At 45.8% G+C, this 56,438-nt stretch carries 60 protein-coding genes (2 of these 60 running past the window's edge); 37 read left to right on the top strand and 23 right to left on the bottom strand.

What is annotated here, in order from left to right; translation table 11 throughout:
• The 8 genes in view from L5L91_RS04490 to L5L91_RS04455 are tightly spaced (at most 4 nt apart) and all read left to right on the top strand, a layout consistent with a single transcriptional unit that may run on beyond the window.
• Positions 1 to 222 carry the 3' portion of a DUF2730 domain-containing protein gene (locus L5L91_RS04490; RefSeq protein WP_263235762.1) on the top strand. 114 nt of this gene lie to the left of the window's left edge, so 222 of the gene's 336 nt are visible here — the last part of the coding sequence; its start codon lies beyond the left edge, outside the window; it ends in the stop codon at positions 220 to 222.
• Complete coding sequence (locus L5L91_RS04485; protein ID WP_006087224.1) at positions 222 to 518, top strand: hypothetical protein; 297 nt, start codon at positions 222 to 224, stop codon at positions 516 to 518. Before L5L91_RS04490 ends, L5L91_RS04485 begins: the two co-directional genes overlap by 1 nt.
• 2 nt (positions 519 to 520) lie before the next feature.
• Positions 521 to 775 (top strand): hypothetical protein, encoded by a 255-nt coding sequence (locus tag L5L91_RS04480; RefSeq protein ID WP_173497597.1) that lies wholly within the window; start codon positions 521 to 523, stop codon positions 773 to 775.
• A complete protein-coding gene (locus tag L5L91_RS04475) occupies positions 765 to 1,334 on the top strand; it encodes a DUF3486 family protein (protein WP_263235761.1) in 570 nt (189 codons plus the stop codon). The genes L5L91_RS04480 and L5L91_RS04475 overlap by 11 nt, the downstream gene beginning before the upstream one ends.
• Complete coding sequence (locus L5L91_RS04470) at positions 1,334 to 2,974, top strand: hypothetical protein (RefSeq protein ID WP_131525317.1); 1,641 nt, start codon at positions 1,334 to 1,336, stop codon at positions 2,972 to 2,974. The genes L5L91_RS04475 and L5L91_RS04470 overlap by 1 nt, the downstream gene beginning before the upstream one ends.
• Entirely contained in the window at positions 2,974 to 4,575 is a 1,602-nt protein-coding gene (locus L5L91_RS04465) for a DUF935 domain-containing protein (RefSeq protein WP_263235758.1), read from the top strand. The genes L5L91_RS04470 and L5L91_RS04465 overlap by 1 nt, the downstream gene beginning before the upstream one ends.
• Positions 4,568 to 5,869 (top strand): phage minor head protein, encoded by a 1,302-nt coding sequence (locus tag L5L91_RS04460; protein ID WP_263235756.1) that lies wholly within the window; start codon positions 4,568 to 4,570, stop codon positions 5,867 to 5,869. Before L5L91_RS04465 ends, L5L91_RS04460 begins: the two co-directional genes overlap by 8 nt.
• A gap of 4 nt (positions 5,870 to 5,873) precedes the next feature.
• Positions 5,874 to 6,326: a phage virion morphogenesis protein gene (locus tag L5L91_RS04455; RefSeq protein ID WP_263235755.1), complete on the top strand. Its 453-nt coding sequence runs from the start codon at positions 5,874 to 5,876 to the stop codon at positions 6,324 to 6,326.
• Positions 6,327 to 6,373: 47 nt separating this feature from the next.
• Here the strand turns inward: L5L91_RS04455 and L5L91_RS04450 are convergent, their stop codons facing one another.
• Positions 6,374 to 7,210: a hypothetical protein gene (locus L5L91_RS04450; protein WP_263235753.1), complete on the bottom strand. Its 837-nt coding sequence runs from the start codon at positions 7,208 to 7,210 to the stop codon at positions 6,374 to 6,376.
• Between the two features lie 215 nt (positions 7,211 to 7,425).
• On the opposite strand from L5L91_RS04450, the gene L5L91_RS04445 reads away from it, so the two are divergent.
• The 16 genes from L5L91_RS04445 (at position 7,426) to L5L91_RS04370 (ending at position 23,943) form a co-directional block, all read left to right on the top strand.
• Positions 7,426 to 7,665 (top strand): hypothetical protein, encoded by a 240-nt coding sequence (locus L5L91_RS04445; RefSeq protein WP_263235752.1) that lies wholly within the window; start codon positions 7,426 to 7,428, stop codon positions 7,663 to 7,665.
• 103 nt (positions 7,666 to 7,768) lie between these two features.
• A complete protein-coding gene (locus L5L91_RS04440) occupies positions 7,769 to 8,422 on the top strand; it encodes a hypothetical protein (RefSeq protein ID WP_263235751.1) in 654 nt (217 codons plus the stop codon).
• Positions 8,423 to 8,505: 83 nt separating this feature from the next.
• The gene (locus L5L91_RS04435) at positions 8,506 to 9,672 is read left to right on the top strand and encodes a phage protease (protein WP_263235749.1); all 1,167 of its coding nucleotides are present in this window, start codon (positions 8,506 to 8,508) and stop codon (positions 9,670 to 9,672) included.
• On the top strand, positions 9,672 to 10,592 hold the full coding sequence (locus tag L5L91_RS04430) for a Mu-like prophage major head subunit gpT family protein (protein WP_263235747.1): 921 nt from the start codon (positions 9,672 to 9,674) through the stop codon (positions 10,590 to 10,592). Before L5L91_RS04435 ends, L5L91_RS04430 begins: the two co-directional genes overlap by 1 nt.
• 82 nt (positions 10,593 to 10,674) lie before the next feature.
• Complete coding sequence (locus L5L91_RS04425; protein ID WP_263235746.1) at positions 10,675 to 11,199, top strand: HI1506-related protein; 525 nt, start codon at positions 10,675 to 10,677, stop codon at positions 11,197 to 11,199.
• A 2-nt stretch (positions 11,200 to 11,201) separates the two neighbouring features.
• On the top strand, positions 11,202 to 11,657 hold the full coding sequence (locus tag L5L91_RS04420) for a gp436 family protein (protein WP_263235745.1): 456 nt from the start codon (positions 11,202 to 11,204) through the stop codon (positions 11,655 to 11,657).
• Entirely contained in the window at positions 11,657 to 12,097 is a 441-nt protein-coding gene (locus tag L5L91_RS04415) for a hypothetical protein (protein WP_173497609.1), read from the top strand. The genes L5L91_RS04420 and L5L91_RS04415 overlap by 1 nt, the downstream gene beginning before the upstream one ends.
• 20 nt (positions 12,098 to 12,117) lie before the next feature.
• Complete coding sequence (locus tag L5L91_RS04410; protein WP_076500516.1) at positions 12,118 to 12,864, top strand: hypothetical protein; 747 nt, start codon at positions 12,118 to 12,120, stop codon at positions 12,862 to 12,864.
• A gap of 119 nt (positions 12,865 to 12,983) precedes the next feature.
• Positions 12,984 to 16,910 (top strand): tape measure protein, encoded by a 3,927-nt coding sequence (locus L5L91_RS04405; RefSeq protein WP_263235743.1) that lies wholly within the window; start codon positions 12,984 to 12,986, stop codon positions 16,908 to 16,910.
• A complete protein-coding gene (locus L5L91_RS04400; protein ID WP_263235742.1) occupies positions 16,907 to 17,272 on the top strand; it encodes a hypothetical protein in 366 nt (121 codons plus the stop codon). Before L5L91_RS04405 ends, L5L91_RS04400 begins: the two co-directional genes overlap by 4 nt.
• 12 nt (positions 17,273 to 17,284) lie before the next feature.
• Positions 17,285 to 19,780, top strand: a complete 2,496-nt coding sequence (locus tag L5L91_RS04395; RefSeq protein WP_263235740.1) for a hypothetical protein — start codon at positions 17,285 to 17,287, stop codon at positions 19,778 to 19,780.
• 11 nt (positions 19,781 to 19,791) lie between these two features.
• A complete protein-coding gene (locus L5L91_RS04390; RefSeq protein ID WP_263235738.1) occupies positions 19,792 to 20,736 on the top strand; it encodes a hypothetical protein in 945 nt (314 codons plus the stop codon).
• Entirely contained in the window at positions 20,729 to 21,034 is a 306-nt protein-coding gene (locus L5L91_RS04385; protein WP_263235736.1) for a hypothetical protein, read from the top strand. The genes L5L91_RS04390 and L5L91_RS04385 overlap by 8 nt, the downstream gene beginning before the upstream one ends.
• On the top strand, positions 21,031 to 22,818 hold the full coding sequence (locus tag L5L91_RS04380) for a hypothetical protein (RefSeq protein WP_263235735.1): 1,788 nt from the start codon (positions 21,031 to 21,033) through the stop codon (positions 22,816 to 22,818). The genes L5L91_RS04385 and L5L91_RS04380 overlap by 4 nt, the downstream gene beginning before the upstream one ends.
• Complete coding sequence (locus L5L91_RS04375; protein WP_131523171.1) at positions 22,815 to 23,036, top strand: hypothetical protein; 222 nt, start codon at positions 22,815 to 22,817, stop codon at positions 23,034 to 23,036. Before L5L91_RS04380 ends, L5L91_RS04375 begins: the two co-directional genes overlap by 4 nt.
• Before the next feature lie 145 nt (positions 23,037 to 23,181).
• Entirely contained in the window at positions 23,182 to 23,943 is a 762-nt protein-coding gene (locus tag L5L91_RS04370) for a DNA adenine methylase (protein ID WP_263235733.1), read from the top strand.
• 438 nt (positions 23,944 to 24,381) lie between these two features.
• Here L5L91_RS04370 and L5L91_RS04365 read toward each other — a convergent pair whose 3' ends face one another.
• Together L5L91_RS04365 and mutY are read right to left on the bottom strand one after the other, a co-directional pair.
• Positions 24,382 to 24,660: an oxidative damage protection protein gene (locus L5L91_RS04365; protein ID WP_011788659.1), complete on the bottom strand. Its 279-nt coding sequence runs from the start codon at positions 24,658 to 24,660 to the stop codon at positions 24,382 to 24,384.
• 2 nt (positions 24,661 to 24,662) lie between these two features.
• Positions 24,663 to 25,769: an A/G-specific adenine glycosylase gene (gene mutY / locus L5L91_RS04360; RefSeq protein ID WP_263162122.1), complete on the bottom strand. Its 1,107-nt coding sequence runs from the start codon at positions 25,767 to 25,769 to the stop codon at positions 24,663 to 24,665.
• Between the two features lie 200 nt (positions 25,770 to 25,969).
• Here mutY and trmB point away from each other — a divergent pair, with 200 nt between their 5' ends.
• The 5 genes from trmB to L5L91_RS04335 all read left to right on the top strand — a co-directional run bounded on the left by trmB (position 25,970) and on the right by L5L91_RS04335 (position 30,361).
• A complete protein-coding gene (gene trmB, locus L5L91_RS04355) occupies positions 25,970 to 26,686 on the top strand; it encodes a tRNA (guanosine(46)-N7)-methyltransferase TrmB (protein WP_105251866.1) in 717 nt (238 codons plus the stop codon).
• Positions 26,687 to 26,734: 48 nt separating this feature from the next.
• Positions 26,735 to 27,061 carry a YggL family protein gene (locus L5L91_RS04350; RefSeq protein ID WP_028761293.1) on the top strand — a complete coding sequence of 109 codons (327 nt, stop codon included), beginning with the start codon at positions 26,735 to 26,737 and terminating at the stop codon, positions 27,059 to 27,061.
• Entirely contained in the window at positions 27,061 to 27,975 is a 915-nt protein-coding gene (gene glsB, locus L5L91_RS04345) for a glutaminase B (protein WP_113939414.1), read from the top strand. The genes L5L91_RS04350 and glsB overlap by 1 nt, the downstream gene beginning before the upstream one ends.
• Positions 27,976 to 28,158: 183 nt before the next feature.
• On the top strand, positions 28,159 to 28,980 hold the full coding sequence (locus L5L91_RS04340; RefSeq protein ID WP_263235731.1) for a YggN family protein: 822 nt from the start codon (positions 28,159 to 28,161) through the stop codon (positions 28,978 to 28,980).
• A gap of 439 nt (positions 28,981 to 29,419) precedes the next feature.
• A complete protein-coding gene (locus tag L5L91_RS04335) occupies positions 29,420 to 30,361 on the top strand; it encodes a LysR family transcriptional regulator (RefSeq protein WP_263235729.1) in 942 nt (313 codons plus the stop codon).
• 673 nt (positions 30,362 to 31,034) lie between these two features.
• Here L5L91_RS04335 and L5L91_RS04330 read toward each other — a convergent pair.
• The 8 genes from L5L91_RS04330 to L5L91_RS04295 form a co-directional block, all read right to left on the bottom strand.
• Positions 31,035 to 32,885, bottom strand: coding sequence for a DUF885 domain-containing protein (locus tag L5L91_RS04330; RefSeq protein ID WP_263235728.1), 1,851 nt, complete (start codon positions 32,883 to 32,885; stop codon positions 31,035 to 31,037).
• Positions 32,886 to 33,037: 152 nt separating this feature from the next.
• On the bottom strand, positions 33,038 to 34,204 hold the full coding sequence (gene hemW / locus L5L91_RS04325) for a radical SAM family heme chaperone HemW (protein ID WP_263235727.1): 1,167 nt from the start codon (positions 34,202 to 34,204) through the stop codon (positions 33,038 to 33,040).
• Entirely contained in the window at positions 34,204 to 34,821 is a 618-nt protein-coding gene (rdgB, locus tag L5L91_RS04320) for an RdgB/HAM1 family non-canonical purine NTP pyrophosphatase (protein WP_131523655.1), read from the bottom strand. Before rdgB ends, hemW begins: the two co-directional genes overlap by 1 nt.
• Before the next feature lie 122 nt (positions 34,822 to 34,943).
• Positions 34,944 to 35,378, bottom strand: a complete 435-nt coding sequence (locus tag L5L91_RS04315; RefSeq protein WP_113939419.1) for a DUF4426 domain-containing protein — start codon at positions 35,376 to 35,378, stop codon at positions 34,944 to 34,946.
• A 135-nt stretch (positions 35,379 to 35,513) separates the two neighbouring features.
• Complete coding sequence (yggU, locus tag L5L91_RS04310; protein WP_263235726.1) at positions 35,514 to 35,819, bottom strand: DUF167 family protein YggU; 306 nt, start codon at positions 35,817 to 35,819, stop codon at positions 35,514 to 35,516.
• On the bottom strand, positions 35,819 to 36,367 hold the full coding sequence (locus tag L5L91_RS04305) for a YggT family protein (RefSeq protein ID WP_105251874.1): 549 nt from the start codon (positions 36,365 to 36,367) through the stop codon (positions 35,819 to 35,821). Before L5L91_RS04305 ends, yggU begins: the two co-directional genes overlap by 1 nt.
• A gap of 46 nt (positions 36,368 to 36,413) precedes the next feature.
• Entirely contained in the window at positions 36,414 to 37,232 is an 819-nt protein-coding gene (proC, locus tag L5L91_RS04300; RefSeq protein WP_028761284.1) for a pyrroline-5-carboxylate reductase, read from the bottom strand.
• A gap of 215 nt (positions 37,233 to 37,447) precedes the next feature.
• Positions 37,448 to 38,146: a YggS family pyridoxal phosphate-dependent enzyme gene (locus L5L91_RS04295; RefSeq protein ID WP_263235725.1), complete on the bottom strand. Its 699-nt coding sequence runs from the start codon at positions 38,144 to 38,146 to the stop codon at positions 37,448 to 37,450.
• A 35-nt stretch (positions 38,147 to 38,181) separates the two neighbouring features.
• Here L5L91_RS04295 and L5L91_RS04290 point away from each other — a divergent pair, with 35 nt between their 5' ends.
• The 4 genes from L5L91_RS04290 (at position 38,182) to hemH (ending at position 42,114) form a co-directional block, all read left to right on the top strand.
• Positions 38,182 to 39,219, top strand: coding sequence for a type IV pilus twitching motility protein PilT (locus L5L91_RS04290; RefSeq protein WP_263235724.1), 1,038 nt, complete (start codon positions 38,182 to 38,184; stop codon positions 39,217 to 39,219).
• A 9-nt stretch (positions 39,220 to 39,228) separates the two neighbouring features.
• Positions 39,229 to 40,341 carry a PilT/PilU family type 4a pilus ATPase gene (locus L5L91_RS04285; RefSeq protein ID WP_028761282.1) on the top strand — a complete coding sequence of 371 codons (1,113 nt, stop codon included), beginning with the start codon at positions 39,229 to 39,231 and terminating at the stop codon, positions 40,339 to 40,341.
• 187 nt (positions 40,342 to 40,528) lie between these two features.
• Complete coding sequence (locus tag L5L91_RS04280) at positions 40,529 to 41,068, top strand: glutathione peroxidase (protein WP_173243652.1); 540 nt, start codon at positions 40,529 to 40,531, stop codon at positions 41,066 to 41,068.
• A 32-nt stretch (positions 41,069 to 41,100) separates the two neighbouring features.
• Positions 41,101 to 42,114 (top strand): ferrochelatase, encoded by a 1,014-nt coding sequence (gene hemH, locus L5L91_RS04275; RefSeq protein WP_173243655.1) that lies wholly within the window; start codon positions 41,101 to 41,103, stop codon positions 42,112 to 42,114.
• 87 nt (positions 42,115 to 42,201) lie between these two features.
• On the opposite strand, the gene ruvX is transcribed toward hemH, so the two are convergent.
• From ruvX to L5L91_RS04255, 4 genes are all read right to left on the bottom strand, one after another.
• A complete protein-coding gene (gene ruvX / locus L5L91_RS04270) occupies positions 42,202 to 42,627 on the bottom strand; it encodes a Holliday junction resolvase RuvX (RefSeq protein WP_028761279.1) in 426 nt (141 codons plus the stop codon).
• A gap of 29 nt (positions 42,628 to 42,656) precedes the next feature.
• Positions 42,657 to 43,220 carry a YqgE/AlgH family protein gene (locus L5L91_RS04265; protein ID WP_263235723.1) on the bottom strand — a complete coding sequence of 188 codons (564 nt, stop codon included), beginning with the start codon at positions 43,218 to 43,220 and terminating at the stop codon, positions 42,657 to 42,659.
• A 66-nt stretch (positions 43,221 to 43,286) separates the two neighbouring features.
• Entirely contained in the window at positions 43,287 to 43,616 is a 330-nt protein-coding gene (gene yciH / locus L5L91_RS04260) for a stress response translation initiation inhibitor YciH (protein WP_263142367.1), read from the bottom strand.
• Between the two features lie 177 nt (positions 43,617 to 43,793).
• Positions 43,794 to 44,111, bottom strand: a complete 318-nt coding sequence (locus tag L5L91_RS04255) for a hypothetical protein (RefSeq protein ID WP_105253083.1) — start codon at positions 44,109 to 44,111, stop codon at positions 43,794 to 43,796.
• A gap of 180 nt (positions 44,112 to 44,291) precedes the next feature.
• On the opposite strand from L5L91_RS04255, the gene L5L91_RS04250 reads away from it, so the two are divergent.
• Positions 44,292 to 44,852 carry a DUF4136 domain-containing protein gene (locus L5L91_RS04250; protein WP_028761276.1) on the top strand — a complete coding sequence of 187 codons (561 nt, stop codon included), beginning with the start codon at positions 44,292 to 44,294 and terminating at the stop codon, positions 44,850 to 44,852.
• A 361-nt stretch (positions 44,853 to 45,213) separates the two neighbouring features.
• Positions 45,214 to 45,855, top strand: a complete 642-nt coding sequence (locus L5L91_RS04245) for a trimeric intracellular cation channel family protein (protein ID WP_028761275.1) — start codon at positions 45,214 to 45,216, stop codon at positions 45,853 to 45,855.
• Between the two features lie 75 nt (positions 45,856 to 45,930).
• Here L5L91_RS04245 and tpx read toward each other — a convergent pair whose 3' ends face one another.
• From tpx to L5L91_RS04230, 3 genes are all read right to left on the bottom strand, one after another.
• On the bottom strand, positions 45,931 to 46,524 hold the full coding sequence (gene tpx, locus L5L91_RS04240) for a thiol peroxidase (RefSeq protein ID WP_105251878.1): 594 nt from the start codon (positions 46,522 to 46,524) through the stop codon (positions 45,931 to 45,933).
• A gap of 123 nt (positions 46,525 to 46,647) precedes the next feature.
• The gene (locus L5L91_RS04235) at positions 46,648 to 47,475 is read right to left on the bottom strand and encodes a mechanosensitive ion channel family protein (RefSeq protein ID WP_028761273.1); all 828 of its coding nucleotides are present in this window, start codon (positions 47,473 to 47,475) and stop codon (positions 46,648 to 46,650) included.
• A 32-nt stretch (positions 47,476 to 47,507) separates the two neighbouring features.
• Positions 47,508 to 48,098: an OmpA family protein gene (locus L5L91_RS04230; protein WP_263235722.1), complete on the bottom strand. Its 591-nt coding sequence runs from the start codon at positions 48,096 to 48,098 to the stop codon at positions 47,508 to 47,510.
• Positions 48,099 to 48,441: 343 nt separating this feature from the next.
• Between L5L91_RS04230 and ltaE the strand changes: the two genes are divergently transcribed.
• Both ltaE and L5L91_RS04220 read left to right on the top strand, forming a co-directional pair.
• A complete protein-coding gene (ltaE, locus tag L5L91_RS04225; protein ID WP_168824560.1) occupies positions 48,442 to 49,455 on the top strand; it encodes a low-specificity L-threonine aldolase in 1,014 nt (337 codons plus the stop codon).
• Between the two features lie 194 nt (positions 49,456 to 49,649).
• On the top strand, positions 49,650 to 51,125 hold the full coding sequence (locus L5L91_RS04220) for an HDOD domain-containing protein (RefSeq protein ID WP_173497622.1): 1,476 nt from the start codon (positions 49,650 to 49,652) through the stop codon (positions 51,123 to 51,125).
• Between the two features lie 95 nt (positions 51,126 to 51,220).
• On the opposite strand, the gene L5L91_RS04215 is transcribed toward L5L91_RS04220, so the two are convergent.
• The 5 genes from L5L91_RS04215 to L5L91_RS04195 form a co-directional block, all read right to left on the bottom strand.
• Positions 51,221 to 51,769 carry a nuclear transport factor 2 family protein gene (locus tag L5L91_RS04215; protein ID WP_219253460.1) on the bottom strand — a complete coding sequence of 183 codons (549 nt, stop codon included), beginning with the start codon at positions 51,767 to 51,769 and terminating at the stop codon, positions 51,221 to 51,223.
• A gap of 23 nt (positions 51,770 to 51,792) precedes the next feature.
• Positions 51,793 to 52,617, bottom strand: coding sequence for a zinc-dependent peptidase (locus L5L91_RS04210; protein ID WP_173497624.1), 825 nt, complete (start codon positions 52,615 to 52,617; stop codon positions 51,793 to 51,795).
• A gap of 109 nt (positions 52,618 to 52,726) precedes the next feature.
• Positions 52,727 to 54,466, bottom strand: coding sequence for a GGDEF domain-containing protein (locus L5L91_RS04205; RefSeq protein ID WP_263235720.1), 1,740 nt, complete (start codon positions 54,464 to 54,466; stop codon positions 52,727 to 52,729).
• A complete protein-coding gene (locus L5L91_RS04200) occupies positions 54,453 to 55,856 on the bottom strand; it encodes an ABC transporter substrate-binding protein (protein WP_263235834.1) in 1,404 nt (467 codons plus the stop codon). The genes L5L91_RS04205 and L5L91_RS04200 overlap by 14 nt, the downstream gene beginning before the upstream one ends.
• Before the next feature lie 249 nt (positions 55,857 to 56,105).
• A protein-coding gene (locus tag L5L91_RS04195) for a CopG family transcriptional regulator (protein ID WP_263235719.1) crosses the window boundary here: on the bottom strand, positions 56,106 to 56,438 show its 3' portion. The gene runs 132 nt beyond the window's last position; 333 of the gene's 465 nt are visible here — the last part of the coding sequence; its start codon lies off the right edge, out of view; it ends in the stop codon at positions 56,106 to 56,108.

Here is a 56,438-nt window from a genome sequence, read left to right as displayed (position 1 = left end):
ATTGAGCATGAAAAGGTGATCCAAAAGGTGGCCGAAATCGACAAGCGTTTAAGCGAAACTGAAATGCAATTGGAGTACATGCCAACCCGTGACGAACTGCATGCGCTCGATAAAACTCTCACAGGTTTAGGTGAGCGCTTTGGCGCAATGGAACAAGGCATTAGGCGCTTAGAAACCAAGACCGACATGCTACTCGAAAACGAACTGAAAGGAGGCCATTAATGGCGATGCAGCAAATTATCAATGAGCACCAACGCCTTGTGGTGCTTCGATTACTGACCGAGGCGGGAGCCTTCGCACTCAATGAGTCCATCTTACAAGATGGCTTAAATGCCTACGGCCTCGACATTAGCCGCGATGCCTTGCTGGTGCAGCTCGCTTGGCTTAACGAGCAAGGGCTGATTAAAACCGAGTTAGTGGGCAAAGTGACCACGGCAACGCTAACAGGTCGCGGCCAAGATGTGGCGACAGGCCGCGCGGTTGTGCCAGGGGTTAAACGTCCACGGGCGGGAGAGTAGCCATGGCAAGAGCAATCCTAAATCGTGGTGAGCTTGCAGGCATCCGCTTAGTGGCGGATTTGTTTGTGATCCGTGAACTCGAAAAGAACGTGCTTGCTAAAAACGAGCACGTTAAGCCGCACATCAAAGCGCTAGACCAGCGCCTTAAAAAGGCAGTTCCCAAGGTGTTTGCGGCAGAAGCCGAACTACAGAAGCAAGTCCACTTAGTTCGTGCGCAGTGGCTGCGAGAATGGGAGGGGTTAGACGATGGCGAGTGAAACCCGAGGCCGACGATCTAAGGTGGATTTACTGCCTGATCCTATCCGCAAAAAGCTCGATGCGGGGCTGCGTAATGGCTCGATTCAGCAGATTGATTTGCTCGATGAAATCAATGCGCTGATTAAAGCCGCAGGCTTACCTGAGGAAAGCCAGCTTTCCCGCGCGGGCATCAACCGTTACGCCACCAAGATGGAGGCCGTGGGTAAATCCCTACGCGAAATGCGTGAGATCACCCAAGTGTGGACGGCAGAACTGGGCGATAAACCGACGGGAGAAGTCACAAAGCTGATCCTTGAAATGGCGCGTTCACAGCTATTTAAAGCCCTTTTAAACCAAGATGAAACGGGTGAAGGTGCCGACGTTGGCATGATTAAAGATGCCATGTTAGCGGTGCAGCGTTTGGAGTCTGCTGCCATGGCCAGCCATAAGCGCGAGAAAGAGATCCGCACCGCGTTCGCGGCCGAAGCGGCTAATGCCGCCGAGAAGGTCGCGAAAACCGCAGGCTTAACCAGTGATGCCGTGGCCTTGCTTAAACGTGAAATACTGGGGATTGCCTGATGACCATTAAAAAAAAGGTGTTAGCGGCCGCGACTGCGGTAGCGCTAGCCATCACGCCAACGGCAAGCAGCTTTGATCCCACGTATGAGGCAAGTTGCCTAAGTCGCTTTGATCCTAAAGAGGTGCTGCTCGGTTATCAGAAACGCTGGATAGCCGATGAGTCTCCACTCAAGATTGCCGAAAAGTCGCGCCGAACTGGACTCACTTGGGCCGAAGCTGCCGATGCTTCTTTAACTGCTGGCGCTGCCCGTGGCCAAGGCGGGACTAACCATTTTTATGTGGGCAGTAACAAGGAGATGGCGCGGGAATTTATCGACGCTGCGGCCATGTGGGCCAAAGTATTTGATAAGGCCGCAGGCGAAATCCAAGAAGAAGTGTTTGTTGATGAAGGCCAAGACGGTAAAGAGATCCTGACCTTTGCCATTTACTTTGCCTCAGGTTTCAAGGTGCAGGCACTATCGAGTAATCCCTCGAACCTGCGCGGTATGCAAGGCAATGTGACCATTGATGAAGCCGCGTTTCACGAGCGCTTGGCCGAAGTGCTAAAAGCGGCATTGGCGCTGACCATGTGGGGCGCGAAGGTACGCTTGATCTCCACCCATAATGGCATTGATAACCAGTTCAATGAGCTGATTAATGATTCCCGTGCGGGTAAAAAAGATTACTCCATTCACCGCGTCACCTTAGATGATGCCTGTCACGAGGGGCTGTATAAGCGTATTTGCCAAGTGCGCGGCATCGAATGGAGCCAAGCGGCCGAGGATGACTGGAAAGCAAAATTACTCAAAGCCACCGCCACCGAAGAGGATGCGTTAGAAGAATACTTCTGTGTGCCAAAGTCGGGCGGTGGTGCCTATCTTAACCGCGCGTTAATCGAAGCCCGCATGGCCAGCGTGACGGATAGCGGCCCCGTTATTCGCCTTAAAAAAGACGATGCTTTTGGACAATGGCCAGAGGGTTTACGGGCGGCGGAGATCCTTAAGTGGTGTGAGGATGAACTAAAGCCGGTTCTCGATAGCTTAGACCCTGCACGCCCCCATTGCTTTGGTGAAGACTTTGCCCGTAGTGGTGACTTAACTGTGATTGACGTGGGGGAAATCGCCCAAGATCTCCACATCAAAACCAAGTTACAGGTCGAGCTTAAAAACATTCCCTTTCGCCAGCAAGAGCAGATCCTGTTTTACATTGTGGACCGCTTACCACGGCTGAGGGGCGGCGCGATGGATGCGCGCGGGAATGGCCAAGCGTTAGCGGAATACGCCCAGGATAAATACGGCAGTGAAGTGATCGCCTGTGTGATGCTATCTGAGTCCTTTTACCGCGAGCAAATGCCACGCTTTAAAAGCCACTTTGAAGACGGGCTTATCACTATCCCAAGGGATGACGACACCAGTACTGACCTGCGGGCCTTAAGCATTAACCGTCGAGGTACGCCATGCCTTGGCGATGTGCGCACAGGCCAAGAAAAAGAACGCCATGGTGATGCCGCGATCAGCCTGTTCTTGATGGTATACGCCTCCACCTTAGACGGTGCCCCCATAGAGTTCACTCCCATTCCTAGAAGTGATCACCGCAATCCGAATGCCGCAGCAAGTGCCCATGAGGATGATGATCATCAAACGCAGCGAGGTTGCTGGTAATGCAAGAAAAAACAACTGAATCACGTATTTTGGACGCCAGTGGTCGGCCGTTTAAGCAGCGTGAAGCCAAAGCACTGCAGACCGACGATGTGCGTTTAATTGGCTTGCAACGTACCTTTAGCCAGCACCCAAGTAGCGGCTTGACGCCCGCCAGTGCAGCCAATATTTTACAGGCCGCAGAGCAAGGCGATCTCATTGCCCAATGTGAACTGGCCGAAGATATCGAAGAGAAAGACGGCCACCTATATGCCGAGTTAGACAAGCGCAAACGGGCACTGATCGGCGTGGATTACTATTTAATACCGCCCCGTAACCCGACGCCACAGGAAAAGGCCGACACTGAATATCTGCAAGAAATGCTCGAAGAAGGTAACTGGGTAAAGACGCTCATTAAGTCAATGAGTGATGCCATTCTCAAGGGCTTTAGCATGCACGAGTTAGCCTGGACGCGAGAGCTAGGCGAATGGTTTATTGAAGTGCCTGAGTATCGCGATCCGTCTTGGTTTATGACTCATCCTGAGCGGCGCAACGAACTGCGGCTGCGTGATGCCACGGTCAATGGCGCTGACCTGTGGCCCTTTGGTTGGATCAAACATATTCATCCAGCCAAGTCGGGCTATGTTAGCCGCAGTGGTTTAGTGCGTCAGTTAATTTGGCCGTTTATTTTTAAAAACTACAGTGTGCGCGACTTAGCCGAGTTCCTTGAGATCTACGGTTTGCCGCTGCGTATTGGTCAGTATCCAGCGGGTGCCAGCGATGAGGAAAAGCGCGCCCTGTTAAATGCAGTGATGAGCATTGGCCATAACGCGGGTGGCATTATGCCCAAGGGCATGGTGATGGATTTTGAGAGTGCCGCCACAGGTCAAGCCGATCCCTTTGATTTGATGATTAGCTGGGCTGAAAAGACCATGAGCAAGGTGATTTTAGGCGGCACCTTGACCAGCCAAGCCGACGGTAAAAGCTCAACTAATGCGCTCGGTAACGTGCATAACGAAGTACGCCAAGAGCTGCGCGATGCAGACCTTAGCCTGATTGCCGAAACCTTAACCCGCGACTTAGTGGCCCCTTTATATGCGCTTAACTGCAAGAGTTATCAAAGCCATCGTCGTCATCCTCGTTTAGTCTTTGATACCACAGAGGCCGAAGATTTACGCGCCTTAGCTTATCCGCTGCGGGCGTTCGTCAGCATGGGCATGCAGATCCCACAAAACTGGCTGCATGAAAAGACCCGTATCCCTAAGCCCGCTAATGGCGAAGCCGTGCTGGTGATCCAGCAAGAAGACCCCAATGCCAGCGCTGCAGGCGGTAATGACAATCAGCAGACGGCATTGGCGGCTTTAGCCGCGAAGCAGCCGGATGCCCCGTTGAGTGAACCGAGCCAAACCGCCTTAGATAAAGCCTTGGATGCACTCACTCAAGGGCAAATGAGCGAAGCCTATATGGCGATGGTTGAGCCATTAATGGAACAACTGCAGAGCGAGCCGGAGCAACTGCGCGCCCAGCTGGAAAAGGACTATCCCGCCATGGATACCGAGCAGCTTACCGAAACCTTAGCGCGGTTAATGTTTGTGGCTGAGTTGTGGGGCATCGCCAATGCCTAAAACCGTTGATTTAAGCATTGCCATTAACCAAGCCCCCGCCGATGCGGTGGCTTATTTTCGTGCCAAAGGCTTTGCTATCAGTGACGATTGGCAAGACGTGTGGACCCGCGCCCACGCCCGTGCGTTTACGGTGGCCAAGGCGGCACAGATGGATGTGCTCACGGCGATCCGTAATGAAGTGGATGCAGCCCTAAGCCAAGGGTTAACCGCTAAGCAGTTTCAGGCCAACCTTAAACCTCAACTCGAAAAGCTCGGATGGTGGGGTAAAAAGGAAGTCGATGGCCGCGAGGTACAGTTGGGTAGCCCGTATCGGTTAAACACCATCTATCGTCAAAACCTGCAAACCGCCTACATGGCTGGGCGCTATCGGCGCATGTTATCGCGCACTAAAACCCACCCCTATTGGCAATATGTGGCGATAGATGACGGTCAGACACGGCCAGCCCATGCGCGGCTTAGGGGTAAAGTGTTCCGCTTTGACGATCCAATATGGGACATCATCTATCCGCCCAATGGTTGGGGCTGTCGTTGCCGCGTTCGGGCGTTAACTGAAGCGCAGGTTAAGGCGATGGGGATCACTGTGGAAAATGGCGAAGGCTATATCCATCGCTTTGACACTGAGACAGTCGCACGGGGAACGGGTGAAGTCTTGACTGTGCCCCATGCACGTATCGATCTGCCTGACGGTAGTAGCATGAGTCCCGATTTAGGCTGGGCCTATAGTCCAGGCGAAGCCGCCTTTGGTACCGACGTGGCCGTCGCTAAAAAGCTTGGCACTATTCAATCCCTCGATACCCGCGCGCAGTTTATTCAGGCACTCAATAATAGCCCGCTGCGCCAAGCCCAGTTTGCCCAATGGACGGATGAAGTCCTTGCCGCCAATCCAGTACAAAAGCGGCGATCAGGCTTAGGCGTACAGGCGTTAGGTTTTATGACACCCTCGATTCAAGCCGCAGTGACAACGCGCTTAGGGCGAGAGCCCAGCGCATTACTTGCTATAAGGGAACGTGAACTGATATCGAAAAGCGCATCGAATAAGTCACTTAGCCGCGAGGCGTTAACCCAATTGCCGCTGATGTTAGCAGAGCCTGAGGCAGTGCTGTGGGACAGCGAAAATCAACACTTGCTGTATGTGTATCCTGCTGCGGGTGAGAGCGATGGCAAAGTGATCATCAATAGCGCATGGCAGCTAACGCGCCAGCCTAATGAGGGTGAAGTGCAACTGCTGACGTTATCACTAGCAGATCTGCAGCAAGCTCAATACCAAGTGCTTGAAGGCAAGTTAAGAGGGTAGGGACATGAGCAAGATTGATATCACCCTTAGCAATGACACTGTCATACTTGTGCTAACTAGCTTGATGGAAAGGCTTGATGATTTAAACGAGCCGATGAACGATATTGCCGCCGTGCTCGAATCGGCCACCGAATCAGCGTTTGAAGCAGAGGCCGATCCCACGACAGACCAAGCCTGGGCATCCTTAAGTGATGCCTATCTTAAGGCCAACCCTAAACGCCAGGGCGGTAAGATATTACAGGCCAGTGCTGGCGGGCTAGCTGCCAGCGTGACTGCCGACAGCGGCGACTTTTGGGCAGCGATTGGTAGCAATAAAATCTATGCCGCTATTCACCAGTTTGGTGGCACCGATGATATGCCTGCAGGCCCATCGGGTATTCCGGCACGACCATACCTAGGTGTAGGCCGTGAGGATGAACAGTCTATGTTAAGGATCTTGGGGGAGTATTTGGTTTAGAATTCGTGCAGAAAATAATAAGGCCCTATAACAGAGCCGTTAGAAATTCAACTAGGTTCAGGTTCAAATTCGAATTCAAAGCCAAGATCATTCATTGTTTTAATTAGCTGTTCGCTTCTTAAGGTTTCACAAAGAGGGGCTAGATAGTCGTAAGCCTCATAAATGTAAACAGAATTAAATTCATCGCTTGGGCTTATTTCATCGTATTTAATAACTAAATTGCAAAAAACAATCACTACCCGCTCTAGTTCACTCCATCCTTGTAGGTTAGGGTTGTGTATCACTTGTTGGAACATACTTTTCTGTTGTTCACGTTGAGAGCATCTAATGTACCAATATTCATTTTTGTATGATGAGGGAAGTTGATTACTTAATATTGTTGCATAAGTCGAAATTTCGTCGGGTAGATTCAGTTCCCTTCCTCCTTTAGCTAAAAAAACATGTGGTACAAATTTTCCTGAGAGTCGATTGTTTATTGTTGTTTTGAGATCATTCAATAGGCGAATTAACTCATTTAGTTTTGCTTCTTTTTGTAGATGTTCAACCTGAGCTTCCATTGCCTTACGGCTCAGTGATGTCTCTTTTTTGGTCTCAGCTAGTTCCTGTCTCGACAATGCCAGCTCATTCATCTGAAGTTTAAGCGACCAGATTAAAAGTCCGACAGTCGCAAAGCCTAAGATAGGGTTTAGCACGCCACCGAGGAAGTCACCAAATGCACCGAAGTCGCCTTGATTACCCCAGCTGCCGTTGAAATTGATAAAGTACAAAGTAAGTAAAAAAGCAGCAACAATGGCCAGCAAAATGATAAGCCAATTAAATGATCTCTCGGATCCGTGGGTTTGAGCCTGCAGTTTAGCTTGAGGATATGTAGAAGGGGTGGTCATGTGCCGTCCATGGTTTAAAAGTAATGACAGTATTCTAAGGTGACAAGCTCCGAAGCGTAAAGCTCTCAAACGCATTTTAAGCGGCTTGGTTCTCAATTTGGTATAACGGCTTATCTAAAAACCAATTAAACGCTTTAACAAGGATTTAAACGGGTTTTAAACTGGGTTATGCTCGCATTGAAAAGTGAATTTGACGATAAGCAAGGAGACAGGGAATGGGTTGTTTATTTTTTTTCGATGAAGCGGTTACTCTGGATAACGAGCCAAGAGTGAGATGTACTCCACATCAAGTGCAGGTGCTAAAAAATCACGGTGTCCCTGAAGTCGTTATAGGGCCTATCGATGGCTCAGGTAAAGAATTGTTTGCGACCTTCCATGACTGGCAGCAATTTGAGCGTTTTGTTGGCGCAGTTAATGAATTGCACACTCGTTTAAAATCTAGTAATCAAGATTAACCTCAATAAATCTATTTTTGAGGTAAGGTTCCTTGGTAAGAGCCTATCTTGTATTCATTTTGAGTGCATGTTTTTCTCCTTTCTTATATAAAAGGTTGCGATTTTGAAGTTACCAGTTAATGAAAAAATTACCCTAAATGCTCTCAAAGCAGTGGGGGTAATTGTTTTTGTCCTTATTTATCTAGGAATGATCATCCATAAAGTTAATAGCCAGCAACCAGGTTTTCTTAAGACACTGTCAGATTTTTCTCAAGTTCTTGGAGGTATCGCAGGGATAATTGCAGCTTATGCCGCCTTAATAGGTGTTTATTCTTGGCGCAACCAAATAAAAGCAACAGTAAAATATAGTAAGTTAGTCAATTTTCGGCAGAGAATCTCACAATGTAACCACTTATTTATATTAACAACTGATACTAGTCATCTACTGCTGACTATGCGACAGTGCGGCAGAGATATGAGCGAATATAAAACAACGTTTGAATTGCTAAAACAAAGGAAAGATGAATTCAAACTATTAACTAAAGAAATACATGCAGAAGCTAGAGTTATTGATTTATTATTTTTTGGTGAGCTTAAATATCAAGAGGCTACGCGTCTTGCTGCGTTGACTGACAATGTTTCTAAGTATGTACATAGATATTTTAACTTAACCATCTATAACAGAGATATAAAGTCTATTGAATCATGTATTAAGAGCTCGTTTGAATATTTTGAGTTAATTAATTCTCAAATAAATGCTTATGAGGATAGAATTTAATTAATCCCGAAACCTTTCCAATCCGCTAGCAAGTCAAGCGAGATCATCATAGGCACTCCAATGTTATTGAGAGTGCCTTTTTTATGTCTGCAACCACCACAGCTTTAGGCTTTGCCGCCTTAAGCAGCCAGTTAAACGTCAATTCAGAAGCCGCCTTTGTGGTGGGTGAAGATGGCTACATTCAGGCACTGCCTGATGGTCACTTTGCCAGCGTAGATGGTCGCCCTGATGATGTAGCTGGTGGCAAGTGGTTGATGGATAGCGTTGCGTTCGCGGCCCTGCAAGCCAATACCCCCCATAAAGCCGGTGATCTGGTTATTGACTACGAACACCAAACCTTAAACAAAGAAGTCAACGGCCAACCTGCACCCGCTGCAGGTTGGTTCAACATCAATGACGTGCAATATCGTGAGGGCCACGGCTTGTTCATTAAGCCGCGCTTTACCGATAACGCCACCGCCTTTTTAAGCGCCAAGGAATACAAGTATTTCTCGTTGGTGTTTGGCTATGACAAAGCCACAGGCCGCCCGCAATTTATCCATTCAGCAGCGTTAACTAACCGCCCTGGTGTCGATGGCATGTTGCCATTAGCGCAGCTGTCAGCATTGGCACTCTCTCAATTATCTGCAAATGAATCTAATCCAACCCAACCGGAGGGACTCCATGTGAATCCACTATTGAAAAAGCTATTAGCCGCGCTCGGTATCGAGATGGCGGAAGGTGCGCAACTGACCGAGGAGCAACAAGCCGAGGCCATGAAGCGCTTAGATGATTTAGTCAAAGCTGCTGGCAGTGTCGATGGGCTTAAGGAAGATGTGGCTGCGCTATCGGCTAAGGTCACAACACAAACTAACTTACCTGCTGGCCAAGTTGATCTGACTCAATATGTGCCCGTTGCCACAGTGAACGCCATGCGTGATCAGTTGGTGGCGCTCAGTGCACAAAACGGTCAGTTGACGATTGAGCAAGCGGTTAAGCAAGCGCTGGATGAAGGCAGCGTGCTGGCTTGTGAGAAGGACTACTTGGAGCAATTGGGTAAACAGCAAGGCTTTGCGGCGCTGTCTGCGCACTTAGCTGGCCGTAAGCCTATTAGCGCGTTAACGACCACCCAAACTACCACAGTTGATAAGCCCGTAGATAAATCTAAGGTCGCGGCACTGACTGCCGACCAAATCAAAATGGCCGATTCTTGGGGCATGTCGCACGCTGACTTTGCTAAAGCTATCGCCGCTGATCAGGAGCAAAAATAATGGCTGCTATTAACGCCCCAGTATTACAAGCCCTGCGCACTATGGTGCGTAGCGAGTTTCAAAATGCTTTAGCTAAGACTGAGCCACTGTATTTAAAAATTGCCTCAGTCGTGCCAAGCAACACTAAGTCCAATACCTATGGCTGGTTAGGTTCAATGCCGACCATGCGCGAATGGATTGGTGCGCGGGTGATCAACTCCATCAAAGAGCATGGTTATTCAATCACTAACCGTACCTTTGAAACCACGATTGGTATTAGTCGTGATGATGTTGAAGATGACACTTTAGGGATTTACAAACCTATGGTGCAGGCATTGGCGCAGGAAGGTGAAGAGTTTCCCGACGATCTGGTGTTCGAGCTATTAGCCGAAGGCTTTGGCACTTTGTGTTATGACGGGCAGAACTTTTTTGACACTGACCATCCCGTTAACGAGAAGCACGATGGTACGGGGGCTGACGTATCGGTGGCCAACATGGTGGTTGATGGCACTTATACGGGGGAACCTTGGTTTTTGCTCGATACCACGCGTCCATTAAAGCCACTCATCTTTCAAGAGCGTCGCAAGCTGGATTTAAACACCCTGTTTAATCCAACCGACCCAGCAGTTTGGACCAATAACGAGTTCCAGTTCGGCACCGATATGCGCTGTGAGGCGGGCTTTGGCTTCTGGCAAATGGCCTTCGCCAACAAGCGTACTCTCAATGCCACCAACCTATGGAGCGCTTACAAAGCCATGCAAGCTTTTACCAGCGATGGCGGTAAGAAGCTCAAGATACGCCCCAATTTGTTGGTGATCCCATCTTCTCTTGAAGACGTCGCACTCAAGTTAATGACCCGTGAGCGCATTGATGAAGGTGGCGTGACCGTGGATAACGAACTGAAAGGCAAGTTCGAGATCCTTGTGGTGCCACAGCTTTAGGTGTTCACCCCTTAAGTTTGAGCAGCGAATCGCAGGCACAAGGATGCGCCCGCACCCCAACATCGAGTGAGGTAACAATGAAATGGCGAATCCTTCTAAGAACATTCAAGTCCTGTTGGTTATCTGTCTTGCGCACACTGGCTACCGCCGTGCGGGCATGGCGCTTACCAAAGGCGAAAACCTTATACCGCTGGCCGAGCTGTCGGATGAGCAAGTTGCAGCGTTTGAAGCTGACCAGCGCCTTAAGGTATCCGTGCGTGATATGGCACCAGCGTCGGGGAGTGTGGACATTCCAGACGGTGATCAGACATTAGGCACCGATATCACAGGCAAGCTGACTGGCGTGAAAGAGCCTAGCGGTGAAGAGAAAGTCTTAAACCAACTGACAGTAGATGAACTGTTAGACCAGCTCACGGTAAAAGATCTTAAGGCGCTAGCAAAAGACTTGGAGATCATCGGCTTTAACTCGATGAATAAACCTGACTTAGTCAATGCTATTCGGGCTGTAAGAGTCACAGTGCCAGGTGCGAGTGAAACGGCTACCCCAAGCGCTGAAACGAAAGGCACTGAAACATCGGGCACCGTCACCAACGAAGCAGGTGAATAGCCATGGCCGACTTAGCCATCACAAGAGCCATGTACGCCACCCCTGACAACATGCTCAGTCGCTTTGGTGCACAGGACTTAATGCTGCTTACCGAACGCGAAGGCAGTGTGCCAGGGGAAATCAATACCGTCGTGCTTGAGCAAGCATTGCGCGATGCGTCGGCCGAGATTGATGGCTATATCGTGGGCCGTTACACCTTGCCGTTAACTACGGTTCCCGCCGTGCTTGAGCGTAACTGCTGCGATATTGCCCGTTACTTCCTGTATGGCGATAAAGCCCCTGAACAAGTCGAGAAACGCTATACCGCTGTGGTGAAGTTTTTAACCGCAGTGAGCAAAGGCGATATCAGTTTGGGGCTAGCTGATACGGGTGAAGTCGCTAGCCAAAGTGAGTTAGTGGTCAGCATCGACAGTGCAGGCAGCGTGTTTGGCCGCCGTGCATCTAAGGGGTTTATCTGATGTTTGAGATTAAAGATAACTACCTTGCTGCAGGTGATGCGCTGACTCAAATACTTGAGCCATTAGTGACGAGCCAGAAGCTGAAAAAGGTCTATCAAGCTAATGAGCTAAGCGAAGTGGATGAGCGCAGCCAAATCACGCCCGCCGCCCATGTGCTGTATATGGGCGATACGCTGGCGGATACCGCACAAGGCGGCAACACCAGCCAAATTAAGCAGACTTGGCTTGTGGTATTGGCTTGCCGTTTATCTATTCACGAAGGCCAAGCAGGTGAGCTATTAGTCAGCCTGTTAAACGCGATTGTGGGTAAGTCTATTGCGGTGGATGGTCAGATGCTTGGCCCCTTTGTGCGCGTTAACAGTCCCGTTAAACCCCGTTTCACTAAAAGCCACGGTTATTACCCCGTGGCGTTAAGTGTGATTTTGAGATTCAAACCTTAACAACCTAAGAGGAACTCACCATGAGTGGATTATTAGTCGCAGGCAACTTTTTTGTTGACCGTCTAAATGCCCAAGGGCAATCAACGGGGATCATTGGTCCCATCAACACCACTAAGCTCGCCATTAAAACCGACGCCGACGAAAAGGTACGTCCAAGTAAAAAGAAAGACAGCTACGGCCAAGCCTTAAGCGTGGTGAAAATTGCAAAACCTGTTGAGGTGGAATGGTCCTTCGATGATCAACCTGCCGAACTGATTGCTATGGCACTGCTGGGTGATACCCAAGTGCTGAACACGGGCAGCGGCAACTTAACCGATGAGGCCGTGACCTTACCAACCAATCAACGTTGGATACAGCTACCTGAAAGTAACTTTGCCGCCCTCGGTTTTGTGGTGAAGAAAGACGCTACCACCTTAGTGCTGGGCACTGACTATGAGGTGAACTATGCCCTAGGGCTAGTGCGTGCCGTAAAAGGCGGCGCAATTGAAGCGGGCGGCGCAGTGACTGTGACAGGCCAACATAACGCCATTTCCGGCACGCTAGTTCGTGGTGGCATTAGTGCCCAAACCCGCGCGCGGCTCTTCGGTGAAGGTAAAAACCTCGAAACAGGCAAGCCGATTAAGCTCGAAATTTTCGACGCCAGCTTATCGCCAACAGCGGCGCTCGATTTTGCCGCCAGCGAGTTTGTGAGCGCCACCCTTGCGGGTAAAGCCCAGTTAGTCGCGGGTAAGGATCATCCGTTCGAGTACCTAGAGCTGGATGCGTAAGCGGTTTTGCTTAACCCAAGGGCATGGCCGTACTCAATTGCCATGCCCTTTAATCCCCATTTAACCGCCGTTTAAACACCGATTATTTAGATACTAACGAGAGCATTAACGAGATAGCCATGGCTGATAAAACCTTAGAACTCGCCCTGCGGATCGTGGCAGAAGCCACGGGCAAGCAACACATTGCGGCTTTAGTCGATGAGCTTAAGCGCATCGGCACCGAGTCGGATGCGGCGAATCCTAAGACGCAGGCGCTCGCTGATGAACTCGATGGCGTCAGTGATGCCAGCCAAGCGGGTGCAAATCAGGTTGATGAACTCAAAAACAGCCTTGATCCGTTAAGTAACCAGCTAGACCAAGTGGCCCAAAGCGGCCGTAATACCAGCAACCAAACCGAGCAACTGACTAACGAGCTCAAGCCTTTAGCAACAGGGCTTGATGATGTTGGTGATAGCAGCCAATCGACCAGCCAAAAAGCCAATACTTTAGCCAATAAGCTCGATGAGCTGGCTAACCAGCAAGACCTGATCAACACCTTTAAGCGGTCACGTAATGAGCTTGAACAACAAGAGCTTGCTGTCACTGCTGCCGCCTTAGCACTGCAGGACTTAAAGCAACGTGCCAGCCAAACGGATGCGCCTTTTGTGCAACTGGCACGCTCTATTGATGTGGCCGAAAAAGAGCTGGAGCAAATGCAGCGCGAGTTAGCGCAGCAATCATCCAGCCACACTAAGCTGCAAAATGCCCTGTCGAAATCGGGCATTGATTACAACAACCTGACCACCGCGCAGCGCAAGTTAAGTAGCGAGCTTGACGGCACTGGCCGCAATGTCGATAAGTTTGCTAATCAGTTAGATAAGGGCAATGCCAGCGCCCGTGATCATGCCAGTTCCCTGCGTGGCGTGATCGGCCAAGTGACCGCCTTAGCAGGAGCTTACTTGGGCTTTGACCGTGTAGCCCAAGCGGTGAAGGATGTCTTTGCCACGGGTGATCAATTTGAACGTCTTGGCGTGCAAATGAATGCCGTGATGAGCGGTTTTGAATCTGGCAAACAAGCCACCGCTTGGGTAAAGCAATTCGCCATCGATGTGCCGCTACAACTGAACGAAGTCAATCAAGCGTTTGTGAAGGCCAAAGCCTTTGGCCTTGATCCTATGAACGGCACCATGAAGGCGATTGTGGATCAAGCCTTTAAACTCGGTGGCGGTTTTCAAGAGGTTGAGGGGATCACCTTGGCACTCGGCCAAGCCTGGGCAAAACAAAAGCTACAGGGTGAGGAGATCCTGCAACTGATTGAGCGCGGCGTGCCCGTATGGGACATGCTGGCTAAGGTCACGGGAAAGAACACCTTAGAGCTGCAAAAACTCAGTGAGCAAGGCAAGCTTGGCCGCGATGTGATCCAAGGCTTGATTGATGAAATGGGCCGAGCCGCTAATGGCAGCGCAGCGGCGCAGATGGCTTTGCTCAGTGGCCAAGTATCAAACCTCAAAGACAACCTTTCATCCTTCTATGATCTCGTGGCTCAGTCCGGTGCACTTGATTGGCTTAAGGGCCAGATCAGTGAGTTGAATCTTGAGTTTGCCGCCATGGCCGCCGATGGCCGTTTAAAGGAATGGGCGCAGCAAGTCAGCGACACGATCGTGAGCATAGGCTCAGCGGTGCAAGATGGCGCTGCTATGCTGTACCACTTCCGTGATGAAATTGGTTTTGTGGCTAAGGCATTTCTAGCGTTAAAAGTCGGTAGCTATTTTAGTGATGTGATTACCGGAGCCAATGCCGCCATCGGCGTGATGCGTCTTTACACTGGCGCGATCATGGGTACCACTGCGGCGAGTGAGGGCGCGGCCTTAGCTGCTGGCAAACTTAAAACCGCCTTGGCAGCAGCGGCTAAAGCGGGTTTGTACTTAGCGCTGATTAGCGAGTTGATCGAGGTCGCTCGGGTATACCAAGAGTTATTGATTGCTGAAGAAGCACTGGAAAAATCTAAACGCGCTGCCGCGTCTAGCGCCAAACAGTTGGAGTACTCACTTAAGGATCTCAGTGAGCAAACGGGCGTAGCCTTTACCACTATGGCCGAGTTCAACAAGGCGGTTGATGAAGGCAAACTGATTTATGACGACGCCACTGGTAAGTGGAAGAACGCCGCTAAAGCCATGGAAGAAGTCAAACAGGCTGCCGTTGACGTCGTAGCGCCGATTAAATTAACGGTTGAAGAAGCGCTGCGCCTGACCTTTACCTTAAGCGAACAAACTAAAACGCTCGATGGCGTTAAAGGTGGTATGGGCGGTTTCATTCGCCAAATTGACGCCGCCTTAGTGCCGTTAAAGGCGGCGGGGGATCAATACGAAGGCCACGTTAAGTTACTCACAATACTGCGCGCCAAGTTTGAAGAGCAGCAAACCTATCTAGATGCCACGGCTAAGGGCACCGAGGCATTGGAGCAAGCCTATAAGGATTTAGGGCTGACCAGTAGCCATGCCTTAGAGCAGGTGAACACGAAAGCCGAAGCGGCCTTTAATCTGATTAAGAACAACCGTGAACCGATTGAGCAACAAAAGGATGCGTTTTTAGCCTGGGCTAAAGCGGCATTAACGGCCGCCGAAGCAACGGGCGCTGCGGTACCCGAAACCTTGAAAGCGCAAGCCGCCACCCTTGGGCTAACCAAGGAACTGAGCGAGCTGACAGCAAAGCAATACGGCTATACAGACAGCGTGAAGGAACTTTCACCCGAGCAAGCCAAGCTAAGCCGCGCAGTGGCAGAAACTGAAGCCCGTTTGCAGCAATGCCGCGATGTGATGAACAGCTCGACGGTATCGAGTAAAGCCAAAGCAAAAGCCCAACAAGATCTGATTAGTTTACAGGGCAAGTTAAGTGACCAAACTAAGCAGCTCAGTGAGGTTCAGGCACTTGAAGCTGCTAATTATGAACAGATAAAAAGCAAGTATGCCGCTGTATCTGATGAGATGTTGAGGCTCGAACAAGCCTATAAAGACGGCGGCATCACGGCGGAAGAATACCTGCGACAAAAAGAGCGCTTAGTTGAAGTGCTCAGAATATTGCAACGCTTAATGGGCGGTTTGGAAGATGGTGAGCAAGAGACTGACGAACAGGTAAAAAAGACCACTAAAACCTTAATTGAGCAACGCGAAGAACTTGAACAATTAGAGGAAACCACTGGCCGCGCCACTGAGTATGTCAACCTGTTCGCGGGTGCCTATGCCCACTTAAATAAACAGTTCAACTTTAACGAAGATAGCACCGAAAAACTCAACGCCCGCGTCGATCAGCTGACTAAAAGCATCATGAACAATATGCGGGTAAATACGGGCTTTTGGGGTGTGCTGGCGCAGCTCAGTAACCAAGCCTTTATTCGCGAAAAGCAGATCATCAATGAAACCTTACTGACCCGTAAATGGACTGAAGAACTCGAAAGCTCCAGCATTAGCCTCGATCGTGTCAATCAAATTAGCCGCGAAGCTAAGTGGAATATACGCGAGTTAGGCGACGAAGATCTTAAGCCACTGCAAGCGGCCATTGATGCTACCCGCGATCGTATTCTCGGCCTGCGTGACGATATCAACGCGACCTTGGACAGTCTCAAAGATGAGATGGATCAGCTCAATAATAACCAAGCCGCTATCGAGAAACGCCGCTATGAACAGCAACAAGCTGAGCTTAAGGCGCAGCTCGATGCTGCCCGCACAGCCCAGGATAAAGAGTCTATCGCCAGTGCCCAAGAAGCACTGCAACTGAGTCAGCAAATTTACAGCACTAAGCTGAAACAAATCGAGGCCGAATCGGCAGAACGTAACGCACAGGCGATCGAGCGTGCATCAAGCAGTGCAAGCACCGCGACGAATTCCACTCGCAGTCCCTCAAGCCAAACTACTTCGCCATCGGTGAGCAATCAGAACACAGGCGGCAGCGTACAAATTTTTCGGCTAGAGCTGGCAATGCCGTCGGGCAATGTGGTGAAAGCCGATTTGCTTGATGAGTTTAAGCAGCTGTTTTTGCGCGAACTAGAACAGATTAAGGCCACCTCATGATCACCTTAGACACGCTTCAATTACCGCATTTTATTTGGCTTAACCGTTTTGGTTATACGCCCTTTGTGAGCAGCATTGAGTTTGCGCTCGATGGCTCGCAGCATGTTGAAGTTGCCGCCAAACAAGCGGGGCGTTCCATTGTGCTCTTTAGTGATGGCGAATCTTTAAGTCTGTTTGAATCCCTTGAAAGCCACGCCAATACAAAAGGGGCGGCCAGTTTCAATCTGGATATTAACGGCACTGTTTTTAGCGTGATTTGGGATTACCGCGATCAACCGATTAGTGGTGCACCAGACATTAACTACAGCGATAGCGCCCCCGATGCTGTCGATGCCATCACCCTCAAGTTAATCACTGTTTAAAGGCTGTTTAATATGGCAACTTCTCCGACTCCGATTTCTCGCGACAGCTTAAAAATCTTCAAGCCTGAACTATTAGGTTCAAGCAATGAAGCTGGCGGCCAGCGCACGAACAACGTAGTGCAATCAGGGCAGATTAATGAACTGTTTGATGCTATCTCTGATATTGATCATGCTCAATCGAGTATCGATATCGTTAAGTGCTTCCCCACGCTTTACACCAATGACACTAACAAACTTAAGCAAGCCCATGTGTTTGTGAGTGAGCCACCAGTCGATCCGCTGGTGAATGTGTTTATGATTGAATCCCCTGCGCTGGATGATGAGTCTCGCATGACGGATATGAAGGAGATCATTGAGTCGTCTGTCACTGCAGGGGAATTAATCCGCGAAGGTGGCCCAGGCTTCCTTGTTAATCAGAACTCATTTTCCTCAGATTACCTGCAATCGACTTATCGCTTTAATGATCGCGATTACTGGAAAACCACCTATTTGGTCGTGGGCCAAGTGATTTGTATTACTGTGGAATATACTGGGGTGGAAAATGCCGATTGGCCGCGCAAAACTCACTTTTGCAAAGTAACCAAGACCAATAATGTTAATGGCCAAGTCGGTACCGTCACGTTTGACCCACCCATTCCTTTTGCCACTCCATGGCCATCATTAGCTGTTAATGGACAAAGCAAGTGTACTAAGCTGCGCTTATCTAATACCGCATCACCCCTTAAGTTTCATGGCGTAACCAAATTAACGGCTGTGGCCAATGGCGTTAATTTAGCCGTGGGGGCGACGCAGTTGTCATTACTGCCATCCATTACCACTGTGTTACCCAAGCCAGGCAATACCATTGTCGGCGGCAGTGACAACGGGGATGCCACAGTAAGCCAAGTGATCCGCAAAGTGATCACCCAACCTTCAAGCGCAGGCACCTATAGCTATACTTTTACCACCACGGATTTATTAACCGATGAAAACGGATTAGTTGCCGTTTCGACGTTACCCACGGCCACGTTCGGCGGTTATACCAGCTACATTCAATCCGTGACGATTGGCTCAGGTAATATCACGGTAACGCTCACCTCAAGTACAAGATTTAATGATGCGTCAACCGTGAGCCTATTTTATGTTTCATCCTATAAATACAGCATCTATTCAAGCGCCAACCCGTTCCCCGCCAACAAGCAACTGACAGTGGGAAGTATTAAAGGCCGAGCTGTCTTTGCTGATACAAACTATGTTGCCCAAGATGTGTATGAGAGAGTGAGTGCAGAGGGCACTACAGGCAAGCTATATGATGGTACAGAACACCTCGCAACCATTAACTACTTAACAGGTGCGGTGACTAAGCAAGTCGTTAGCCGTGGCGAGTTTACGTTTACCTTTGCCGGATTAGTCGAATCGAGCGCGGCGGCTGCTGCAGGTGATACGGTCGCTAAGTTCACCTTGTCCGTGCCAAATCCCTTATTAGAAAGCTTTTATGTGCAGGTTGAACGTATCTCTGACCGAGCGCTGATTAGTGCCTCAGCCAATGCTCAAGGGGTGGTTACTGGCACTGGCATTAACGGCAGCATTAGCAGTGGCATTGTGGAACTGACCTTTAGCGCCCCAGTGGATTTAACCACATTGCGCTATGATATTAGCGACCAAGTGCGCCAACTGCCACCTGCCGAGATTTATGGCCTTAACCCGCTGCGTATCCCTTATGATGGCATTGTGAATATGTTCCGCCAGTGGGGCACTGTGGCGCTGTCACACTCACAAGTGCAGCAAGTCACCGCCACGGCTGGTACCGTGTATAACATTCGTCAAAACGCAGTATTTAGCGATATTACAGATGCTAATGGCTCCAGCCTATGGACCAGCGAAAACACCCATTTCACCGTAAATAAAGCGGCAGGCACTGTCACCATTAATAGCGCCTTTACTGGTTTTGCGCCGCCCTTTGTGCTGACCGATGTCATTAGCGAGCTTGCGTTAGTTTCAAGCTTTAGCGCAGGAAGCATAGTGCTGGCAAAACCTTTATCCCGCGAATACCCCATAGGGGCCACTGTGGCTAGTGTGCAGATTTTAGGTGATTTACAGGCGCGTGTTGGCCAAGTACGGGATATGACCGCCTGGTCAAATAACTGGGATGTTGATGGTGCTCAAGCCACGGGCAATTTTAACGCCGTTGACTATCCGATAGAGGTTAAAAATAACACTGCAATAAACGAAGATTGGGTGATGATCATGACCAGTGAAACCGCGTTTCGCTGCGTCGGCCGCCGACTCGGACAAATTGCGACTGGTGATACTCTGAATGATTTTGCCCCCATCAACCCCGTGACAAATACCCCTTATTTTGTGCTCAGAAAAGGCGCATGGGGTGGCGGTTGGCAAACGGGCGAGGCGGTGCGCTTTGCCACTTTTGCGTCATCAAAACCCATCATGTTGCTGCGCAATGTGCAGGTTGGCCACAGCCAAATCACTACAGATAAAGCCGTATTGTCATTTTTCGGCAACGAGTCATAGGAGCAATTGAAATGGGATTACCAGTAACTGTTTATCGAAATACGGATGCGGGAGCACCTGCAATTCCTACTAAACCAAGCGGTTGGATTACTGTACTGAAAAAGTGTTTAGTCGAGGGGTATGGTGAAAAACAACCACTTGGTTGGACACTTGACTTTGAAGATGCTGCAAACAATAAAGTTGTCTTTAAAAACAACGTTGCCGATGGTGGTTCTGGTGGGGCCGTACAATTTCAACCCCATACAGGTAGTGACGCTATTAATGCTTCTCTGCGTATAACGTGTGCAAATTCAATTACAGCAATAGACGCTTTTTTTAAAAAGGTAGGTTATCGCGTAATGATGACCTCTAATAGTCTGGGAACTGTCCGTGGGTGGATGGTTGTTGGCACCAGTAAAGGTTTTTGGTTGATACAAGAATCAGGCGAGACTCTTAATAATTCGTCAACGACGAGTGTACTTGCATATCGTGAGTATTTTTTCATTGGTGATATAGAGTCGTTTGTACCAAATGATATGGGGATATTTACATTAGTAACATGTGGCGATCCTACACTTGACAGTGCTGATACTGCTTATGGGGTTAACATTGGTTCGTCACTGAGCACACCTAGATGTGCGTTGTATGAAACAAACGGTGGCTCAACTGTTATTGGATATTCAACAGATTGGGCACCAGATGTAGGCTATGCATATCAGGGTAATGTAATTGACCCACAGCAAATCGGTGTACCAATTAATTTAGTAAAGGTGTCAATTATTCATGGCTCGTTTACCCTAGTTACGAACCCTGCGTGCAGAGGGACTATTCCCGGATTATTTAAGACACAATTTAGCGGTTATAAAGATGCAGTATTACCAGTAATCAGAACATTTGAAGGTATTGATTATCTCATTGTTACCGGAATGCAAAAGGCGAACGCTGCTATATCACTAGGTGGGGAATGGTATGCCTAGCATTGTTATAAACGTGATTGGTGGTTTACCGACTGTAATGACACAAGCATTGCTTGAGGTTGATGTGGATACCGATGCTGAGTGTGTGATTATATTTGATAGACATTTTACAGATGGTTTCTATCAAATATTCAGTACAAACGGTGGGACATTCAAAACCATTGTACCTGTTAAGTATGCCACGAGTAGTGAATTGATTGTGGGTATAACAGACCGTGACCGTATCTATAATGCCAAGTTCGTTGATGGTGTACAGGCCGAATTAATAGACGGCAACATTGTGAATATTAGACCATGACAGCAATAACACTACGGTTTGATACGCTTTGGTTAAACACTCTATTCCCAATAAAAATTCGCTTTAATGATGAACCCATACCAGAAGTGCCTGAGGTACCGATTAGTGCCGGTACCATTGGCATGATGTGTGGCATCGGCATGTTTACAGGGCCGAGTGTTGCGCAGCAGCTAACCATTAAAGAAGCCACCCAAAGCCATGCCACACAATTAACGTCACAATGGCAAGTTGGCCATGTGACGCAAATCGTGACGGCCAAGTGGCAAGCTAAAGCATTACTGGGTATTACCGCCTCAGTGGTTTGGCGCTGGAATAACCTAGTGCCATGTAAAGCTGATTTGCTTTGGTTGGTGCCGCAGTTACATGGTGTGCAAGCTTCTAGCCTATGGCTATTGCCTGATTTAGTGCCATCACGGGTTGAAATGCTATGGCGACAACCAGAGGCTACCACGCAGATTATCACGCTGGGTTTACTAAAGAGGGCGCTAGTCGGGACTGAGGTTAAGCTTGCTTTCTCTGCTATTCACGCGGCAGGCGATATGAAGGGGATTGCATGGGGGCCACATGCGGCGCGGTGGGTGTGCTCGAGTAAGTATCTACCACCAAAAGGCAAGATCACCATTAACTTTAGCGATCCTTGGGTAAATGCAGCTAGCCAGATTGTACTCAACTTTACCCCTTCACCCAATGTTTGTTACTGGGACGATGGCGGCGGCCTGATAGGCACAAATCCATCTTTACCCACCATTGATTTTAAGATCCCTATCGAACCGCAAATCAGAAGGAGTTACCTCATGCTGCCTCAAATCAGTTGTGTTCGTGTGAGTGACGGCGTTGCTGTGGTGCTCAAATCTGTATCCATTTCTCAGTCCCGTTCACAATGGGCCAGTAGCGGAAGCTTAACGTTTTCATCCCGTATTGATGCCGAGCGTGCCGCTAATGAATTACTGAAAATAAGTATTAATGGCTATGACTTTTACCTGCTTTGCGAGTCTGCCAGCGAATCTAAAGCCTTTGGCAAAACCAGTTATAGCGCGACAGGTCGAGGCCGTTTAGCAACTATCGCCAGCCCGAACCAAAAGGCCATCAACTATGTGAACGTAGTAGCCCGCAGCTTTATTGGTTTGATGGCCGATATTGTGGCCAATACTGGGTGGACTGTTGCCAGTAAAATTAGTGATTACCCTGTACCCGCAAACGCCTTTAGCTATGCCGCTAAAACACCCGCCGAAGCGATTAACATGATGGCCAACAGCATTGGGGCCATGCTCGATGTGAACGATGAAACTCAGACTATAACAGTGATCCCTCAGTGGCCAGTCGTGCCTTGGAATACCGCAAGCGCGATCCCTGATGTGATTTTGCACGATGGAGTGATCCTCGAATTTAACGAGCGTATCGATATTCGTCCCGATGCTAATGCGGTGTTTGTACGTGGTGAGCAACAAGGCGTGGCGGCGAAAGTGAAACGTTTCGGGACCGCTGGTGACAACTTTGCTGCTGATATAGTGGATAAATTAATCACTGATAATCAAGCTGCGAGAATGCGTGCAACGGCCGAGTTAGCCAACGCAGGTAATAAGGTGCAAAACAGCATTCGCGCAAAGGTCATGGCGGATTTGCCACCCATGCGACCAGGCATGTTAATTGGGGTTCGCAAAGGTGCCGAGGTGTTTAAGTCAGTGTGTGAAAGCTTCAGCATAAGCGGCAGCGTTAATGAGTCAACGGGGATGGTTACAGTGAATCAGACCGTGACGCTATTGCGTAATGAGGTGGCAGCATGAGTAACATCTATCAACGCTTAGCGAACTTAAACCCTAAGCCCCAGCGCAGTGTTGCCACTGTGATTAACGTGACGAATGGCACCACGACAGTACAGCACGCCGATGGCAGTTATCAGACCGTTTTGGGGGACTCAGTCACCAGTGGGAAAGTGTATATCGTTGATGGTCAGATCCAAGGCCAAGCCGCCGACCTGACGTATGTTGAATTAGAGATTTGATAAAAGAGAGCGGTCTAGCAATGCTACCAACACTGCTAGACCGTCAACACACAGGATTGCACCCTGTGAGCCAACCAAGGCTCCCTCACCGCGTCGACACGGCGAACCGAGCCTAGCATAAAAAATCCTAAAAAAGGAGGCTCACATGCCAAAACCGATTATCCCTTGGATGGGCGGTAAGCGTAGATTAGTTAAGCAGATTTTACCGATATTCCCTGAACACCATACCTATGTAGAACCCTTCTGCGGCGGTGCTGCAATGTTCTTCAGCAAAGACGAAGCGCGGGTGGAAGTCGTTAATGACATGAATGGCGACTTGGTGAATCTTTATCGAGTCATTAAACATCATTTAGAGGAGTTTATAAGGCACTTTAAATGGGCTTTAATTAGCCGTGAGGAGTTTTTATGGCAGAAGAATACTAACCCTGAAACACTAACCGATATTCAGCGAGCGAGTCGCTTCTACTATCTTCAAAAGCTGGCGTTTGGCGGGAAAGTATCAGGTCAGAATTTTGGGTGTTCAGCGTCTCGACCCGCTGGTTTGAACTTGTTAAGGATTGAGGAAGATCTCAGCGTTGCTCACCTACGCTTGGCAAGAACCTATATCGAGCGGTTGGACTGGGCTGAGTGCGTAAGACGATACGATAAGCCAGAAACCTTGTTCTATTTAGACCCGCCTTACTGGAGTACCGCAGGTTATGGTGTAGATTTTGGACTAGAGCAATATGCCTTGATGGCCGAGCTTGCGAAGACAATCAAAGGCAAGATGGTGATCAGCGTGAATGACATCCCCGAAATGCGCGAGGCATTTGCTGGACTACAAATGAAGACGCTTGGAATACGTTACACGGTAGGAGGCTCAGGCCGTTCAGGAGAGCAGCAAGAGCTACTCATCTGGAATTGGTAAAGTAAATGATAATGGCCACTCAATGTGGCCAGTTCAGCTTTTTAGACTCCTGTTAAACCTCCAGTTTTTTGGCTACATCACTATAAAAAACTGGCTAAAAATTGGTTGCTTGCACCCTGGTGACTATTCCTTACTCTGATGCTTGGGTATTAAGAAATGTTAAGGAGTAAGTTATGGGAAGAGAGAAAGCAAGGCAACTTCAGAATGAAGACGATTGGAATACCAAGGCGTTATTAGAAGATTATAGATGTGAGATCCATGGTGGCTTAATCTCCTATGACGAAAGAGCGGTATATTTTAAGACTAAGCGATGTGCATACTGTAACCACATTCAGTCTAAGGATGACTAAACGAAAGGCCCTCTTAGTGAGGGCCTTTGCTTTTTCTCATATAGGCGATACCATTTCTCACTTTGGTCGGCGCGCTACACTACCAGAATTAATCTTGGTCTTTTTCTGGTACAAAACCTTCAATTTCAACATCTTTACCTTCAAATAGGAAAGAGGTCATTTGTTCTTCAAGAAATTTACGATCATCAACATTCATCATGTTGAGTTTTTTCTCGTTGATCAGCATGGTTTGCTTTTTTTGCCATAGGCCCCAAGCTTCTTTGCTGATGTTATCAAAAATGCGCTTACCTAAATCACCTGGATACAGTTGAAAGTCTAGGCCGTCGGCTTCTTTATTTAAATATACGCAATTGACTGTACGCGCCATGATTATTCCTTACTGACTGCGGATTGAACGAGTGATCCCAAATTGGCTAGCACGCGCTCGGTGGCGGCGGCGAGTCCCACTTTGGAAGGATGACTTATGTTATACCAGAGAGACTGGTTTTGTTCCATGACAGCGCCCACGCTCTGTTTATTGCCGAGGGTTTTATCGCCGTGAGTTTTATCTAAGTTAAGCATCATGGGCTGAATATCTAAATGAAAGTGGCTAAATGTGTGCCTAAAGCCAGTTAACCATTCGAGTTGCTGCACATCAAACCCTTGCTCTTCAAGATGAGTTTCAAGGGCGGCTTGGGTAGCGAATTCAGGGAAACACCAGAGCCCGCCCCAAATTCCCGCTGGCGGACGTTTAGCTAGAAAGACTTGGTTGTCTTGCATCAGCACTAACATCCACGCCGCTTTGGTTGGTATGGTTTTTTTAGGCTTTTTGCCAGGGAAATCGGTTTGTCTGCCAATCAGTTGAGCTTTGCAATCAATCGCTACAGGGCAAGCGGCACAGTTAGGTTTGCTACGAGTGCAAATACTGGCGCCGATATCCATCATGGCTTGATTATATTTCTGAATATCTTGCTGCGGTGTGAAGGCATCCGTCAGTTGCCAAAGTTGCTCTTCAACCGTCTTTTGCCCTGGCCAACCTGCTATTGCCCCATGTCTTGCTAATACTCGTTTTACGTTGCCATCGAGAATGGGGTGATGTTGCCCAAGTGACAATGACAATACTGCGCCTGCCGTCGAGCGACCGATGCCGGGTAGGGCGAGCACTTGTTCAAAATGTGTTGGAAATAATCCCTGATAATCATCGCGGATTATTTTGGCTGCTTTATGCAGGTTACGCGCCCTAGCGTAATAGCCAAGGCCGGTCCAATGATGTAATACCTCATCGTCTGGCGCGTTAGCAAGTGCTAACACATCGGGGAAACGCGCCATAAATTTAAGATAATAGGGAATAACAGTCGCAACCTGAGTTTGTTGCAGCATAATTTCAGAAACCCATACGCGATATGGGGTTTTATCTTGCTGCCAAGGGAGGGTTTTACGACCGTGATTGTCGTACCAAGAGACGATACGTGTAGCGAAGGAGGCTGTAGATTTCATCGGCGCAGTGTAGCGGCAGTTATCTTCTTAGACAAGCGTCAAAGATAAGTTGGCAAGGGATCTAAAGCTAAAAATCGCTGCTAAATTCGCACTCTTAAATAATCTTGGTATACTTTCGCCCCATTAGTGCTTGCACTGTATGTTGAACTTTGGATAATGCCCTTCTTTTATGATGGTGTTGTCCACTAGACGAGGCAAAAATGAGCGAAGTCACTACCGCTGAATTTAATGAAGAAGGCAAGTATCTGCGCAAGATCAGAAGCTTTGTCCTGAGAGAAGGTCGCCTAACCAAAGGCCAAGCACACGCTATTGAAAGCCAGTGGCCAACAATGGGTTTAGATTACAGCCCAGTGCCATTGGTACTAAGCGACGTTTTTGGTCGTGAAGCTGATACTGTGCTGGAAATTGGCTTTGGCATGGGCGCCTCTTTAGTACAAATGGCTAAAGATGCACCAGAGCAAAATTTCATTGGTATTGAAGTGCATAAACCGGGTGTAGGCTCTTGCCTCAGTGATGCCGCCATTGCTGGTGTGACTAATTTACGTGTGTATCATCACGATGCCATGGAAGTATTAGAACATGCGATTGCTGACGGTTCATTAGCCCGAGTGCAATTGTTCTTCCCAGATCCTTGGCATAAAAAACGTCACCATAAACGCCGCATCGTACAAGCTGAATTTGCCGAACTGATTCGTCGCAAGCTAAAAATTGGCGGTGTGTTCCATATGGCCACTGACTGGGAAGAGTACAGCGAGCATATGTTAGAGGTGATGCAAGCCGCTCCGGGTTATCAAAACCAGTCGGCCGACGGCAGTGTGGTGCCGCGTCCTGATCATCGTCCATTGACAAAGTTTGAAGCCCGCGGCCATAGACTGGGTCACGGTGTATGGGATCTGATGTTTGAGCGTATCGCTTAATCACGAACTCAATTTTAGCTAATTTTAAACACAAAAGGGAAAATCACTATGGCAACTAATCGTAGCCGTCGTTTACGTAAGAAAATGCGCGTTGATGAATTCCAAGAGTTAGGTTTCGATATGGCTTGGACTTTTGATGCATCAGTATCTGAAGCCGATATCGATGCAACTGTAGATAAATTCATCGATGAAGTGATCGAAACCCGTAAATTAGGTTTCCATGGCGGCGGCCACATCGAATGGGAAGGCATTATCGCCACCCAAACGATTGGTAAATGTACCGAAGAAGATATTGCTGCAGTTAAGGCATTCTGGGCGACCCAAAAAGTGTCTCAGGTTGAAGTTAGCGAACTGTACGACATTTGGTGGGGTTAATGCCCGAGTTGGCATTACTTGAGGAAGTGGTCGAGAAAGTTCGACCCTTGCTCGGCCAAGGAAAGGTTGCAAATTATATCCCCGCACTGGCCAGCGTTGATGCTGGCAAATTAGGCATTGCCGTCACGACTGTTGATGGCGAAACCTTAGGTGCGGGCGATTACCTTGAGCCGTTTTCGATTCAAAGTATCTCCAAAGTTTTCAGCTTAACCTTAGCGTTAACTTTATATGAAGAAGCCGAAATTTGGAGCCGTGTTGGCAAAGAACCTTCGGGTCATTCATTCAACTCTTTAGTACAAGTCGAGTTAGAACGTGGCAAGCCGCGCAACCCATTTATCAATGCTGGCGCGTTAGTGATTGCGGACTTATTGCAGAGTCGTTTAGGGGCACCTAAACACAGAATGCTTGAGTTAGTCAGGCAACTAAGCCAAAACGATAAAGTGTGTTTCGATAAACAAGTAGCAGATTCAGAATATCAGCATAGTGCGCGCAATGCGGCTATCGCTTATTTGATGAAGTCATTTGGTAATTTTCAAGGTGATGTTGATACTGTGCTGCGCACCTATTTTCATTATTGCGCCTTGAAGATGAATTGTGCTGACTTGTCTAAGGCCATGTTGTATTTGGCTAATCGCGGCAAAAGTATCACAGGGACTGAGCTTATCTCTCAAGTGCAAACTCGGCAACTTAACGCTCTGTTGGCGACTTCGGGCCTATACGATGGTGCGGGTGAGTTTGCTTATCGTGTTGGTATGCCAGGTAAAAGTGGCGTCGGCGGAGGTATTATTGCCGTGATCCCTGGAGAACTGTCGATTTGTGTATGGTCGCCAGAACTCGATAATAATGGCAACTCACTTGCGGGCACTGCGATGCTTGAGCATCTAAGTCAGCGTCTCGGTCGTTCTATTTTCTAGTCTTATCTCTCGTTTTTATTAGCACTATCAGACTAAATGTTAGCGAATTTCGCTAATGACCTTTTAGTGCTAACTTTCAAAAATTAAACATAATCAAATTGTTATAAAGTTGGCACATCTCCTGCTATAAGCTATTCAGTAGTTTAGGTTTATCGAATTATTCAGATTAAAGGACGAACAAAAATGAAATTAAATAAGTTATTAACTGGATTTGCATTATCTGGCGTGATTTTAGGAACATCTAGTGTGCAGCTGGCGCAAGCACAAACAGAGCCAAAAATAGATGAACGCTGTGAAGTTTCCTTAAATTATGACGTTATGGTTGAGCCTAAAAAATTAGTCATGAGCGAGAAGGGCACAGAAAAGTATCGCATCGAAGTTGACAAGTTATTTGTGGAAGGTAAGCAAGTTAACTTAACCGACAAGCAGAAAAAATTGGTTACTCAATATGCCGATGAAGTTTCGACTCAAGTGCCAGAAGTGATTGAACTGGTGAATGAGGCAGTATCTCTTGCTTCCAAAGCGGTTGGTATGGCCTTAACACCTTTAATGGGTGATGCTGCTGGTGCAAAATTTGATGAAATGATGGCTGGCGTTCAAAAACGGGTTGATTCAGTGGCTTACAAGAATGGTGATAGCTTCTATTTAGGGGCGACTGAAGACTCGATACAAAGTACATTTAACGATGAATTCGAGCAGGAAATGGAACAAATTGTCCAGAATTCAATTGGCTCCATTATGATGAACTTAGGTGGCCAAATCATGTCTGGTGGCGGTGAAAATTTTGAAGCCAAGATGGATACCTTCTCCAAAAAAATGGACAATTTAGGCCAAGATATTGAGCTACAAGTTGAGAGCCAATCTAAGGGATTAGAAGCTAAGGCTGACCGTTTGTGCGACCGATTTGAAAATTTGTTAGTGCTTGAAAATCAATTGCGCCAAGAAGTGCCAGAACTAGCACCTTATGTGTTGACACAAAACTCAACCAAGGAACTGCGTGAATAGTTCTTGTAAATAGTTCTTGCGAATCGCCCTTAGTTTTAACTGCAATAACTTCTATCTCCTTGTGCATGAGTCAAACTTGAATGCTACGCCCCTAGTCAATTTATCGACTAGGGGCTTTTTTATTGGCTACGGTTTAATCGTGGTGACAACCGTTATGGCTAAGTTGATGTGGCTTATAGGCTAGGCTTGCAGCGATTTAGTTCGGAATGTTACAGTCTAGAGACGAATATTTGGTATACTCTTAAAATATAATTAAAAGCTGGCATATCAGTCAGATATAACCCCCTACTTTAGTGGACTTTTTCGGTCTAAATCTCTGCGTTATATCATTTTGATGCGAGATATCAATGCTATGGTTATTTTTAAGCGATGATTACGCTAACCATAGCTGCTCACCGAAAGTTAATATCATTGTCGTAAACAGCTTAAGGCGACTTCCATGTTAGAACTGTTAGAACCTATTGCGATTTTTACTCATGTGGCCAGAGCAGGTAGTTTTAGTGCCGCCGCAAGAAGGCTTGGGATCTCTAAGTCTAAGGTCAGTACACAAGTCGCCGATCTTGAACATAGACTTGGTGTTCAATTAATTCAACGTACCACCCGCAGCTTAAGTCTGACTGAAGCAGGGCATTTGCTGTATTTGCAAGGTGAAGAACTGCTGCGTGACGCTGAACAAGCGATAGCCAGCGTGCATAACTTAAATGATGCGACCCGCGGCGTGCTCAAGGTGGGTATTTCCCAATCCTTTGGGGTGATGCATATCATTCCTGCGTTGCCATCTTTTATGGCAAAACATCCTGAGCTTGAGCTACAAGTGAGCTTACTGGACCATAAAGTGGATGTCGTGAGCGAAGGCTTAGACTTACTGTTAACTATGTCTGAGCAATTACCGCTTGGCATGGTTGCTAGACCGCTGATGAAGTGCCAATTCCTGTTAGTTGCTTCGCCTGGCTATATTGCTCAACATGGCGAGCCAACTCGACCTGAGCAGCTAGTTGACCACAACTGTTTGGTCTATCAAGGCGAGTGGCACGAGCACAGCATGTGGCAATTTAAGAAGGGTGATGACTACTGTGAAATTGGCGTATCGGGTAATTTCAGGGTGGATAATGCGCCTGCATTAAAATCTGCTGCAATAAGTGGTCTTGGAATTGTGTATCTTGCGAGTTATCTGATGGAAGATGAAATTGCCAAAGGGACATTAGTGCCTTTACTGAAGGATTGGCAATTGACCCACCATCTGCCATTGCAGGCGGTTTATCCCCGTCGTAAGCACTTAGCACCTAAGGTCAGTTCTTTTATCGAATTCATCAAAGATCACATAGGAACGCCACCGTATTGGGATGCGCCCTATGTCGAATTATTCAGTAAACGTCAGTAAAATAGGAAACATTGTTCTCAAAAGCAGCCTTATGTGATTTTAAATTGAGCAGACACTTTTCTGGTCATTTAAAATCAATATGTTAGATTTAGTTGTTAAGTACATTTGTTGATGGTTTTTTAGGGGGTTCTAAAGCACTTTTTTATAACATCCTTGAACTCTGTTCTTAATTGAATACAATGGTAACAGTTGATTCGGAATGATCTGAGTCCTATACGTTTATTGGAAATGACCCCTTTCAATTTTTGTGTACAGGTCGGCATTAATGCAGTTTTGGATCACAGCCAACAGAAGTTTGAGAACTAAAACAATGTTGGCTCTTTAAACCATCATCCTAGTTTTTGGTTTACCTCAGCCTTATCGCTGAGGTAATTTTTTATTGATGGTTTGTGCAGCCTTGGGCACAAGTTTTGTCTCCCTGTACCCTAAAGTCGCAACTGTGTGTTAAGTGATGTGAAGGCGAGTGCTAAAGCATAAATTAATACAACAAATATAGTGACCCACAGTGAGATGGGTTCTGTTATCTAACGGGATAATGGTACCAATAAAAAAGCCACTTTCGAGTGGCTTTTTTATTGGCTGCAGCTTAAGACTTTCACTTATGTCGCTTTAGTCGTGAAGCAAATTAACCGTGCTTCACGGCTCAGCATTAAGGCATTAAAACATTAGGGTATTAGGCCTGCTTCTTACTGGCTATCCAGAGAGCGACTTGTTGTTCTAACACATCCAGTGGCAATGCGCCGTTAGCAAGTACTAGCGTATGGAAGTCGCGGATATCAAATTGACTGCCAAGCTGTTGCTCTGCTTTATGTCTTAGCTCTAGTAGTTTAATCATACCTACTTTATAAGCTGTCGCTTGCGATGGCATAACGATATGGCGTTCAACCATTTTCACCGCATCTGATTTAGCATTTGGCGTATTGTCCACGTAATAGGCAATGCCCTGCTCGCGGGTCCACTTTTTAGCGTGGATACCAGTATCAACGACTAAGCGACAGGCACGCCACAACTCCATTGCTAGGCGACCAAAGTCAGAGTAAGGATCGGCGTAGAGTCCCATTTCTTTTGGGAAAGATTCGCTATATAAGCCCCAGCCCTCAATATACGCGGTATAGCCCCCAAACTTACGGAACTTAGGAATATTTTGCAGTTCTTGGGAAATGGCGATCTGCATGTGATGACCCGGAATACCTTCGTGGTAGGCCAGTGCCTCCATTTGGTATTTCGGCATGGCTTTCATGTCATATAGGTTTGCATAGTAGCTACCTGGACGCGAACCATCCGGCGCTGGTTGTTCATAGAAGGCTTTACCCGCGGATTTTTCCCTAAAGGCTTCAACCTGCTTCACTACCATGGCGGCCTTAGGTTTTACTTTGAACACTTCATCCAAGCGCGACTTCATATTGTCGATGAACTTAGTCGCCTCAGCTAAATAGGCGGCTTTGCCTTCGGCGGTATTGGGGTAGTAGAACTGGGGATCGTCACGCATAAAGCTAAAGAATTGCTGTAAATCGCCTTTAAAGTTGACCTTCGTCATGATGGCGCGCATTTCATTGTGAATACGTTCCACCTCAGAAAGTCCTAAGTCATGGATTTGATCTGCGCTCATATTTGTCGTAGTAGTACGAGCTAAGGCATTGTTGTAATAGGCGACTCCGTTAGGGAGTTTCCACGCACCATCGCGGTCATCAGCTTTGGCTGCTAAGGTTTTTACGTAACTGATGAGTTTGTTATAGGCGGGCTCGACTTGAGTAACGAGTGCTTGCTCAGCCTGTTGAAGCAGTGCTTGCTTTTCCGTTTCTTTAATCGCTAATGCGTTAACTTTACGGCGAAAATCTGCGAGTAACGCGCTGTCGTCGCCTTTATCAAAAGGCGCACCTTTGATGATGTTTTGGCTGTCTGAAATCACATAAGCGAATACGAACTTAGGCGCGATAATGCCTTTATCTGCGCGAACGGCTAATACTGTCTGTAATTGACTTAAGCGTTTGGGAACGCCATTCAAGCGACTGATATAGGCCTTAGCATCGCTGACATCTGTGATTTGATGTTGGTTAATCAAGAAGGAGGCTATCATAGAGTGGCCGCCATACATCTGATTCACAGGGTAATTATGATAGCGCCATTGGTCATCTTCGATGTCATTTTGCAGATTTTGTTTTAGTAAGGTGAGGCTGAGTTTTGTTTGTGGATCGAGCTTGGCCGCATCAATCTGATTGACCCGCTCCAGTTGTTTTTTTGTGCGCGCTAGGGTTTTATCATCGGCGGCATCACCCAGTTCATCCCATTTATCATAGTCTTGCTTGATCCCCATATAGGTCTGCGAAATGGGACTCGCCATGATGTTTTCCATGAAGATGGTTTCGAACAGAGCATTGGCTTTTTCTGATTCGGTTTGTGCTACTGCATTCACAGGTTCGCTTGCACTGTGTAAGGCTGGCGAAGTTGATGCTGCATACGCGGGAATGGTCAGCAGAGCTGAAAGGGTCAGTGCGACTAAGCTGATTTTAGTTTTTATTGGCATGATCAGGCTTCCTAGATTGATTTGCATCAATACTAAAGAAGCGGAACAAGAATGTATGGATATTAGTGTTAGAAAATGTGTTAGCAGTAATAGTGTTAAACTGTACTATTAGTCACTAACACATTATTTATATAGGTTTTTTAGCTGCTAATTCAGCAAAATTGTGTCAGTAAATCATTAACAAACATATGACCTTTACTGGTTAATTGCCAATGTTCAGCGGATTCTGTGAGTAAACCGCGTTGTTTGGCTTTTTCCATTCCTTCGGTCAATGTGTCTCTGTGTTGTCCTGTGCGCAGTTCAAATTCTTGCTTAGGAATAGGCGTCATCAGACGCAGGCGATTCATTAAATATTCGAGCGCGCGGTCTTCCTCTGCAACTTCAATCGATTCGAAGGTGTAGTTGTGGGCACTTAGATATCCCTTGGGATGTTTAATTTTTACCGTGCGTATGATGCGGTTTTCTTCAGGCAGCGTCACTTTGCCGTGGGCGCCACAGCCTATGCCTAGATAATCCCCAAACTGCCAGTAGTTGAGATTGTGCCTACATTGGTAACCGAGTTTTGCATAGGCAGATATTTCGTATTGCTCATACCCTAATGCGGCCAACTTTTGTTGACCTTGCTCATAGATATGCCAGAGTGCTTCGTCATCGGGCAGCTGTGGCGGTTTTGAGTGGAATAGGGTGTTGGGCTCAATCGTTAACTGGTACCAAGATAGGTGTGGCGGGTTAAGCGCCGCTGCCGTGTCGATATCGGCCATAGCTTCAGCAAAGCTTTGATTGGGTAATCCATGCATTAAATCGAGGTTAAAACTCAAGTATCCCGCTTGGCTGGCTTTTTGAGCGGCGATTTGTGCCTCGTTTTGATCGTGAATACGTCCGAGTAAGTTGAGTTTATCCTTAGAAAAGCTCTGCACCCCGATAGATAAACGAGTGACGCCCGCTGCACGATAGGCACTAAAGTCATCGTGCTCTAAAGTACCAGGATTGGCTTCCATAGTGATTTCGATATTGTCACTAAAGGGGATTAGCGCATTGGCACCATCGAGTATGCGTTTGATTTGCAAAGCATCGAATAAGGATGGCGTGCCGCCACCGATAAAGATGGTATGGATCTGCCGCCCTTGGACGAGATGTAAATCTTGGCGTAAGTCTTCCAATAGCGCATCAACATAAGCCTCTTGTGGCAGTTCGCCATTTTGGCCATGGGAATTAAAGTCACAATAGGGACACTTTTGTACGCACCAGGGAATATGGATATACAGACTGAGTGGTGGCAGTTCGAGCTTCATCGTAGTAGTCACGGCAGTTGACGACATTATTGTGCATTCCCGCCTGTTAATACGCCTTGGGCTTGCATGGCAGCGATGAGTTGCACTAGAGCTTTACCACGATGACTTAAGGCATTTTTCTCGTTGCTGCTCAGCTCTGCCGCGCTACATTGATAATTTTCAGGGATAAAAATCGGATCGTAACCATGGCCATTAGCGCCGCGTTGGCTAAAGTCGATTTGGCCTTCCCATGAGGCTTGGCAAATAATCGGGGTAGGGTCTTTCGCATGGCGCATATATACCAGTACGCATTGGAATCTTGCCCCGCGAGGTGCTGGCTGGTCTTTTAACGTCTCAAGTAGTTTCAATACGTTGTCTTGATCTTTGGCATTTTCGCCTGCGTAACGTGCTGAATAAATGCCTGGAGCGCCTTGGAGTAAATCCACTTCTAAACCCGAATCATCGGCAATGGCCGCAAGTCCGGTGATTTCGGCGGCATGCCTTGCTTTGATAATGGCATTCTCTACAAAAGTGGTACCCGTTTCTGCTACTTCGCTGACATTAAACTGGCTCTGCGGCAGTACAGTGACACCGTAGCTTGCGAGCATTTGATCGAATTCAGCGAGTTTGCCTTTATTACCGCTGGCGAGGACGATTTGTTGCATGGAATACCTATCATAAATGGGGCGACGTGCGTTGGCACTATGATACCCAAGCTCAATAGTAAAGGACAGGGAAAGGGGTTGGCGCTACAGGAAAGCAACGCCAACAAAGGTATAAAATAGGTTCATTCAACGTAGAATTTTTGCTTGAACTGTAAGTTCGTGTTCAGTTGATTGCCATATTTAATTGCGATATTGAAGTTGATTTCCTGATCATCGCGGTAGGGTACTTCGGCAATGTAATAAATCGCATCACCTTCGCGGATCTCTTTAAACGTTAGATTGATTCGCGCATCTAACAAATTATTAGCAACTCCAGTAATTTCAACGGGTACTGCGGGCTTATTTGCTTCGCTAATATCTAATACGGCAATATTGATGATGCCAGTGTAGCTACTGCGCTTAATGCCATAGGATTTGGCTATGCTAGGCGTTAAAAATGTACTGCCAAGTGCCATGTAATGAATATCAAAATTGCCGACAGTTTCTTTTTGCTCGGCATTTGCAACACCGCAAAGGCTGGCCGTGAGGGCTAATACAGCGAGAAGATTACGGAACATGATGGGATACCTCATATTAGGGAATGTTGGATTATAGGGCCGCTGTGACTATTTTTTCTAATAAATTAATAGCATTCAAAGGATTAATTCGTTTTCAGTTGTACGATTCTTTAACTGAGTGACCTTTCAACTGAATTACCTTTCACTATCTTGCCCCATCAGTTCAGTAATGACACTTGGGATGACCTTAGGGTCAATAATGCGGATTTGTTTATGTCGACCAAGTTCACCTTTTATTATGTGAATGTCGCTCTTTGGCACTTTAAAAGCTTTTGCTAAGTACTTGCTTAAATGGGCATTCGCTTTGCCATCTATCGGGGGCGCAGTGATGGCTACTTTTAGCTCATCACCGTGCAGCCCTACAATTTGATCTCGGCTTGCCTTAGGCTGAATGTAGAGATTGAGCAGCAAGTCACCTTGCTGCAAAGTCACTGCACTCATTAGATCACTGCCCAATAAGGGATATATTGGGCAAGTAACATATTGAGGAAATTCATACCAATAATGACCAGCATTACGGATAAATCTAAACCACCAATTGGCGGTATGATACGACGTATTGGTGCTAATACGGGTTCAGTTAACTGACCCATGATCATTACAATTGGATTATAGCCTTGGTTAAACCAGCTTAAGATTGCGCGTATTAATAGCATCCAAAACAGCAATACCCCTGCTTTTTTGACCACAGATACAACGGCAAACAGCAAAAATAACAGTATGTCTATGCCACCGCCCGCAATGAGACTAATTAGTAGCAGCTTGGCTATCACAACCAATAATGCGAGGACGAAAGATGCGGTATCAAATCGCCCTAAGGAAGGCAAAATACGGCGCATTGGTGCGATGAGCGGGTGAGTTGCTTTAACAATAAATTGGCTAAAAGGATTGTAAAAATCAGCCCTTGCCAGTTGTAACCAAATCCGCAAAATCACCACCATCAAATAGAGATCGAATAGAGTGGTGATTAAAAAGGTAAATGCATTCATCGAGATTTCTACCTATTAAAGTTCGATATAAAAACGTGTTAGTGGATCAAAATGTTTTAGCCATTTCTTCTGCACGATTAATACAGTTCTCCATGGCTTTTTTTACTAAGCCGCGCATATCCGCAGCTTCAAATGTCGCCAGCGCCTGTGCGGTGGTACCGCCCTTTGAGGTAACATTCTCCCTTAAATTACCTAAGGTCAGTTGTGGGTTTTGCTTTGCCATCATAGCAGCGCCAAGCGCAGCTTGCTGCACTAAACTTCTGGCTTTTGTTTCATCCATTCCCATTTCTTTGCCAGCATCTATCATAGACTCCATTAGCAAAAAGAAATAAGCCGGTGAACTGCCCGATAATGCAATCACTTGATCTAAATCTGACTCTTCATTTACCCACACTATTTCGCCGCCGCTTGACATCAAACGATCGCAAATGGCTTTCTGCTCGGTAGTAATGCTTTGAGGCGCATAGAGGCCAGTCATACCAACACTAATTTGCATCGGCGTATTTGGCATCGCGCGGATAAGCTTGATGTCTTGTGCCAGATAGTCGGTATATCGCTTTGCTTTAATGCCCGCAGCGATAGTGATGACTAACTTATTCGACAGCTCGACTGTCTGTAATGCTTCACAAACTTGTTGCATCAATTGTGGTTTTACCGAAAGTACTATGACATCGGCAGCTTGCGCCGCGGCTAAATTATCCTGAGAAACCAAAATCCCAAAATCGTCTTTTAGTGCATCGAGTTTACCTTGGCTGGGATTAGTCGCTTGGATGAGTTGAGCTGGATAGCCGCTATTGACTAAGCCACTGATGATGCTGCGCGTCATATTGCCGGCACCGATAAAGCAGATTTTCTGTTGATCCATTTGATTCTCTTCAGTGTGTTAACCGTTAACTTGTAACATCTTCACCTTAAATTAAGATGATAAAACGGTTAGTCATTTGAATGACTGAGCCTAATTATCGACTCTCGCTAATTGCTCTTAAATCGTTAATGTTCGGTGTACTTAAATACAGTATTTGGGCATAAAGTGCTAAAACAAGGTTAAACTGACCTCTAACTAAATGCCTAAAGTGGATTTTACACAGCGTAATTGCGCTCACCAAAAATGGCACTGCCAATACGCACCATAGTTGAACCGCAGCTAATCGCTGTATCTAGGTCATTACTCATCCCCATTGAAAGCGTGTCTACAGCGGGATAATGCGTTTTAAGTTCTTGAAATAGATTGTTTAACATGGAAAACTCTTTAAGCTGTAACTCTGTATCTGCGGTAGCCGTTGGAATTGCCATTAGGCCCCTCAGTGCTAAGTTAGGTAGCTGAGCTATCAGTTCGGCCAGTGGCAGCATTTGAGCCGCATCTATGCCAGATTTTGTGTCTTCAGCACTGATATTAATTTGAATACAGACGTTTAATGGCGCCAATTCGGCCGGACGTTGCTCATTGAGACGTAGGGCAATTTTGTCGCGTGAGAGGGTATGCATCCAATCGAAATGCTGGGCGGCTATGCTGGTTTTATTGGATTGGAGTGGGCCGATAAAATGCCACTCTATGTCCGGAAAATCCCCCTTGAGCGCAGTAATTTTTTCAGCGCCTTCTTGGACATAGTTTTCGCCAAAGCAACGCTGACCCGCTTGGTAGGCTGCTATAATGTCTTCAATAGGTTTAGTCTTGCTGACGGCAAGTAAGCGAATATTGCTGGGGTGGCGGGCACATTTTTGCGCTGCTTGTGTGATCCTGCGCTGTGCGATTGCGAGTCTGTCTGCTATTGTTGTCATGATGTAATTATCTAGTTGCAAGGATATCCCAAACGATGGAAATCACTGAGTTATTGGCATTTAGTGTAAAACACAAAGCCTCGGATCTACACCTTTCTGCAGGGATATCTCCCATGATCCGTGTTGACGGTGAAGTGAGAAAAATTAACCTGCCCGCGCTCGATCATCAAGGTGTACACAGTTTAGTGTACGACATAATGAATGATAAGCAGCGCAAGGACTACGAAGAACATTTAGAAATCGATTTCTCGTTTGAAGTCCCTAATCTTGCACGCTTTCGTGTTAACGCATTCAATCAATCCCGTGGTGCAGCGGCTGTGTTTCGTACCATTCCAAGTGACATTTTGTCACTTGAGCAATTAGGTGCGCCGGAAATTTTTAAAAAAATTGCCAGTTTCCCTCGCGGATTGGTGCTAGTGACTGGACCTACGGGGTCGGGTAAGAGTACCACACTTGCCGCTATGGTGGATTACGTGAATGAAAATCGACATGATCATATCTTAACCATTGAAGATCCTATCGAATTCGTTCACCAAAATAAGCAATGTTTGATTAACCAACGTGAAGTTCACCGCCATACCCACAGCTTTAATGCGGCGCTTAGAAGCGCACTGCGTGAAGACCCAGACGTGATTTTAGTCGGTGAGATGCGTGACCTTGAGACCATCCGTTTGGCTATGACTGCCGCTGAAACAGGCCACTTAGTGTTTGGTACCTTGCATACTACTTCTGCCGCGAAAACGATTGACCGTGTGGTCGACGTATTCCCCTCCGGTGAAAAAGACATGGTGCGCACTATGTTGTCTGAATCGCTGCAAGCGGTTATTTCGCAAACCCTGATTAAAAAGGTGGGAGGAGGCCGTGTCGCCGCCCATGAAATCATGATGGGCACGCCCGCTATCCGCAACTTAATTCGTGAAGACAAAGTGGCGCAGATGTATTCGGCAATTCAAACAGGTATGGCCCATGGAATGCAGACCTTAGAGCAATGTTTACAGAACTTAGTCAATCGCGGTCTTATCACTCGTGAAGATGCAATGGCGAAAAGTTCGAATAAACAAGCGACATTTTAAGGATTTATGATGGATGTTCGTCCGTTTTTAAAAGTGATAGTGGAACGCAAAGCCTCCGACTTGTTCATCACAGCGGGTTTTCCGCCGAGTGCCAAGATTGACGGTGAATTGCGTCCCTTGGCAGAAAGTGCGTTTACACCAGCACAATCACTGGATTTTGTTGAGTCGTTAATGACTGAGGCGCAGAAGCAAGAGTTTCATTCCACTCGTGAGTGTAACTTCGCTTTTGCGGCAAAGGATTTAGGTCGTTTTCGGGTGAGCGCTTTTTGGCAGCGTGAATCGCCTGGCTGTGTGATGCGCCGTATTGAGACTAAAATCCCTGATGTCGATGATTTAAAATTGCCGCCTATTCTAAAAGATCTGGTGATGAGTAAACGTGGTCTCATCATTATGGTAGGCGGAACGGGAACGGGTAAGTCAACGTCCTTGGCGGCCTTGGTGGGTTATCGCAATGGTCATGCTCGTGGGCATATTTTGACTATTGAAGATCCGGTTGAATTCGTTCATGACCACAGAAAAAGCATTATCACCCAGCGTGAAGTGGGCATAGATACTGAATCTTTCGATGCGGCGCTAAAAAGCTCCCTTCGCCAAGCTCCCGATGTGATCTTGATTGGTGAAATCCGTACCCAAGAGACGATGGAGTTTGCGCTGTCATTTGCAGAAACGGGTCACCTTTGTATGGCAACCTTGCATGCCAACAACGCCAACCAAGCGTTAGACCGGATTATGCATCTCGTGCCTGAGAGTAAACACCAACAGTTATTGTTCGATTTATCATTGAATTTACGCGGTATTGTGGCGCAACAATTGATCCCTAAAGTTGATGGCACAGGGCGTCGCGCCGCGATTGAAGTATTGATTAACACCCCAAGGGTGGCGAGTTTAATTGCGAAGAACGAGCTGCATTTACTCAAAGAAACCATGGCAAAATCCAACGAGCAGGGCATGCAGACGTTCGATCAGGCCTTGCTGAAACTTTATGTCGATGGCGAGATTAGTTACGCCGATGCGCTGCACCATGCTGATTCACCAAACGATTTACGTTTGATGATTAAATTGCAGAATAAAGAATCCACGGGCTCAGGTTTTATGGAAGGTGTCACCTTAGACATGGACTAACGCGATAGTCAGGTTCTGGGTTAGGCAGCTCTTTATGGGCTGCTTTTTGTTGGTGTAGTTAGATTTTCGTTCAGCTCAATCGGTTTTACTTCATCGCTATGCAGTCGTTAACCATAGCTTTTATTTTTTAATTCAATATGATCTTTACCTTGTGCGTTTGCGTAATGTACTGGTAAAGGAGAAAGCAATGAAAAAATTACCCATGATATTCGCTATGACAGCGAGCTTGATGAGTGTTGGCGCTATGGCGGCCACTTGTCCCGAGTATCTGAACCTTGAAGTACGAAAATTACATTCTGAAGAGACAGTTAATCTGTGTGAATTGACTCAGGGAAAACCAGTGTTGATTGTTAACACGGCCAGTAACTGTGGTTACACCCCGCAGTTTAAAGCGCTCGAAAAATTGCATGAAAACTACAAAGATAAAGGCTTAGTGGTCATTGGTTTCCCATCGGATGATTTTTTCCAAGAAGAAAATGATGAGAAAGATACGGCTAAGGTGTGTTACATCAATTACGGTGTCACCTTTACTATGCTGTCGACATCGCCAGTACGTGGTAGTGACGCTAATAGTGTCTTCAAATACTTAGCCGAAAAAACCGGTGCGCCTAAGTGGAATTTTTATAAGTATGTCGTCAGCGGTGATGGTGCGGTTGTGCAACAGTTCAATTCTAAAGTGAAGCCAGATAGTGAAGAGCTTAAGCAAGCGATAGAATCTGTACTTTAATCTTACGAATATTTATTAATTAAGAGGCTGTTTTGGCTAAATTTTCAGGCTTATCCAAAGAAGTTGGACACGGGCAGCGCGGCAAAGTAGGCGTGTTGTTGTTGAATTTAGGTACTCCAGATGAACCCACAGCATCTGCTGTTAGACGTTATCTTGCAGAGTTTTTAGCGGATCCCCGAGTCGTCGAAATTCCTAAGCTAGTGTGGATGTTGATTTTACACGGGATTATTTTGCGGGTACGGCCAGCAAAATCGGCAGCATTATACCAAAAGGTATGGACTGCGGCAGGTTCACCGTTAATGGACATTAGTTTGCGTCAAACGGCAAAGTTAGCGAATAAGCTTAAAGCTGATAACTATGATGTTTCTGTGCATTTAGCAATGCGTTATGGCTGTCCGTCGGTTGCTAGCACCTTGCAAACTATGCATCAAAATGGCATAGATAAAATCGTGGTGTTACCTCTGTATCCCCAATATGCGGCGCCAACTACGGGTTCTGCTTTTGATGCGATCGCGGCTGAGTTGTCCAAGTGGCGCTATATTCCAGCACTGCATTTTATTAATACTTATCATGATAATGCTGATTTTATTAATGCTTTAGCCAATTCGATCACGGCTGATTTTGAAGCCCATGGTAAACCGCAAAAATTGGTGTTGTCTTACCATGGTATGCCTGAGCGTAATTTGCATTTAGGCGATCCGTATTACTGCTTCTGTATGAAAACGACTCGACTGGTTACCGAAAAGCTTGGGTTAGGTAAAGATGAGTTTGTGATGACATTTCAATCGCGTTTCGGTAAAGCCAAATGGCTACAACCTTATACGGATGCGACTTTGAAAGCGTTGCCGCAACAAGGCGTGCGTGATATCGCTATCGTCTGCCCAGCTTTTAGCGCCGATTGTTTAGAAACGCTGGAAGAAATTGTTGGTGAGAATGGTCATCTCTTTGCTGAGGCGGGCGGGGAGAAGTTCCGTTACATCGCTGCATTAAATGACGATGATGCGCACATTACTATGATGGCAAACTTAGTGAAGCCACATTTTTGATCTGGTAATTTATCGGGTTAAACATCAAACTAAAAGGATAAGGCAACTTATCCTTTTATTTTTATTGTAGTTTTATTTATTGTGGCATTATTTGCTGAAGTTATTTTCGAAGTAGCTTTCGATGATAAGGACGGCAGACACAGCATCGACTTGACCTTTGGTCAGTGCCTTAAACCCGCCCAATTCGAATAATCTGGCCTTAGCATCAGTGGTAGTTAATCGCTCATCTTGAGTGGCTATTTTGACTTTGAACTTAGCATTGATGCGATTAGCAAATTTACGCGCCCTGTGGGTCATATCTTGCTCTGTGCCATCCATGTTTAAAGGCAGACCAACGACGACTAAGTCAGGTTGCCACTCTTTGATTAAGTCGCCTATCTGATCCCAATTTGGGATACCATCGACGGCCTTGAGTGATAATAACGGTGTGGCGCTGGCAGTGATCTCTTGGCCTATAGCCACACCAATACTTTTAGTACCAAAATCAAAGCCTAATACGGTTTTCGAATTCATAGTGTGCTGACTTATATTAATAAATAGACTTAAGCGTGACCCGCTTGAGCTGAAACTTGCCAAGCATCAAATCCGAGAGCACGACTGGCCTGTGGCCAACGGTCTTCGTGTTTAATGTCAAACAAGAGCGCATTCGTTGCTGGAATTGTGAGCCAAGAATTATCGGCAAGCTCTTGTTCGAGCTGATCTTTACTCCATCCAGCATATCCTAATGCGACGAGGAACTTCTCGGGCGATCTGTTGCTTCCAATAGCGGTTAACACATCACGGGAAGTGGTTAGCATTAAACCACAACTCAGATCTGTGCTATTGGCCCAATAAGGCTGAGAGGTATGCAGCACAAAGCCGCGATCTTGGGAGACGGGGCCGCCCATCATGACATTGGTATTGAGCACTAAATCCGCGGAGACTTGCTCTGCCGGCAAATCCATTTGTTCTAATAGCGAATTAACTTCGATACCGAGCGGTTTGTTGATCACCAGCCCCATGGCGCCTTTGGCATCATGTTCACAGATATAAATGACTGAGCGTTCAAAAAACGTACCGTGTAGTGAGGGCATAGCAATTAAGAAATGGTTCTGCAAACTCTCCATTAAACTACTCCGTTTGATGTGGCTAAGTTGATCTAGCTTGCTGCTATATTGCTAAGTCGGGCGAGATTAACCGCCAGCTAATTTAACTTTGTAGTTTTGTTTCTCAAGTAATAGCTTTAATTGCTCGCGGTTGTCCGTTTGGACCTCAATAGTGAAATCTTTAACCGTACCACCACAACCACATTGTTTCTTAAGGGTTTGAGCCATTGCTTTTAACGCTGCTTCATCAAGACCTAACCCAGAGATAATCGAAACGCCTTTACCTTTGCGGCCTTTACTGTCTCTATGGATCCTGACTATGCCATCGGATTCAGGAATTGCTTTAGTGACGGGCTCTGCATTTATACGACCTTTGTCGGTACTGTACACTAAGGATACATTAGGATCTGCTTTCATCGGTTTCATTCATTGATATTAGAAGGTGACTTATACCGACTCAGTTTATCAAATTTGCAGAGGTTCTGGGAGGTAAAAAAAGACCACTTGAGGATTCTCCTTAAGTGGCCAATACAAAATGCTAACTCTTTGCAGGGAAGTAAGCATATTTTTGAAAAGTAAGCTTAAAGCTCAGGATCAATTCATTCGCATGAATACCATGGCTATCAGCGCCACAGCGGTGAGTAATGCACTGGGCATAATAAATTTATGTAACTTAGGTAACGCAATTAAGCAGGCTGTTGTAACAAAACCAAATGCGGCGACTGTGGCATAGTTAGTGCCATTAGCAATGGTATCAATAACCAACCAGCCAAGCACTAGGAGGGGTAATATCAGTAAACTGGTAGGCAAGTGACGTTTTATTTTGGCGTTATTCGCTTCGAGAGAAATTTTTTCTGGTGCAAGGAAAAAAATGGCAGATGCAACCATAAACGCGCTAATAAACCAGTACATTTCAATACCTCCTCCAAATCACAATTGATAATCATTATCATCTTTGGCTTTGCTGAAGTCAAGCTGAATGAGATGCTGCTTTTTAATCAATTGAGTTGTAGATTAGGCTATTGCTCTGTAAGCTAAATTCATATCTCTGATACTTGTCTTTGTTCGGGTCGAACATCTGAGGAAATTAAGATGAAAAATATTTTTGTAGCATTAGCTGTGTTGGCACTCAGTGCCTGTAGTTCGATGAAGTCAGGTTGGGATTTTGATCCTAGCGCCAATTTTACCCAATATAAAACCTATGCTTGGGTTGCTCAGAAAACGGATTCTGCTGGATATCATCTAGATGGCTTGATGGACCAACGGGTCAGAGAAGCGGTGAATAGTCAGTTAGCGAGTAAGGGGATGACATTAGTTGATGCAAAAGATGCTGATGTACTTGTTAATTATCTGACCAAAGTTGATAAGAAGATTAATGTTGATACCTTCAATAGTAATTTTGGCTACAACCCATACTATGGTCCAGGATGGGGTTGGGGCGGCAATATGCAGACCCAAACCACAGTAAGAGAATATGAAGTTGGCACCCTGATTATTGATTTGGTTGATAATAAAACCACTAAACTGATCTGGCGTGGTTCTGTTGCCGATACCATTCGCGACAAAAATACCCCAGAAGAAAGAGTACAGATCATCAATCAAGCTGTGGGCAGTGTAATGGCAAATTATCCACCTAAGCCTGACACCAAGTAGTTCTGATTCAGTTTGAATGAACATTAAGCGGCCTAAGGGCCGCTTTTTTTGTGGTTGATTTTTATGTTTTTTGTCTACGGTATTAGATGATCTGCAGTTATTTATCATCTGATTGGATTTACGTTATTAATACTTATTAAAAATTCTATTTTCATAGATGAAAATGAGGAGGTAACATTTTTGTAACTAGCTATTTTGTATAATATTTATCCTGTAACTTAATAAAGTTATAGGAATCAGCATCAGATTATTAATAAGATGATGAATTAATTTTTCTAATGATGAATTCAAAATAAAATCATTATAGAACTGAGAGGTTATCAGGCAGAATCAATTCTTTGAGTTGTTGGTAGTAGCAAAGATGCATGAGACGCAGATTATTGGATTACTTTGGCTGATTGGGATTATTGCTGAGGCGATGACGGGCGCTCTGGCGGCTGGCCGCAAGCAGATGGATTTGTTTGGTGTGGTGATCATTGGCTGCGCAACGGCAATTGGTGGCGGCACACTAAGGGATATGATGCTCGGAAATTACCCCTTAATTTGGGTTGAGCATGTGCATTACCTTATTGCGATTGCATTCGCTTCTTTGCTCACTGTCGCTATCGCCCCTGTGATGCGTTATCTGTCTAAGTTATTTTTGGCTATTGATGCCTTAGGCTTAGCCGTATTCTCCATCGTGGGCGCACAAAAGACGTTAATGCTGGGATTTAGCCCAACAATTGCCGTAGTCATGGGATTGGTCACAGGTGTCTTTGGTGGCGTTATCCGCGATATTCTGTGTAACCAAGTGCCTTTGATTTTTAAGAAAGAACTCTATGCGGTGATTTCACTACTGACGGCAGGCTTGTATATCGTCTTAAAAGCCTATCAGTTAACGGAATGGATTAATCTGGTTATTTGTTTAAGCGTTGGTTTTAGCTTACGGATGTTGGCGCTGCGATATCATTGGTCTATGCCAACCTTTGACTACCAATCCAGTGGCGATCAGCATACACATTAAATCGTAAAACCAAATCGTAGAAATAGAACCGTTAAACAAAAGGGCAGCTAAGGCTGCCCTGTTTTTAGCTGTGAATTACTGCTGGGCTTGAAGGGTTTTCAAGGCTTCAAGGGCAGCATCATAGTTAGGATGCTCTGTGATGTTTGGTACTAACTCTTGGTATTGGAGCTTACCTTCTGCATCTATGATGAAAATGGCTCTAGCCAGCAAGCCGTAATCTTGAATTAACAAACCATACTTTTCACCAAAATCACGCCACACGCTATCTGATAGCACTTTGATTTTATCTACGTTTTCCACTTTACAGAAACGCTTTTGTGCGAAGGGTAAATCGGTACTGATTGTTAGCATGATGACGTCATCGGAAAAATGGCCAACTTCGCTGTTGAAGCGCTTCGTCTGCAGTGCGCAAACACCTGTATCTAGGCTTGGCACGGCACTTATCAGTACAGTTTTACCCTTAAAATCACTTAGCATCACTGGCGTGAAATGCTCATCAACGACTTTAAACCCTGGCGCCATTTGCGACAATTTTGGTCTTTTCCCTTCTAAGGTGACTGTTTTTTCACCCATTAAAACCTGTGTTTTCTCACTGGCGAGTGTATTGGGGCTCATCAGAACTAGGCTATAAATACAGCTTGCGGCTAAAAATGAAACATATTTTTGCATTGGATTTCCTCACACATGAATATCTGTGCCTTCGCTAATATCTGTCCATTAAGGTACGCTAAAATGATGCGTAGAACCATAAAAAAAGGTCGGTAATTACCGACCTTTTTTATCCATTAATTGTTATTTGCTTAGCGGTAATTCTTTGACATGGATATCCATTTGTGGGAATGGAATACCGATATCTGCAGCGTCTAATGCATTTTTTATTTGCTCAAGCAGTTGGAAACGTGCAGTCCAATAATCAGATGTTTTTACCCAAGGACGAACCACGAAATTGATTGAAGAGCTAGCCAATTCAGAAAGTCCAACTGTATATGCTGGATCTTTTAACACATACTGGTTGTTATCTAAAATATCGGTCAATACTTTTTTAGTGAGTGCGATATCGGCGGAATAAGATACACCAATCACTAAATCAATACGACGACTATCCATCGCTGAGTAGTTAGTGATAGTGCCATTCATGATAGATGAGTTTGGCGCTACGATAACTTTATTATCAGGAGTGCGAAGCTTGGTTGAGAATATGGTTATTTCATCAACAGTGCCGGCGATACCTGCAGCTTCAATATAGTCACCTACGCGGCAAGGGCGGAATAACACCATTAATACACCCGATGCAAAATTAGACAGAGAACCTTGTAGCGCTAAGCCTATTGCTAAACCTGCAGCACCGATAACGGCTACCAGTGATGCGGTTTGTACGCCAATTTGGCCTAACGTAGCAATAACCGCGAAAACAAATACCACTGCCCAAGCGAGGTTCGCGACAAATGAAACGACTGTCGGATCAACTTTACGGCTGTTAAGTAATTTACGAACAAGCTTCTGTGCTACGCCCGCAAAGTATTTACCAACAAAGAAGATGATAATGGCGAATAATGTTTTTAAGCCATAAGTTACAATCAGATCTGGTGCTTGCTTTAATAAACCTTCGAGGTTTTCCATTGAATAACTCCCTAAATATACGCTAACAAAAACTATTTATTATTGACGATAAATTCTACTCGTCGATTTAAACTGCGCCCTTCGCTAGAACGGTTGTCCGCTACAGGTTCAGATATACCTTTACCCATTACGGTAAAGCGATTTGGATTAAAGCCATAATCTTCAACCAAAATACGTTTTACATTTTGAGCCCGTTGAAGTGATAGTTGATAATTAAACTCTGGTGTACCAACGATATCTGTGTGGCCTACTAAGGTTAATTCAGCATCATTTATTTCTAAGAATGCTTTTACTAAGGCTAAAGTTTTCCATTGAGAAAAGTCAACCTCGGCAATGGCAAATTCAAAATACACCATAGCTGCAGAAATATTATGACAATCTGTGTTTAACTCAGCATTTGAATGACTCATATCGCAAACTGGTGATGCAGTCATTTCCACAGCGACTTCTTCCACACAACCATTAGCCATAACAGGTGTATTTGGCTCTGTGTTAGGACAGGCATCTTTGATATCTGGCACTCCATCTCGGTCAGTGTCAGACCAAGCAAATACCTGTGATGTTAGGCTTAAACTTAATAGCAAAAGCGCTAGCTGAATCCATCGAGATTGGGAGTTTTTCACTACAAATCACCTATTGAACGATAAGTATTAGTCAAAATTACTAAAGCGATCGCATTTTTGTAGCATGACCATCTTAGTGTGGCATTCTAACGAGTAAGACTCTTTTCGCCAAGCTAAACGCGTACAAACGTCCATACATCGACAGATAGATATCGGCAAGATCTTGAGTATATTTATGTTTTTATTAGTAGATGTCAGTATGTCGATACTTGCTTCAAGTATATGCGAGGTTCTACATCGGTAAATTTGTCGACAAGTATGACGATAAACTATACAAAATAAGCCTTTAGCGCTAGAGTCTTGAGCCCATTATGCGCCAACCAAACTTTAAGTTGAGGACAAGATGATAGATTTACGCAGTGATACTGTTACCCAGCCAACAGCAGCCATGCGGTTAGCCATGTCCAGAGCCGAAGTGGGTGATGATGTTTACGGTGATGACCCTACGGTAAATAGTTTGCAGGATATGGCTGCGGAGATGTTTGGCTTTGAAAGTGCATTATTTACCTGTTCGGGTACTCAAGCAAATTTATTGGCTTTGATGGCCCATTGTGATCGTGGAGATGAGTACCTGTGCGGTCAGCAGGCTCACAATTATAAGTTCGAGGGCGGCGGCGCCGCTGTCCTAGGCAGCATTCAACCTCAACCTTTAATGAATCAATTAGATGGCACTATTGCATTAGCTGACATTGAAGCCGCAATTAAGCCTGATGATATCCATTTTGCTCGTACTCGTTTGCTTAGTTTAGAGAATACGATTGGCGGTAAGGTTCTCCCGCAAAGCTATTTGGCGGATGCGCAGGCATTAGCCTTTAATCGCGGATTAAAAATTCATTTAGACGGTGCGAGAGTTGCCAATGCTGCGGTGGCGCAGAATATCGCGATAAGTGATATCACGGCGCACTTTGATTCAGTGTCGATTTGTTTATCCAAAGGATTATGTGCGCCAGTCGGCTCATTACTCTTAGGTGATGAACGCTTGATTAAGAAAGCCATTCGTTGGCGTAAAATGCTTGGTGGTGGCATGCGTCAAGCTGGGATACTTGCCGCTGCGGGTAAGCTTGCTTTAACTGAGCAAGTACAACGGCTTAGTGAAGATCATGACAATGCAGCGTACTTAGCTCGGCAGTTGGCAGAATTCAGTGAGTTCGAGGTCAATTTAGCCGCAGTACAAACTAATATGTTATTTGCTACATTAGCCCCCCATATTGATGCGAACTTATTGGCTAAACACTGTCGAGCGGAAGGCATCCTGATAAGCCCAGGGCGTACGCTTCGGCTTGTGACTCATAAAGATGTCAGCCGTCAGGACATAGATAAAGTGTTGCGTGTTGTTAAGCAGTACCTCAAAGCCTAAGTGTGGATTGATTTCCTGTTTTACTGAAATGCCCGAGCTTTGTCTTGGGCATTTTTATAGGCAGATATTGCTTAATGTTGAATTATTAAGCAATTAATGAATGATTTGCTAAAACAAGCTTTAGACAACAGGCGAAATGTTTGCGTTTATCTATACTAAAAACAACAAGATTATATCGCTAAGGTAACTTTAGGTTGAAGCCTAATAACAATACTAATAAAGGGGTCGATTATTGGACAAATCGGATCAGTGAATTGGAAATGCCAGCACTGTGTTCGACTGTTAAATCGCTAGAAAAGCTCGCCAAGGATGACGTTTCCTCTCTCGCATTACTCGGGCGTAGCGTGATGCACGATAACGCCTTAACTTCTCGTATTCTTCGAGTTGCTAATAGCGCTATTTACCATAAAGGTAGTAGCCAAATCTCTACTGTCAGCCGAGCGGCTATAGTGCTTGGTTTCGATGCGGTGCGAAATATCTGTATCACAGCCAAGTTACTCTCAAGCTTGTTAGAGAGTAAAAATTTGGCACCTAACGTATATCAAAGATTAATAAAGTTGATGGCTAAAGCATTTCAAGCCGCCATGATTGCACGGATGATGTTGAGCCATTATGACGAAGAAATGCAGGAGGAAGCTTTTATAGCCTCTTTGCTGTATCACATAGGTGAGAGTGCTTTTTGGAGTATTGGTGGTGAGTTCACCGAAGAGTTAGATCTAAAACTACGTGAATGTGCAACGCCAGCAGAGGAACGAAGTATAACCCGCGAAGCCCTCGGCACTTCTTTTTCACTATTAACTCAAAGTATTGCCCGCAATTGGGGATTGGGAGAACTGTTGGTCCATGCAGTTAATAATCCTGAAGACCAAAGACCTGAAATTCGATCTATTTTTATTGCGGATAAGCTCTGCGATATTTTATCTCAGCCTAATCTTGATAAGCAGGAATTAGGGAAACGTATCACGCAAGCGGCGAGTTTTACTGGACTAGAAGAAAATGAGTTTATGGTGCGGATGCAACGCTGCGCGAATGCGACCCATAAGTTAGCTGAAGTATATGGTGCTAAGGTGTTGCTAGACTATCTACCAGATCCTAAGCGTATGGTCACAGTTAAACCTGTTCCACTTCCCATTCCGTTAGATATGCCTGTCTATCAAGTTAACTTGAATATTCAGTTAGCTAAGCTACGAGAATTAACAGGCTTCGCCATTAATAAAGCCGATTTTAACCAAATCATGCAAACGGTTCTCGAAGGTATACTTGAGGGCGTTGGCGTTGACCGGTGCGGCGTGCTGTTATTGTCGCCAAGCCGTAAACAACTTCAACCTAGGGTGATATTAGGTCGTGATGCCGATGCCATTAAGCAAGAGTTTATTATCGATTTGAGCGATAGGCGGGGATTATTTTACCAAGCGATGGAGCATAAGTTACCGCTTTGGGTAGATGATCCTAGCTCTAAGAAATGGCAAGAGCAGTGTAAAGAATTACAAGCGCGACATGTGTCACGTCAAGGCTTTTTATTGGCGCCATTATTAGTCGATAGTAAAGTGATCGGGTTTTATTATGCGGATAGGGGCCCTTCGGAAAGGGCATTTGAAGACGTGGATTTTCAAAGTTTCATCCACTTCTCCCAATTGGCGAATGTGTGTTTTACTGTGTCTTTGAGATAGTGGTATAACTTAAGTGATTACTTTTATTGATTTAATTTCAAACTGTATTCTTTCGAAATTGCACTCTTTCAAACCGTATTTTGGGGAGTGCTGCTCTATTGTTTGTTTGCGGCTTTAATCTCGGCAGTTATTTGCTTAGCTACCTCATTAGGAATAGGAAAGCTTAAATGGTATTGCGCTATTTCCCAGTTGCCATTGGTTTTGATTAAAGTGCCTGTTCCTCGACTGACGCCATAGGCTGGACTATTTAATAACTCGTCAAACAATATGACATTGCCGTGTTGGATTAAATGCCGCTCAGTTAAATCATAGCGCCAACCTTTTGTGGGGCGGGAGTAACGTTCAAATTCCGCCATTCCCCAGCGCTCACTCGCATCCGTGCCAATAAAAATGCCGTCTTTTCGGTACAGGGCAAAATATTTATCCCAATTGGCATCGCTTGAATATTGGTTGAGTAAATCTAATACGTGAGCCGCCGCTTGTTGATCAGGATTCGAAGTCGTTTGAGCGCTTTGTGTTGGCGAGTCCTGTGCCTGTACGCTTACATTAAGGCCGCCAAGCATTAACGCGCTGAGCAGTAACCCCAAGGTAGCGCGATGAATATTGGAACCTTTAACTGAGAATGCATGAGTGTCTTTGAGCATTTGCGTGCCTCTACTTTTATGGGTTAATGCCAGTTTATCGGATCGAGTTGATAAAAGCGGCTCAGTTCCCGATACAATTCTGGGTGTTGTTGGTAAAAATCCTCTGGTTTCTCAAAAAAGACTTCGGTGATGACGGCAAAAAACTCAGCGGGATTAGTCGCACCATAATAATTAAATAATGAGGGGGTGCCAAAATTTGCACTGTGTTGTAATTGGGTAAATTCCCTATTTAGCACTTCAGACCAAGTGCTGTAGTCGGCAAAATGCTGCAGAATGGGTGCGCCATTGGCTTGGCCATCTTCTTGATCGAGCTGATGGGCAAACTCATGGATTACGACATTATTACCATCATGGGGATCGGCGGCGCCGTCTAAAGTATTTCTCCATGAGAGTACAACTTTACCGTATTCCCATGATTCCCCTGCCAGCACATTGCGTTGTTCCCACACGATACCGCTAGTGTCTTTATGTTGATTATTGACGATAAAGGCATCGGGATAGACCAAAATCTGTTTCAGTTTGGGGTAAAAGTCGGTTTTACGATTGAGTAGCAGTAGACAGGCTTGGGCCGCGATTGTGACTCTTACTTCATCCGTGATCTCAAAATTATCGCAGCCGATAAAGACTTTCTCATCGATGAAAATTTGGATATGCCGTTTGAGTTGCAGTTGTAGATCTGCGGGTAGAGCATGGAAGTAAGGCAGTCTTTTTTTGAGAATGCTGCGCCATTCTTTTGGAAAAGGTTTCATCGTGACTCGTCGACGATGTAAGGTCTTGCGCCAACGACTCGACAGTAGCCAGGTAATTGCGCCAATTCCTAGGATAAGCGTGATAACAATAGCGAGCATACTTCCCTGACTTTATCCTGATTAACTTAGTATTAGCTAATGGGGGTGAAGTCAGCGTAACTCAATCCTCTGGTGAAAAAAGAAACTGAATAGTTGCCGCATTTTATGGTTAGGAATAGCGAACTGGTTGGTTTAGTCGTGTCTCTGTACGATTGCGACCTGTTAGTTTGGCGTGATAGAGAGCCTCATCAGCTTGATTAATTAAGCTATTCGTATCCATAGGTTGTGATCGCTCCCAGCAAGTAATACCAGCGCTGATGGTCAGTATGCCGTCATGGGGGGAGTCTTCATGTGGTATTTTTAAACTGATGATTTTATTGCGTAATATTTCAGCAAAATGATATGCCTCCTCGAGATTGCTCGATGGCAGTACTATCATGAACTCCTCTCCGCCATAGCGGGCAAGCATGTAAGTGGGTTGTTTCAAGATCGATTTGGTTGCATTCACGATTTTCTTAAGACATTGATCGCCTGCGACATGACCATACCTGTCGTTAAATTGTTTAAAATTATCAATATCAAACAGAATTATACCTAGGGGCATGTTGTGGTCCCTTGCATACTCTAATTCTTTTTGGAGTTGTAAATCTAAATAGCGGCGATTATAGCAGCCAGTTAATCCGTCGGTTTCGGCCATGCCTTTAACCTGAGCTGCGTAGCTTTTTAATGTCTCTAAGGAGCTGACCATTTGCTGGAGCTCTAAGTTATCAGTGACAGGCATTCTGGCGTCGAGTTTTTCATTGGCAATGGCATTCATTGCATCTCGAGTCGCCATGACAGGCTTGATGATTCCCTTAGTGATAAAGTGCCAACTGGTGAGCCAGATGAAGAAGCAATATAAGATGCCACTGCAGAAAATTAATACGATAAATGCGGTGCTATCGTTTTTAAGTTTGCGGCCAGTTTGCTGAATTTCATTTTCAACTTGGTTAACGAGATCCTGCGTATAGGTCGCAACGATTTGTGCGGCATCAGCTTGGTATTCTAAATGCGCATTGGCGATATGAGTGCTTCTAATCGCTTTGCGAGAAAGTTCAAAGAGGTTGTCTTCACCGACCATGGTCTGTTTTATTTGTGATAACAAATTCAAATATAAGTTTTTATCGCCACCGATACTATCAAGCATAGCCTCCATGCTTAACAGCAGTCGCATAGCATCTCTTTGGGTTTGGTTTAGTTCAACTAGATTGTCGATGATATTCACTTGAGTTAACTGGGTAAATAAGTGTTCTCCTAGATGACTAAATAAAGATAGCTGCTGATTGGTATTGATATTTAAAGCAATCTGGTCAACGTTTTTCAGCTTAAGCTGACGTTCAGAGTCCGTATTGATACGCTGAAATTGGGTTTGCATTTCATCGCTAAATCCCGACGCCATTGACGTTAAGTTGGCTTGAATATTGGCTGCCTGTGAATTGGCTTGTAAGGCAGTATCGGTTAACGTGTTGAGTAATGGCAGTTGTTGTAAGTAATACAGTTGAGTATCTAAGGCGTAATTTAATTCTTGCTTATTGACTGTAGAAGTTTCTATCGAGGCCAGTAGTCGTGAGTCATTGATGAGTAATTCCCATTGTGCGGAAAGTTCGCCTAACAGGCTAGTTCTTTGTTTTTCATCATAATAATTATTCAAGCGTGCAGTAATGATTTGTAGTTTTTCACTGTTTTTTGCCAGTTGCAGCGCAGTGGTGACTTTTACCACATCTACCCCGACTAAGTGTTCAATTTCTGATTTTAGTTGCTGTGACAGTAGTATGGCGACAACACCATTTAATAGCGCCATGCCCACTATGATATAGAAGGCTGAGGTTATTTTTTGTTTCAAACTTTTCAGTGGTTTAGTGCTTGGCATTATTTTCTTTGTCAATAGCAGGTACCTCTCCATAGGTATTTTGGAGGTGTTTTATCTCTGCACTTAATTTAATGAAAATATCTTCACTGTTAGCGGGTCTGCGGCTTGCGCTAAAACAGGCGTGGCTGAGTTCAGGGTAAATTTGTCCCATGGCAGTACTGGTGAAATGCCCAAAGGATAAGACCTTAGTAGACCAAAACATATTGGCTATGTGGCTTGCCTCAAATGCGCCAGCTATGCCTCTTAAAGATTCATCTTTAAATTCTGGGGCTGTTACTACATCCATACGACAGGGATTACCACCCCCCATAGCATAGGCATGTTGTGCCTCATAGGTGCCCATATATTTGAGCAGCCAATAGGCAGCTTGAGGGTTTTTGCTGTCGTAGCTAACGGCAAAGGCATAAGCGCCATTGTAGGGATAACCGCCAGGCACTTGGCTTACGGCTAGACGCGCGCCGAGAATGTTCTGTTCAACTTTAAAGGATTTATACCACAGATTATTGTAGGCAAAAGGCCACATTGCCGCTTGACCTGTCGCAATAGCATTAGCTGCTTCATTGAAAGCAAACTGCTCGTTAGCGGGAACTGCATAGGGCATTAATTCGCGATATTGTTTGGCCGCTTCAATGGCTTCATGGTTGATGGTAGGCACTTCAAAATGGGAGATCTGTTTCTGGCTGTTATAGACGGGCTGCATCCAAGTGCCACCTAAGCTCCAAATCATGCTAGAGAATTCATCGTTAATATGGGGCTTATCACCCGACATTAGCGCTAGACCGTAAAAGTCATGAGTCAGTATTTTATTCGCTAATGTAGTGCCTGCTTTACGAGTGAAGAACTGAGCTTGATCTCGTAACTCTGTTAAGGTTTTTGCTGGTGCGAGTGGATAGCCAAACTGACGCAGAAAGTGAGCTTTTTCAGTTTTATTATCAAAGAGATCTGCTCGATAATGATTACCCATAACATAATTGTTATAGGGAATAGCATGGATTTCACCTTGATAGGACAAGATGTTAAGTAGCGATGGGTAATAGGGTTCTAGGTATTTCTCCATGGCCTTTTCGCCATCGGGATCGTAAAGTTTAGCGAGTTCAATTAAGGGCACTGTATAACCATTGGCAGCCCATTCTTTAGCCCAGCCCGCTTCCATTGTGAGTAAATCGTATTTGCCTGAACCTTGAAGTAAATTCTGGGTCTGTAAGTTAAACATATCCTCTAATTCAGTACTGACCACTTGCACTTTTACGCCGGTTTTTGCGGTGAATTTAGGTAACATTTCTTGGGTTAAATAGTCGGTCCAAAATCCTTTTTCAGCGACCAAAGTAATGGGGGTTTTGTTTGTTAGCGGCGGGATTTGTGCCAATGAAAATTCTGCGTAACAGGGCATCATTATCGCTGCGGTTAAACAAAGAAAAATAAATCTGATCTGGTTTAACAAAAATAACACCTTAATGTTACGTATTGACTCTGAGTTAATATCATTAATTCAGCATTATGTATATTTAAGGATAGGTGGGATCAGAACTTATGCCGCGATTTTATGATGGTTTTTATTGTGTTTTTAACTTTTTGAGTAAAAAGCCGGTAACTCGATCTTAGCTAAGTTACCGGAAAAGGGTGGGAGTAGTGCGAATCGTTAACGGTTTTGGCGTTGTTGTTCTTGTAATTGCCTCAAGGCAATAGGTAGGTCGAAGTGTTGTTCAATCAAGAGTCGGAGCAGTTTTGATTTGGATATAGTGCTTTCTTCTGCCAGTGTAGCAAGATGGGTTATAGCCGCTTCACTGAGGGAAAATGTTGCTTTGCGATAGTGTGTTTTTGTTTCTACTTTTGCCGGGAATAATACGTCTGTTTCTAGGCTTTGTTTGTGTAAGCTCAACACATTTGAATGGCTCTGGGCCATGTCAGTTGTGATGTGATTTGCCTGTGAGCCTGTGTTTTTTGTGACAGTTGCATCTGCTTTATGATCTAG

This window comes from Shewanella sp. SM55, from assembly GCF_025654025.1.
Lineage (GTDB): Bacteria > Pseudomonadota > Gammaproteobacteria > Enterobacterales > Shewanellaceae > Shewanella > Shewanella oncorhynchi.
Note: the sequence above shows the minus strand (reverse complement) of the source record. Positions and strands in the feature narration are given on the sequence as shown.

What these genes read in the sequence shown, in the direction of transcription:
- L5L91_RS04485 (WP_006087224.1), top strand. Translation starts at nt 222, where the DNA reads ATGGCGATGCAGCAAATTATCAATGAGCACCAACGCCTTGTGGTGCTT.
- L5L91_RS04480 (WP_173497597.1), top strand. Translation starts at nt 521, where the DNA reads ATGGCAAGAGCAATCCTAAATCGTGGTGAGCTTGCAGGCATCCGCTTA.
- L5L91_RS04475 (WP_263235761.1), top strand. Translation starts at nt 765, where the DNA reads ATGGCGAGTGAAACCCGAGGCCGACGATCTAAGGTGGATTTACTGCCT.
- L5L91_RS04470 (WP_131525317.1), top strand. Translation starts at nt 1,334, where the DNA reads ATGACCATTAAAAAAAAGGTGTTAGCGGCCGCGACTGCGGTAGCGCTA.
- L5L91_RS04465 (WP_263235758.1), top strand. Translation starts at nt 2,974, where the DNA reads ATGCAAGAAAAAACAACTGAATCACGTATTTTGGACGCCAGTGGTCGG.
- L5L91_RS04460 (WP_263235756.1), top strand. Translation starts at nt 4,568, where the DNA reads ATGCCTAAAACCGTTGATTTAAGCATTGCCATTAACCAAGCCCCCGCC.
- L5L91_RS04455 (WP_263235755.1), top strand. Translation starts at nt 5,874, where the DNA reads ATGAGCAAGATTGATATCACCCTTAGCAATGACACTGTCATACTTGTG.
- L5L91_RS04450 (WP_263235753.1), bottom strand. Translation starts at nt 7,210, where the DNA reads ATGACCACCCCTTCTACATATCCTCAAGCTAAACTGCAGGCTCAAACC.
- L5L91_RS04445 (WP_263235752.1), top strand. Translation starts at nt 7,426, where the DNA reads ATGGGTTGTTTATTTTTTTTCGATGAAGCGGTTACTCTGGATAACGAG.
- L5L91_RS04435 (WP_263235749.1), top strand. Translation starts at nt 8,506, where the DNA reads ATGTCTGCAACCACCACAGCTTTAGGCTTTGCCGCCTTAAGCAGCCAG.
- L5L91_RS04430 (WP_263235747.1), top strand. Translation starts at nt 9,672, where the DNA reads ATGGCTGCTATTAACGCCCCAGTATTACAAGCCCTGCGCACTATGGTG.
- L5L91_RS04425 (WP_263235746.1), top strand. Translation starts at nt 10,675, where the DNA reads ATGGCGAATCCTTCTAAGAACATTCAAGTCCTGTTGGTTATCTGTCTT.
- L5L91_RS04420 (WP_263235745.1), top strand. Translation starts at nt 11,202, where the DNA reads ATGGCCGACTTAGCCATCACAAGAGCCATGTACGCCACCCCTGACAAC.
- L5L91_RS04415 (WP_173497609.1), top strand. Translation starts at nt 11,657, where the DNA reads ATGTTTGAGATTAAAGATAACTACCTTGCTGCAGGTGATGCGCTGACT.
- L5L91_RS04410 (WP_076500516.1), top strand. Translation starts at nt 12,118, where the DNA reads ATGAGTGGATTATTAGTCGCAGGCAACTTTTTTGTTGACCGTCTAAAT.
- L5L91_RS04405 (WP_263235743.1), top strand. Translation starts at nt 12,984, where the DNA reads ATGGCTGATAAAACCTTAGAACTCGCCCTGCGGATCGTGGCAGAAGCC.
- L5L91_RS04400 (WP_263235742.1), top strand. Translation starts at nt 16,907, where the DNA reads ATGATCACCTTAGACACGCTTCAATTACCGCATTTTATTTGGCTTAAC.
- L5L91_RS04395 (WP_263235740.1), top strand. Translation starts at nt 17,285, where the DNA reads ATGGCAACTTCTCCGACTCCGATTTCTCGCGACAGCTTAAAAATCTTC.
- L5L91_RS04390 (WP_263235738.1), top strand. Translation starts at nt 19,792, where the DNA reads ATGGGATTACCAGTAACTGTTTATCGAAATACGGATGCGGGAGCACCT.
- L5L91_RS04385 (WP_263235736.1), top strand. Translation starts at nt 20,729, where the DNA reads ATGCCTAGCATTGTTATAAACGTGATTGGTGGTTTACCGACTGTAATG.
- L5L91_RS04380 (WP_263235735.1), top strand. Translation starts at nt 21,031, where the DNA reads ATGACAGCAATAACACTACGGTTTGATACGCTTTGGTTAAACACTCTA.
- L5L91_RS04375 (WP_131523171.1), top strand. Translation starts at nt 22,815, where the DNA reads ATGAGTAACATCTATCAACGCTTAGCGAACTTAAACCCTAAGCCCCAG.
- L5L91_RS04370 (WP_263235733.1), top strand. Translation starts at nt 23,182, where the DNA reads ATGCCAAAACCGATTATCCCTTGGATGGGCGGTAAGCGTAGATTAGTT.
- L5L91_RS04365 (WP_011788659.1), bottom strand. Translation starts at nt 24,660, where the DNA reads ATGGCGCGTACAGTCAATTGCGTATATTTAAATAAAGAAGCCGACGGC.
- mutY (WP_263162122.1), bottom strand. Translation starts at nt 25,769, where the DNA reads ATGAAATCTACAGCCTCCTTCGCTACACGTATCGTCTCTTGGTACGAC.
- trmB (WP_105251866.1), top strand. Translation starts at nt 25,970, where the DNA reads ATGAGCGAAGTCACTACCGCTGAATTTAATGAAGAAGGCAAGTATCTG.
- L5L91_RS04350 (WP_028761293.1), top strand. Translation starts at nt 26,735, where the DNA reads ATGGCAACTAATCGTAGCCGTCGTTTACGTAAGAAAATGCGCGTTGAT.
- glsB (WP_113939414.1), top strand. Translation starts at nt 27,061, where the DNA reads ATGCCCGAGTTGGCATTACTTGAGGAAGTGGTCGAGAAAGTTCGACCC.
- L5L91_RS04340 (WP_263235731.1), top strand. Translation starts at nt 28,159, where the DNA reads ATGAAATTAAATAAGTTATTAACTGGATTTGCATTATCTGGCGTGATT.
- L5L91_RS04335 (WP_263235729.1), top strand. Translation starts at nt 29,420, where the DNA reads ATGTTAGAACTGTTAGAACCTATTGCGATTTTTACTCATGTGGCCAGA.
- L5L91_RS04330 (WP_263235728.1), bottom strand. Translation starts at nt 32,885, where the DNA reads ATGCCAATAAAAACTAAAATCAGCTTAGTCGCACTGACCCTTTCAGCT.
- hemW (WP_263235727.1), bottom strand. Translation starts at nt 34,204, where the DNA reads ATGTCGTCAACTGCCGTGACTACTACGATGAAGCTCGAACTGCCACCA.
- rdgB (WP_131523655.1), bottom strand. Translation starts at nt 34,821, where the DNA reads ATGCAACAAATCGTCCTCGCCAGCGGTAATAAAGGCAAACTCGCTGAA.
- L5L91_RS04315 (WP_113939419.1), bottom strand. Translation starts at nt 35,378, where the DNA reads ATGTTCCGTAATCTTCTCGCTGTATTAGCCCTCACGGCCAGCCTTTGC.
- yggU (WP_263235726.1), bottom strand. Translation starts at nt 35,819, where the DNA reads ATGAGTGCAGTGACTTTGCAGCAAGGTGACTTGCTGCTCAATCTCTAC.
- L5L91_RS04305 (WP_105251874.1), bottom strand. Translation starts at nt 36,367, where the DNA reads ATGAATGCATTTACCTTTTTAATCACCACTCTATTCGATCTCTATTTG.
- proC (WP_028761284.1), bottom strand. Translation starts at nt 37,232, where the DNA reads ATGGATCAACAGAAAATCTGCTTTATCGGTGCCGGCAATATGACGCGC.
- L5L91_RS04295 (WP_263235725.1), bottom strand. Translation starts at nt 38,146, where the DNA reads ATGACAACAATAGCAGACAGACTCGCAATCGCACAGCGCAGGATCACA.
- L5L91_RS04290 (WP_263235724.1), top strand. Translation starts at nt 38,182, where the DNA reads ATGGAAATCACTGAGTTATTGGCATTTAGTGTAAAACACAAAGCCTCG.
- L5L91_RS04285 (WP_028761282.1), top strand. Translation starts at nt 39,229, where the DNA reads ATGGATGTTCGTCCGTTTTTAAAAGTGATAGTGGAACGCAAAGCCTCC.
- L5L91_RS04280 (WP_173243652.1), top strand. Translation starts at nt 40,529, where the DNA reads ATGAAAAAATTACCCATGATATTCGCTATGACAGCGAGCTTGATGAGT.
- ruvX (WP_028761279.1), bottom strand. Translation starts at nt 42,627, where the DNA reads ATGAATTCGAAAACCGTATTAGGCTTTGATTTTGGTACTAAAAGTATT.
- L5L91_RS04265 (WP_263235723.1), bottom strand. Translation starts at nt 43,220, where the DNA reads ATGGAGAGTTTGCAGAACCATTTCTTAATTGCTATGCCCTCACTACAC.
- yciH (WP_263142367.1), bottom strand. Translation starts at nt 43,616, where the DNA reads ATGAAAGCAGATCCTAATGTATCCTTAGTGTACAGTACCGACAAAGGT.
- L5L91_RS04255 (WP_105253083.1), bottom strand. Translation starts at nt 44,111, where the DNA reads ATGTACTGGTTTATTAGCGCGTTTATGGTTGCATCTGCCATTTTTTTC.
- L5L91_RS04250 (WP_028761276.1), top strand. Translation starts at nt 44,292, where the DNA reads ATGAAAAATATTTTTGTAGCATTAGCTGTGTTGGCACTCAGTGCCTGT.
- L5L91_RS04245 (WP_028761275.1), top strand. Translation starts at nt 45,214, where the DNA reads ATGCATGAGACGCAGATTATTGGATTACTTTGGCTGATTGGGATTATT.
- tpx (WP_105251878.1), bottom strand. Translation starts at nt 46,524, where the DNA reads ATGCAAAAATATGTTTCATTTTTAGCCGCAAGCTGTATTTATAGCCTA.
- L5L91_RS04235 (WP_028761273.1), bottom strand. Translation starts at nt 47,475, where the DNA reads ATGGAAAACCTCGAAGGTTTATTAAAGCAAGCACCAGATCTGATTGTA.
- ltaE (WP_168824560.1), top strand. Translation starts at nt 48,442, where the DNA reads ATGATAGATTTACGCAGTGATACTGTTACCCAGCCAACAGCAGCCATG.
- L5L91_RS04215 (WP_219253460.1), bottom strand. Translation starts at nt 51,769, where the DNA reads ATGCTCAAAGACACTCATGCATTCTCAGTTAAAGGTTCCAATATTCAT.
- L5L91_RS04210 (WP_173497624.1), bottom strand. Translation starts at nt 52,617, where the DNA reads ATGCTCGCTATTGTTATCACGCTTATCCTAGGAATTGGCGCAATTACC.
- L5L91_RS04205 (WP_263235720.1), bottom strand. Translation starts at nt 54,466, where the DNA reads ATGCCAAGCACTAAACCACTGAAAAGTTTGAAACAAAAAATAACCTCA.
- L5L91_RS04200 (WP_263235834.1), bottom strand. Translation starts at nt 55,856, where the DNA reads ATGCCCTGTTACGCAGAATTTTCATTGGCACAAATCCCGCCGCTAACA.